The organism is Ectopseudomonas composti (assembly GCF_900115475.1).
GTDB classification, from domain to species: Bacteria; Pseudomonadota; Gammaproteobacteria; order Pseudomonadales; family Pseudomonadaceae; genus Aquipseudomonas; species Aquipseudomonas composti.
On sequence record NZ_FOWP01000001.1, the window covers coordinates 744337 to 802007 of the forward strand.

Annotated in this window: 50 protein-coding genes and 1 riboswitch (2 of these 51 only partly in view); of the genes, 24 read left to right on the top strand and 26 right to left on the bottom strand. The window is 63.9% G+C overall.

Going from position 1 to position 57671, the window contains the following annotated elements; translation table 11 throughout:
* From BM059_RS03275 to BM059_RS03285, 3 genes are all read right to left on the bottom strand, one after another.
* A protein-coding gene (locus BM059_RS03275; protein WP_074936688.1) for a methyl-accepting chemotaxis protein crosses the window boundary here: on the bottom strand, nt 1–447 show its start. The gene continues 1143 nt to the left of window position 1, outside the view; 447 of the gene's 1590 nt are visible here — the first part of the coding sequence; its start codon is at nt 445–447; the stop codon falls past the left edge of the window.
* Between the two features lie 180 nt (nt 448–627).
* On the bottom strand, nt 628–1014 hold the full coding sequence (locus BM059_RS03280) for an MAPEG family protein (protein WP_074936690.1): 387 nt from the start codon (nt 1012–1014) through the stop codon (nt 628–630).
* 125 nt (nt 1015–1139) lie between these two features.
* The gene (locus BM059_RS03285; RefSeq protein ID WP_037003798.1) at nt 1140–1529 is read right to left on the bottom strand and encodes an acyl-CoA thioesterase; all 390 of its coding nucleotides are present in this window, start codon (nt 1527–1529) and stop codon (nt 1140–1142) included.
* A 182-nt stretch (nt 1530–1711) separates the two neighbouring features.
* A riboswitch (S-adenosyl-L-homocysteine riboswitch) is annotated at nt 1712–1863 on the top strand.
* Nucleotides 1864–1886: 23 nt separating this feature from the next.
* Between BM059_RS03285 and ahcY the strand changes: the two genes are divergently transcribed.
* The 7 genes from ahcY (at nt 1887) to BM059_RS03320 (ending at nt 11532) form a co-directional block, all read left to right on the top strand.
* Nucleotides 1887–3275 carry an adenosylhomocysteinase gene (gene ahcY, locus BM059_RS03290; RefSeq protein WP_074936692.1) on the top strand — a complete coding sequence of 463 codons (1389 nt, stop codon included), beginning with the start codon at nt 1887–1889 and terminating at the stop codon, nt 3273–3275.
* A gap of 100 nt (nt 3276–3375) precedes the next feature.
* Complete coding sequence (gene metF / locus BM059_RS03295; protein ID WP_074936694.1) at nt 3376–4221, top strand: methylenetetrahydrofolate reductase [NAD(P)H]; 846 nt, start codon at nt 3376–3378, stop codon at nt 4219–4221.
* Nucleotides 4222–4267: 46 nt separating this feature from the next.
* Complete coding sequence (locus BM059_RS03300; RefSeq protein WP_074936696.1) at nt 4268–6430, top strand: PA5441 family protein; 2163 nt, start codon at nt 4268–4270, stop codon at nt 6428–6430.
* A complete protein-coding gene (locus BM059_RS03305; protein ID WP_074936698.1) occupies nt 6400–7170 on the top strand; it encodes a DUF3142 domain-containing protein in 771 nt (256 codons plus the stop codon). Before BM059_RS03300 ends, BM059_RS03305 begins: the two co-directional genes overlap by 31 nt.
* Before the next feature lie 97 nt (nt 7171–7267).
* Nucleotides 7268–8641 carry a nucleotide 5'-monophosphate nucleosidase PpnN gene (gene ppnN, locus BM059_RS03310; protein ID WP_074936700.1) on the top strand — a complete coding sequence of 458 codons (1374 nt, stop codon included), beginning with the start codon at nt 7268–7270 and terminating at the stop codon, nt 8639–8641.
* A 52-nt stretch (nt 8642–8693) separates the two neighbouring features.
* Nucleotides 8694–9452, top strand: a complete 759-nt coding sequence (locus BM059_RS03315) for a substrate-binding periplasmic protein (protein ID WP_074936702.1) — start codon at nt 8694–8696, stop codon at nt 9450–9452.
* A 187-nt stretch (nt 9453–9639) separates the two neighbouring features.
* Nucleotides 9640–11532 carry an RNA helicase RhlE2 gene (locus BM059_RS03320; RefSeq protein WP_074936704.1) on the top strand — a complete coding sequence of 631 codons (1893 nt, stop codon included), beginning with the start codon at nt 9640–9642 and terminating at the stop codon, nt 11530–11532.
* A gap of 112 nt (nt 11533–11644) precedes the next feature.
* On the opposite strand, the gene BM059_RS03325 is transcribed toward BM059_RS03320, so the two are convergent.
* Nucleotides 11645–12220: a YceI family protein gene (locus BM059_RS03325; protein WP_074936706.1), complete on the bottom strand. Its 576-nt coding sequence runs from the start codon at nt 12218–12220 to the stop codon at nt 11645–11647.
* 60 nt (nt 12221–12280) lie between these two features.
* The gene (locus tag BM059_RS03330; protein WP_074936707.1) at nt 12281–12826 is read right to left on the bottom strand and encodes a cytochrome b; all 546 of its coding nucleotides are present in this window, start codon (nt 12824–12826) and stop codon (nt 12281–12283) included.
* Nucleotides 12827–13084: 258 nt separating this feature from the next.
* On the opposite strand from BM059_RS03330, the gene BM059_RS03335 reads away from it, so the two are divergent.
* From BM059_RS03335 to BM059_RS03345, 3 genes are all read left to right on the top strand, one after another.
* Nucleotides 13085–14488 (top strand): adenosylmethionine--8-amino-7-oxononanoate transaminase, encoded by a 1404-nt coding sequence (locus BM059_RS03335; RefSeq protein WP_037003786.1) that lies wholly within the window; start codon nt 13085–13087, stop codon nt 14486–14488.
* A gap of 131 nt (nt 14489–14619) precedes the next feature.
* On the top strand, nt 14620–15345 hold the full coding sequence (locus BM059_RS03340) for a 16S rRNA (uracil(1498)-N(3))-methyltransferase (RefSeq protein WP_037003785.1): 726 nt from the start codon (nt 14620–14622) through the stop codon (nt 15343–15345).
* Between the two features lie 206 nt (nt 15346–15551).
* Nucleotides 15552–17033, top strand: a complete 1482-nt coding sequence (locus BM059_RS03345; RefSeq protein ID WP_074936709.1) for an alanine/glycine:cation symporter family protein — start codon at nt 15552–15554, stop codon at nt 17031–17033.
* 79 nt (nt 17034–17112) lie between these two features.
* Here BM059_RS03345 and BM059_RS03350 read toward each other — a convergent pair whose 3' ends face one another.
* The 8 genes from BM059_RS03350 to pilG form a co-directional block, all read right to left on the bottom strand.
* On the bottom strand, nt 17113–17583 hold the full coding sequence (locus BM059_RS03350) for a chemotaxis protein CheW (RefSeq protein WP_074936710.1): 471 nt from the start codon (nt 17581–17583) through the stop codon (nt 17113–17115).
* A 10-nt stretch (nt 17584–17593) separates the two neighbouring features.
* Complete coding sequence (locus BM059_RS03355; RefSeq protein ID WP_074936712.1) at nt 17594–18613, bottom strand: chemotaxis protein CheB; 1020 nt, start codon at nt 18611–18613, stop codon at nt 17594–17596.
* Nucleotides 18610–25872, bottom strand: a complete 7263-nt coding sequence (locus tag BM059_RS03360; RefSeq protein WP_074936714.1) for an Hpt domain-containing protein — start codon at nt 25870–25872, stop codon at nt 18610–18612. The genes BM059_RS03355 and BM059_RS03360 overlap by 4 nt, the downstream gene beginning before the upstream one ends.
* A gap of 25 nt (nt 25873–25897) precedes the next feature.
* The gene (locus BM059_RS03365; RefSeq protein ID WP_037003832.1) at nt 25898–26758 is read right to left on the bottom strand and encodes a protein-glutamate O-methyltransferase; all 861 of its coding nucleotides are present in this window, start codon (nt 26756–26758) and stop codon (nt 25898–25900) included.
* Between the two features lie 60 nt (nt 26759–26818).
* Entirely contained in the window at nt 26819–28855 is a 2037-nt protein-coding gene (locus BM059_RS03370; RefSeq protein ID WP_037003778.1) for a methyl-accepting chemotaxis protein, read from the bottom strand.
* 81 nt (nt 28856–28936) lie between these two features.
* Nucleotides 28937–29476, bottom strand: coding sequence for a chemotaxis protein CheW (locus tag BM059_RS03375; protein ID WP_061238548.1), 540 nt, complete (start codon nt 29474–29476; stop codon nt 28937–28939).
* A 45-nt stretch (nt 29477–29521) separates the two neighbouring features.
* Nucleotides 29522–29887: a twitching motility response regulator PilH gene (pilH, locus tag BM059_RS03380; protein WP_013713612.1), complete on the bottom strand. Its 366-nt coding sequence runs from the start codon at nt 29885–29887 to the stop codon at nt 29522–29524.
* Between the two features lie 47 nt (nt 29888–29934).
* Nucleotides 29935–30342 carry a twitching motility response regulator PilG gene (gene pilG, locus BM059_RS03385; protein WP_003458788.1) on the bottom strand — a complete coding sequence of 136 codons (408 nt, stop codon included), beginning with the start codon at nt 30340–30342 and terminating at the stop codon, nt 29935–29937.
* A 242-nt stretch (nt 30343–30584) separates the two neighbouring features.
* Here pilG and gshB point away from each other — a divergent pair, with 242 nt between their 5' ends.
* From gshB to BM059_RS03425, 8 genes are all read left to right on the top strand, one after another.
* Complete coding sequence (gene gshB, locus BM059_RS03390) at nt 30585–31541, top strand: glutathione synthase (protein ID WP_037003776.1); 957 nt, start codon at nt 30585–30587, stop codon at nt 31539–31541.
* Between the two features lie 88 nt (nt 31542–31629).
* Nucleotides 31630–32526: an energy transducer TonB gene (locus tag BM059_RS03395; protein ID WP_037003773.1), complete on the top strand. Its 897-nt coding sequence runs from the start codon at nt 31630–31632 to the stop codon at nt 32524–32526.
* A 153-nt stretch (nt 32527–32679) separates the two neighbouring features.
* Nucleotides 32680–33249, top strand: coding sequence for a YqgE/AlgH family protein (locus BM059_RS03400; protein WP_074936716.1), 570 nt, complete (start codon nt 32680–32682; stop codon nt 33247–33249).
* A complete protein-coding gene (gene ruvX / locus BM059_RS03405; RefSeq protein WP_088339282.1) occupies nt 33246–33683 on the top strand; it encodes a Holliday junction resolvase RuvX in 438 nt (145 codons plus the stop codon). Before BM059_RS03400 ends, ruvX begins: the two co-directional genes overlap by 4 nt.
* A 146-nt stretch (nt 33684–33829) precedes the next feature.
* The gene (gene pyrR / locus BM059_RS03410) at nt 33830–34333 is read left to right on the top strand and encodes a bifunctional pyr operon transcriptional regulator/uracil phosphoribosyltransferase PyrR (protein WP_037003769.1); all 504 of its coding nucleotides are present in this window, start codon (nt 33830–33832) and stop codon (nt 34331–34333) included.
* An 11-nt stretch (nt 34334–34344) separates the two neighbouring features.
* Entirely contained in the window at nt 34345–35352 is a 1008-nt protein-coding gene (locus tag BM059_RS03415; RefSeq protein WP_017678427.1) for an aspartate carbamoyltransferase catalytic subunit, read from the top strand.
* Nucleotides 35352–36623, top strand: coding sequence for a dihydroorotase (locus BM059_RS03420; protein WP_037003766.1), 1272 nt, complete (start codon nt 35352–35354; stop codon nt 36621–36623). Before BM059_RS03415 ends, BM059_RS03420 begins: the two co-directional genes overlap by 1 nt.
* A 304-nt stretch (nt 36624–36927) precedes the next feature.
* Entirely contained in the window at nt 36928–38835 is a 1908-nt protein-coding gene (locus BM059_RS03425) for a beta-ketoacyl synthase (protein ID WP_074936718.1), read from the top strand.
* 67 nt (nt 38836–38902) lie between these two features.
* On the opposite strand, the gene cysQ is transcribed toward BM059_RS03425, so the two are convergent.
* Entirely contained in the window at nt 38903–39721 is an 819-nt protein-coding gene (cysQ, locus tag BM059_RS03430) for a 3'(2'),5'-bisphosphate nucleotidase CysQ (RefSeq protein WP_074936720.1), read from the bottom strand.
* Complete coding sequence (gene nudE, locus BM059_RS03435; protein ID WP_037003759.1) at nt 39718–40284, bottom strand: ADP compounds hydrolase NudE; 567 nt, start codon at nt 40282–40284, stop codon at nt 39718–39720. The genes cysQ and nudE overlap by 4 nt, the downstream gene beginning before the upstream one ends.
* Nucleotides 40285–40407: 123 nt before the next feature.
* Between nudE and yrfG the strand changes: the two genes are divergently transcribed.
* The gene (gene yrfG, locus BM059_RS03440; RefSeq protein WP_037003758.1) at nt 40408–41070 is read left to right on the top strand and encodes a GMP/IMP nucleotidase; all 663 of its coding nucleotides are present in this window, start codon (nt 40408–40410) and stop codon (nt 41068–41070) included.
* A 71-nt stretch (nt 41071–41141) separates the two neighbouring features.
* Here yrfG and lysM read toward each other — a convergent pair whose 3' ends face one another.
* Nucleotides 41142–41579, bottom strand: coding sequence for a peptidoglycan-binding protein LysM (lysM, locus tag BM059_RS03445; RefSeq protein WP_037003755.1), 438 nt, complete (start codon nt 41577–41579; stop codon nt 41142–41144).
* A gap of 119 nt (nt 41580–41698) precedes the next feature.
* Between lysM and BM059_RS03450 the strand changes: the two genes are divergently transcribed.
* The 4 genes from BM059_RS03450 to BM059_RS03465 all read left to right on the top strand — a co-directional run bounded on the left by BM059_RS03450 (nt 41699) and on the right by BM059_RS03465 (nt 46357).
* The gene (locus tag BM059_RS03450; RefSeq protein WP_037003754.1) at nt 41699–42586 is read left to right on the top strand and encodes a LysR family transcriptional regulator; all 888 of its coding nucleotides are present in this window, start codon (nt 41699–41701) and stop codon (nt 42584–42586) included.
* Nucleotides 42587–42683: 97 nt separating this feature from the next.
* Complete coding sequence (gene fdhD / locus BM059_RS03455) at nt 42684–43499, top strand: formate dehydrogenase accessory sulfurtransferase FdhD (protein ID WP_074936722.1); 816 nt, start codon at nt 42684–42686, stop codon at nt 43497–43499.
* A complete protein-coding gene (locus BM059_RS03460; protein ID WP_037005442.1) occupies nt 43496–45835 on the top strand; it encodes an FdhF/YdeP family oxidoreductase in 2340 nt (779 codons plus the stop codon). Before fdhD ends, BM059_RS03460 begins: the two co-directional genes overlap by 4 nt.
* 78 nt (nt 45836–45913) lie before the next feature.
* Nucleotides 45914–46357 (top strand): glycine zipper domain-containing protein, encoded by a 444-nt coding sequence (locus tag BM059_RS03465; protein ID WP_037005444.1) that lies wholly within the window; start codon nt 45914–45916, stop codon nt 46355–46357.
* Here the strand turns inward: BM059_RS03465 and BM059_RS03470 are convergent.
* The 6 genes from BM059_RS03470 to BM059_RS03495 all read right to left on the bottom strand — a co-directional run bounded on the left by BM059_RS03470 (nt 46351) and on the right by BM059_RS03495 (nt 53113).
* Nucleotides 46351–47118 (bottom strand): DUF4824 family protein, encoded by a 768-nt coding sequence (locus tag BM059_RS03470; RefSeq protein ID WP_074936724.1) that lies wholly within the window; start codon nt 47116–47118, stop codon nt 46351–46353. The two genes, BM059_RS03465 and BM059_RS03470, sit on opposite strands and share 7 nt — an antisense overlap.
* A complete protein-coding gene (locus BM059_RS03475; RefSeq protein WP_074936726.1) occupies nt 47115–48179 on the bottom strand; it encodes a DUF2157 domain-containing protein in 1065 nt (354 codons plus the stop codon). Before BM059_RS03475 ends, BM059_RS03470 begins: the two co-directional genes overlap by 4 nt.
* Before the next feature lie 78 nt (nt 48180–48257).
* Nucleotides 48258–48692: an acyl-CoA thioesterase gene (locus BM059_RS03480; protein WP_074936729.1), complete on the bottom strand. Its 435-nt coding sequence runs from the start codon at nt 48690–48692 to the stop codon at nt 48258–48260.
* A gap of 99 nt (nt 48693–48791) precedes the next feature.
* The gene (locus BM059_RS03485; protein WP_074936731.1) at nt 48792–49955 is read right to left on the bottom strand and encodes an iron-containing alcohol dehydrogenase; all 1164 of its coding nucleotides are present in this window, start codon (nt 49953–49955) and stop codon (nt 48792–48794) included.
* Between the two features lie 129 nt (nt 49956–50084).
* A complete protein-coding gene (locus BM059_RS03490; RefSeq protein WP_074936733.1) occupies nt 50085–51875 on the bottom strand; it encodes an acyl-CoA dehydrogenase C-terminal domain-containing protein in 1791 nt (596 codons plus the stop codon).
* Entirely contained in the window at nt 51872–53113 is a 1242-nt protein-coding gene (locus tag BM059_RS03495) for a 3-hydroxyacyl-CoA dehydrogenase (protein WP_074936735.1), read from the bottom strand. Before BM059_RS03495 ends, BM059_RS03490 begins: the two co-directional genes overlap by 4 nt.
* Nucleotides 53114–53211: 98 nt before the next feature.
* On the opposite strand from BM059_RS03495, the gene BM059_RS03500 reads away from it, so the two are divergent.
* Complete coding sequence (locus BM059_RS03500) at nt 53212–54108, top strand: LysR family transcriptional regulator (RefSeq protein WP_074936737.1); 897 nt, start codon at nt 53212–53214, stop codon at nt 54106–54108.
* Between the two features lie 53 nt (nt 54109–54161).
* Here the strand turns inward: BM059_RS03500 and BM059_RS03505 are convergent, their stop codons facing one another.
* The 4 genes from BM059_RS03505 to BM059_RS03515 all read right to left on the bottom strand — a co-directional run.
* Nucleotides 54162–55445, bottom strand: coding sequence for an NTP/NDP exchange transporter (locus tag BM059_RS03505; protein ID WP_074936739.1), 1284 nt, complete (start codon nt 55443–55445; stop codon nt 54162–54164).
* Between the two features lies 1 nt (nt 55446).
* Nucleotides 55447–56367: an aldo/keto reductase gene (locus BM059_RS03510; RefSeq protein WP_074936740.1), complete on the bottom strand. Its 921-nt coding sequence runs from the start codon at nt 56365–56367 to the stop codon at nt 55447–55449.
* A gap of 233 nt (nt 56368–56600) precedes the next feature.
* The gene (locus BM059_RS25360) at nt 56601–56768 is read right to left on the bottom strand and encodes a hypothetical protein (protein WP_167364552.1); all 168 of its coding nucleotides are present in this window, start codon (nt 56766–56768) and stop codon (nt 56601–56603) included.
* 143 nt (nt 56769–56911) lie between these two features.
* Nucleotides 56912–57671 carry the 3' portion of a flavin-containing monooxygenase gene (locus BM059_RS03515; RefSeq protein ID WP_074936742.1) on the bottom strand. 725 nt of this gene lie beyond the right edge of the window, so only the last 760 of its 1485 coding nucleotides appear in the window; the start codon falls outside the window, past its right edge; the stop codon is at nt 56912–56914.

The following is a 57671-nucleotide window of genomic DNA, read 5'->3' on the forward strand; positions in this document are numbered from 1 at the left end:
CTGCTGCTCCAGAGTCTTGAGATCGACCGCCGCATCGCCCGCGACCACACGCTGCAGCTGCGTACGAAAGCCCTGCCAGAGACCGCCGACCTTGTTCATCTGCGCCTGCACGCTGGGCTCGGCGATAGCGCTTATATTGCGCGCCGCATTGCCACTCAGCAGATCGCGATGGGCGGCATCGAACTGCGCCATGGTGGCTTCCAGAGTCGCCGCAGGCAGCACGCCCTCGCGTAGCAGCAGCGCCTCCTTGGTCATCTTCTGGCTGAGCATGCGCTGCGCGCCAGCGACATTGATGGTCTCCGGCGATACCGACATGCTCAGATACAGCGCCACCGAGGCGACCACCGCGAGTAGGAACATCAGCGCGTAGGAAAACAGAAATTGCTGGTTTAGCGTGCGCAGGCCGATGGCACAGAGCAAGCGGTCGAAAAAGGTGGTGGCGGACATGAGAGGCTCCCTGGCAGACGGCGGGAAACCCCGCCAAATAATCGGGAGCAAGCAAGAACGTGGCCAGCGGCCAGCCGCCCTACAGGCTGATAGATCGCACAAAACGCACCGGAATGATGCAGCGACTGATTGGTCACGCGCCTTTTCAGCCCATATTCAATAGTCAGCTGCAGACGCCGGCTAGGCGGACACCACGAACAACGCCGCGATCAGCCCCATCCCGGCGAACCACACCAGTGAGCGCAATGGTCCCCAGTCGGCCAGGTAGCAGATGAAATACAGCACCCGGCTGACGATGAAGGCCATGGCCAACTGGTCGAGCAGCGCCTGTCCGGCGCCGCCGGCCTGGTGCGCGATGATCACCGCCGCGGCGAATGCCGGCGTAACTTCGAAACCATTGAGCTGGGCGTTGTTGGCTCGTTTGCGCCAGCCCTCCAGCGTGCCCAGAAAGGCGCGCGGGTCCTGATTGGCGCGCGGCCCATAACCGGGCCCGAGAAACTTGGCGGTAGCGGTGCTCAGGTAGGGCAGGAAAATGGCGATCAGTACGCACCAGTAAGCGAGTGTCATGGCGTGGTTTCACTGCTGAGAAAGGAAAACCAAGCCTGCGCGAGTGACTTCCGCACGTCCATGACTGCAGCCACTGATGATGCCGGCGCTTCGGCCAAGTCTGCGGCCATCCGCGCCAGCTCGATTCAGTCCTGAACGCGATCTTTGGCGTAGGTGATCGCGGTCTTGCCGTGCGCTGCTGGCAAACCGTCCTCGCCGAGGTTGACGAACACCAGCTTGTCGATGGTCAGGATGCTCTTGTGGGTCACCTTGTTACGCACTTCGCAACGCAGGGTGATGGAGGTGCGACCGAAGTCGGTGGCAGTGATGCCCAGTTCGATGATGTCGCTCTGCCGCGCCGAACTGACGAAGTTGATCTCGGAAATGAATTTGGTCACCACGCGCTGATTGTCGAGCTGGACGATGGCGTAGATCGCCGCCTCTTCATCGATCCATTTCAACAGGCTGCCGCCGAACAGGGTGCCGTTGGGATTGAGGTCTTCGGGCTTGATCCACTTGCGGGTGTGGAAGTTCATGGCGTGTCCTCCGTGCCAGATGGTGCCCAATGATGCGCCGACAGCGCTGCGCTTGTCGTGGCATGGCCGCCTATGGCGCTCATAGCCGGGCAAAAGCGACGGAAAGCCTTGGGCTGCGCTGCGCACACGGCTATAATTTGCCGGCTTCACGCAACCGGCACCGCTCCGGTTGCGCCCGCCACCTGTCCGAGGGGCGCTGCAGCAGCCTGAAAGATCTGTTTCGAATCCCCAAGCCCGCATTCCAGCAATGCATCGCGGCAGATTCGAATCAGCCTTCCAGACTGTCAGGCTCGGATGGGGCGTTAACCATACGCATCAACGGCGCCCATTCGCAGACAACGAATGGAGTGCTATTGCATGTCTTTCAATGATTTCAAAGTCGCCGATATTTCCCTGGCCGATTGGGGCCGCAAAGAGCTGATCATCGCCGAATCCGAAATGCCGGCACTGATGGGCCTGCGCCGCAAGTACGCCGCCAGCCAACCGCTGAAAGGCGCGAAGATCCTCGGCTGCATCCACATGACCATCCAGACCGGCGTGCTGATCGAGACGCTGACCGCCCTGGGCGCCGAAGTGCGCTGGTCCTCGTGCAACATCTTCTCCACCCAGGATCAGGCCGCTGCCGCCATCGCCGCCGCCGGCATCCCGGTGTTCGCCTGGAAGGGCGAAACCGAAGAAGAGTACGAGTGGTGCATCGAGCAGACCATCCTCAAGGACGGTCAGCCGTGGGATGCCAACATGGTGCTCGACGACGGCGGTGACCTGACCGAGATCCTGCACAAGAAATACCCGCAGATGCTCGAGCGCATCCACGGCGTTACCGAAGAGACCACCACCGGTGTGCACCGCCTGCTCGACATGCTCAAGGCCGGCACCCTGAAAGTCCCGGCGATCAACGTCAACGACGCGGTGACCAAGAGCAAGAACGACAACAAGTACGGTTGCCGCCACAGCCTCAACGACGCCATCAAGCGCGGCACCGACCACCTGCTGTCGGGCAAGCAGGCGCTGGTCATCGGCTACGGTGACGTGGGCAAGGGCTCGGCCCAGTCGCTGCGTCAGGAAGGCATGATCGTCAAGGTTTCCGAAGTCGACCCGATCTGCGCCATGCAGGCCTGCATGGACGGCTTCGAACTGGTTTCCCCGTACAAGAACGGCATCAATGACGGCACCGAAGCGAGCGTCGACGCCGCACTGCTGGGCAAGATCGACCTGATCGTCACCACCACCGGTAACGTCAACGTCTGCGACGCCGGCATGCTCAAGGCCCTGAAGAAGCGCGCCGTGGTGTGCAACATCGGTCACTTCGACAACGAGATCGACACCGCCTTCATGCGCAAGAACTGGGCGTGGGAAGAGGTCAAACCGCAGGTGCACAAGATTCACCGCACCGGCGCCGGCAGCTTCGATCCGACCAACGACGACTACTTGATCCTGCTGGCCGAAGGCCGTCTGGTGAACCTGGGCAACGCCACTGGCCATCCGAGCCGCATCATGGACGGCTCCTTCGCCAACCAGGTGCTGGCGCAGATCTTCCTGTTCGAGCAGAAGTTCGCTGATCTGTCCGCAGAGAAGAAGGCCGAGCGCCTGACCGTCGAAGTGCTGCCGAAGAAGCTCGACGAAGAAGTCGCCCTGGAAATGGTCAAGGGCTTCGGCGGCGTGGTCACCCAGCTGACCAAGCAGCAGGCCGAGTACATCGGCGTGACCGTGGAAGGCCCGTTCAAGCCGGACGCTTACCGCTACTGATGCGAAGGGTGGACAAGTCCATGGCTTGTCCACCGTAGATCTCCCGCATGGTGGATGGAAAAAACGTCATCCACCTTACGTCTCCAAGGCTAGAAATCCTATGAGCCAAGAACGCCGTTACAGCTTCGAGTTCTTCCCCACCAAGACCGAAGCCGGGCATGAAAAACTGATGGAAGTGGCGCGCCAACTGGCGACCTACAACCCCGACTTCTTCTCCTGCACCTATGGTGCCGGCGGCTCGACCCGCGACCGCACCGTCAATACCGTGCTGCAACTCGACGGCGACGTGAAGGTGCCTACCGCACCGCACCTGTCCTGCGTCGGCGACAGCAAGGCCGAGCTGCGCGAGCTGCTCAACCTGTACAAGAACGCCGGTATCAAACGCATCGTCGCCCTGCGCGGTGACCTGCCGTCAGGTATGGGCATGGCCAGTGGCGAGCTGCGCTACGCCAACGAACTGGTCGAGTTCATCCGCACCGAGACGGGCGATCACTTCCACATCGAAATTGCCGCCTACCCGGAAATGCATCCGCAGGCGCGCAACTTCGAGGACGATATCGCCAACTTCGTGCGCAAGGCCAAGGCCGGCGCCGATAGCGCCATCACCCAGTATTTCTTCAACGCCGACAGCTACTTCTACTTCGTCGAGCGTGTGCAGAAACTGGGCGTGGACATTCCAGTGGTGCCCGGCATCATGCCGATCACCAACTACAGCAAGCTGGCGCGCTTCTCCGACGCCTGCGGCGCTGAAATCCCACGCTGGGTTCGCAAGCAGCTGGAAGCCTACGGCGACGATGCCGACAGCATTCGCGTCTTCGGCGAACAAGTCATCACCGAAATGTGCGAACGCCTGCTGCAAGGCGGCGCGCCCGGTCTGCACTTCTATAGCATGAACCTGGCGGGCCCCAGCCTGGCCATCTGGAACAATCTCGACCTCAAACGCTGATGGGCAGGGAGCCGTACAGCGGCTCCCACGCTCAAGGATGAGCCCTATGACAATCAAGCGCCTCTTCCCCTTCGCCTTGCTCGCCGGCCTGCACACGCCCGCTGCACTGGCCAGTTCCGACATGACCTGCACACCGAGCTGGAAGCTGATTTCCGACCAGCTCTCGGCGTGCAACAACCTGGCCTTTCTCAGCCCCGGCAACGACAGCCGCGTCAACCTGCAGCTGCTGCTCGACGACGCCGGCCACCTGAAACTGACGCGCGAACCACTGGTACTCGAAGGCTACGAATACGGCTACGGCCTGGTGCCCTTCAGCCTCGGCATGCTCGACCCAAGCCGCGCCCGTAGCGAAGCGACCGAGACGGACGAGCAAACCGCCGATCCGGACGTGGCGTACCTTACCCAGGCCCTGCAGCGCCTGGGCGTCGACAGCGACGCGGATGCTTTCGCCGTGCACCATTTCGCCGAAGGCGAGGGCAATCGCTGCCGCAGCAACGACCTTCATGCCATGCGCGGCTTCGTCGATGCGCTCAGCTCCACGCCAGAGCTGGCCGCGAGCGAGGCACAGGCGCTGGCCCGTTCGCGGCGTAGCCTGCTGAGCCTGTGCGGCGAGGGCGATCCGCAAACGCAGGACATCCTGCCGCAAGCGACGCAACTGCAGTCGCCCGCTGCCCAGGCCTTCGGGGACTACCTGCGCGGCGCTGACGCGTTCTATCGCGGCGACTTCGACCAGGCGCGTGAACGTTTCGCCGAACTCGCGGACAACGAACAGCCCTGGCTAAGCGAAACCGCCCAGTACCTGCTCGGCCGTGTTGCACTGAACCAGGCGCAACTAAACGCCTTCGATGAGTACGGTTTCTTCAGCCCGGAGCAGGTAGATAAGTCCAACCTCGACGCCAGCGCGAAGGCCTTCGAGCAGTACCTGGAGAACTATCCGCAGGGGCTCTACAGCGATTCGGCACGTGGTCTGCAACGCCGCGTGTACTGGCTGGCAGGCGACACCCGGCGGTTTGCCGAAGCCTTTGCCCGGCAATTCCAGCGAGGCGCGCAACAGGTCGATATGCCCGCGCTGATCGAGGAACTGGACGGTAAACTGCTGCCCAGCCTCGCCCCGGATGCCATCGACGACCCACTGCTGCTGGCCATGGTCGATCTGATTCAGCTGCGCGCCCCCGGCAGCAACAGCCAGCCGCGCCTCAGCCTCGAGCAATTGCAGGCACAGCAACCGCGCCTCGCCAATCAGCCCGGCCTGCACGCCTACCTGGTCGCTGCCTGGCACTTCTACCGCGGCGACGATGCCGAGCAGGCTCTCGCCGCCCTGCCGGATACCGATGCTGGGCCACTGAACGCCCTCGCCTTCAGCCAGGAAACGCTGCGCGGCCTAGCACTGGAAGCCAAGGGCGAGACGACCCAGGCACTGCAGCACTGGCAGGCGCTACTGGCACGCAGCCAAGACCCACTGCAGCAGGCCCAGCTGCAACTGGCGCTGGCCTTGAACTACGAGCGCAGTGGCGAACGGGAAAAGGTGTTCGCCGCTGATTCGCCGATCACCACCGCGCCGATCCGCGAACGCCTGCTGGCCTATGGCGCCGGCCCCGAGCTACTGCGCCAGCAAGCTGGCGGCGAACAGGCACCTGCAAGCGAGCGGGCAACTGCGCTGTATACCCTGCTCTACCGTGACCTGGATTACGGCCACTACGCCGACTTTCTCAGCGATTTCGCGCAATACCCTTACAAGCCGGAACAGCCTGCGCAGCGCCTCGATCCAGGCCTGTTTGCCTGGGCCGGCGGCAGCGATGCCGGCTACGCCTGCCCGAGCCTGGCCAAGATCGCCGAACGCCTCGCCGCCAATGCCGAGGACGCCCAGGGCATGTTGTGCCTGGGCGATTTCATCCGCGTACACGGCCTCGACGAACACTGGCTGAACCACCCACCGGCCGCCGGCGAGCTGGGCAGCGCGCCAAGTCAGTTCCAGGGCAGCTCCTTTTCCCGCCTGGCCGCCTATCGGATGTTGCTGGATGCGCCGCAGGTCAGCCGCGAGGACAAGGCCTACGCCCTGCTCCGCGCAATCAACTGCTATGCGCCCAGCGGCTACAACAGCTGCGACGACCAGGACATCAGCAAGGATCAGCGCAAGCAGTGGTTCCAGACTCTCAAGCGTAGCTACGCGGACACCCAGTGGGCACAGCGACTCAAGTACTACTGGTAGGCCTGCTCCTGCTCCTGCTGGCAGCCGGCCTGCCGGTGCAGGCCGCGCGCGTCGACGCCAGCGAGCATCAGGCCTTCTGGCTGTGGGCCGGCGTGACGCCACAGCCGGTACTGGCCCAAGCCCGCACCCTGTACGTGCTGCAGGGGCAGATCGATGGTCCGCGCCGCGCTGGCGATCCACCAGCGCGGATGCAGGCACAGAACCCAGCCACGCCCAGGCTGTCGAAGGATATCGAGCTCTGGGTGGTGTATCGCGCGCATACCCTGGACTGGAACGAGGAAGTGTTCGCCCTGCTGCTGAGCCAATTGCAGCGCTGGCAGCGTTCCGGCAACCGGGTCAGCGGGGTGCAGATCGACTTCGATGCACAAACGCTGCGCCTGGATCGCTACGCCGCCTTCCTCGAAGACCTGCGCCAGCGCCTGCCGCAGCAGTACCGCCTGAGTATCACAGGCCTGCTCGACTGGGCCGGTAATGCCGACCCGGCGGCGCTCAACCGCCTCGCCGGGGTGGTCGATGAAGTGGTTATGCAGACTTACCAGGGCCGCCACAGCATCGCTGACTACCAGCGCTACCTGCCGAGCATCGCGCGGCTGCAGTTGCCGTTTCGCATCGGCCTGATACAAAACGGCGAATGGCAGGCGCCGGATTACCTGCAAAGCAGCCCCTGGTTCCGCGGCTATGTGGTATTTCTGCTGAACCCGAGCGCACCCATAACCGACACACCAGCCGCCAGACGCTGACCGCCAGCCACCGACGACCGCAACAGACACTGCGACAACCTATTCGAACGCCTCCGCGCCGGCCTTTGGCGCGAGCTTGCCACCAGGACCACTCTTCATGCTCAAACGCTCCACAATCAACGCCTCCGTCAGCCCCAAGGGCAGCCTGGAAACCCTTTCCCAGCGCGAAGTGCAGCAACTGCGCGAAACCGGCTCCGGCAGCGTTTACCGCCTGTTCCGCCAGTGCGCCCTGGCGATCCTCAATACCGGTTCGCACAGCGACAACGCCAAGACCATCCTCGAAGCCTACCCGGACTTCGAAGTGAAGATTCACCAGCAGGATCGCGGCATTCGCCTGGAGCTGATCAACGCGCCGGCCGATGCCTTCGTCGATGGCGAAATGATCGCCAGCACCCGCGAGATGCTGTTCAGCGCGCTGCGCGACATCGTCTTCACGCAAAGCGAGCTGGAGCACAAGCGCATCGATCTGGACAGTTCCGAAGGCATCACTGATTACGTCTTCCACCTGCTGCGTAACGCCCAGGCCCTGCGCAGCGGCGTCGAACCGAAGATGGTGGTGTGCTGGGGTGGCCACTCGATCAGCACCGAGGAATACAAGTACACCAAGAAGGTCGGTCACGAGCTCGGCCTGCGCGGCCTGGACATCTGCACCGGCTGTGGCCCCGGTGTGATGAAGGGACCGATGAAGGGTGCCACCATCAGTCACGCCAAACAGCGCAACCTCAAGGGCCGCTACCTGGGCCTGACCGAGCCAGGCATCATCGCCGCCGAAGCGCCGAACCCGATCGTCAATGAACTGGTGATCCTGCCGGACATCGAGAAGCGCCTGGAGGCCTTCGTTCGCGTCGGCCACGGCATCATCATCTTCCCGGGCGGCGCCGGCACGGCCGAAGAGTTCCTCTACCTGCTGGGCATCCTCACCCACCCGGACAACCAGAACCTGCCGTTCCCGGTCATTCTCACCGGGCCGAAGAGCGCCGGACCGTACCTGCAGCAGCTGCATGACTTCATCGGTGCGACGCTCGGCGAGGCGGCGCAGCAGCGCTACCGGATGATCGTCAACGACCCGGCCGAAGTCGCCCGTGAGATGGCCGTTGGCATCAAGGCCGTGCGCCAGTTCCGCCGCGAGCGCAACGACGCCTTCCACTTCAACTGGCTGCTGAAGATCGACGAAAGCTTCCAGCACCCGTTCGAGCCGACTCACAAAGCCATGGCCAGCCTCAACCTGACCCGCGAGCAGCCATTGCACCATCTGGCTGCCAACCTGCGCCGCGCCTTCTCCGGCATCGTCGCGGGCAACGTCAAGGAGAATGGCATTCGCCTGATCGAGGAGCACGGCCCCTACGAGATTCGTGGCGACGCCAGCATCATGCGCCCGCTGGATCGCCTGCTGCAGGCCTTCGTCGAACAGCACCGCATGAAGCTGCCAGGTGGTAGTGCCTATGAGCCCTGCTATCGGGTCGTCGACTAAAGGCGCGCATCGCGCACTTTAACGGCAAGCGCAAAATCGATAATCTGGCGTGATGCCATTATTCCAGCGCCAAATTATCGCCGCCCTACTACTTTGCTGCCTCGCCTTCGCCGCTCGCGGCGAGACGTTGCGCCTGGTCACGGATGCATGGGCACCTTACGTCTACGCAGAGGACGGCCAAGTTACCGGCCTCGACTACGACGTCAGCCGCGAGGTACTGCGCCGCCTGGGCATCGACCTGGAGCTGGAGTTCTTGCCCTGGAAGCGCTGCCTGTTGGCGCTTGAGCAGGGACATGCCGACGGAATTCTGGGCATCTTCCACCTGCCCGAGCGCGAGGCGAGCATGCTCTTTGTCGAGGAACCCCTCAGCGAAGTGGAGTTGGTGCTGTTCTACGCTCGCAATCGCCCCTATCCCTATCGCCGACTGGAAGACCTGCGTGATCTGGTGATCGGCATCTCGCCGGGCTACTGGTACAACGACGAGGCGTTCCGTACCTCGACCCTGTTCAGCCGCGAGGAAGCGCCAACTCACGAGGCCAATCTGGGCAAGTTGATCCGCCATCGCGTCGATCTGGTGGTCAATGATCGTCGCGCCGGGCGCTATCTGAGTGCGCAGCTGGGCTTGCTGGATCGGGTCGACTACAACCGCAAGGCGCTCGGCCACGACCGCATGTACCTGGCGCTGCGCCACGATCCCAAGCTGGCGCAGCTGGCCGAGAACTTCGCTGCCGAGCTGCGCCGCTTCAAACGTGAGCCCGCCTACGCCGAGCTACAGCAGCACTACGCCAACCCTCGAGATACCAAGCCGTGAACCAACCGACAGGCTGATAGCTGCGCATACGCTCAGCTCTGTTATACTCGGGACTTCCCGCCAGGCTTGCGCCCGGATGCTAGCTCCCAGAAGCCAGCAGTACCGGACGGGATCATGCGCCCCACGCGTGATTCAAGCCAGGCTCTACACCCCCAGGGCCACGCCCTCACTTAGTACAGGATTGCTCATGTCCTTTGCCTCCCTCGGTCTCTCCGAGGCTCTAGTCCGTGCGGTCGAGTCCGCCGGCTACACCCAGCCCACTCCGGTGCAACAGCGGGCCATTCCCGCCGTGTTGCAAGGTCGCGATCTCATGGTGGCGGCCCAGACGGGTACAGGTAAGACGGGCGGTTTCGCCCTGCCGATCCTCGAACGCCTATTTCCGGGCGGTCATCCGGATCGCGAACAACGTCACGGCCCAAAACAACCGCGCGTGCTGGTACTGACCCCCACTCGCGAACTGGCCGCCCAGGTGCATGACAGCTTCAAGGTCTATGCCCGCGATTTGAAATTCATCAGCGCCTGCATTTTCGGCGGCGTTGGCATGAACCCGCAGGTTCAAGCCCTGGCCAAGGGTGTCGACGTCCTCGTTGCCTGCCCGGGTCGCCTGCTCGACCTGGCCAACCAGAAGGCCATCGACCTGTCGCACGTTGAAATCCTCGTGCTCGACGAAGCCGACCGCATGCTCGACATGGGCTTCATCCATGACGTCAAGAAGGTGTTGGCCAAGCTGCCGACACAGCGTCAGAACCTGCTGTTCTCGGCGACCTTCTCCAAGGACATCACCGACCTAGCCGGCAAGCTGCTGCACAACCCCGAGCGCATCGAGGTCACGCCGCCGAACACCACGGTCGAGCGTATCGAACAACGCGTCTTTCATCTCGCCGCCAGCCACAAGCGCGCCCTGCTCGCCCACCTGATCACTCAGGGTGCCTGGGAACAGGTACTGGTGTTCACCCGCACCAAGCATGGCGCCAACCGCCTGGCCGAGTACCTGGAAAAACACGGGCTGCCGGCTGCCGCGATTCACGGCAACAAGAGCCAGAACGCGCGCACCAAGGCCCTGGCCGACTTCAAGGCGAACAAGGTACGCATCCTGGTCGCCACCGATATCGCCGCACGTGGCCTGGATATCGACCAACTGCCCCACGTGGTCAACTTCGAGTTGCCCAACGTCGAGGAAGATTACGTTCACCGCATCGGCCGTACTGGCCGTGCCGGGCGCAGTGGTGAAGCCATCTCGCTGGTCGCTCCGGACGAAGAGAAGCTGCTGAAAAGCATCGAGCGGATGACCAAGCAGAAGATCCCCGATGGCGATCTGATGGGTTTCGACGCCAGCGCCGTGGAAGCGGAGCGCCCGGAAGTGCGCGAACCACGTCAACCGCGCAACGCTGGGCAGAAGAAGCCCAAGAGCGAAGGTGCCGAGAAGCCCAAGGGTGAACGCAACAACGGCGGCCGCAGAGACAAGGGCAAGGACGGCGGCAAGGATCAGAAAGCCAAGCCGCAACAGCAAGGCCAAGGCCAGAACCGCCGTGGCCAGCAACCTCGCAACCAGGCTCGCGGCGCTGCTCCTGCCGCGCCAGCATTGCCGCCTGACCGCGACCCGGAAGAGTTCCTCGACGACGAAATCGACAATTTCGGTAACCGTGCCGACTACGTCCCGGTGCAGGCCAAGCCGCAAGGCCGTGGCCGCCGCTCAGGTGGCGGAACTGCCGGCAATGGCGCCGCTCAGGGCCAAGGCCAGAAAGCCAACAGCAACAACCGGCAGCCGCGTAGCAACGCTGGTGGCAGCCCTGGTACTCCCGGCAAGAATCGTCGCCAAGGTGGCCAGGGCGGTCAGGGCCGTAACGGCGGCGGTCGTGGCCGGCCGGGGCATGATGGTCGTATCACCTCGCTGGATCGCGACGAACTGCCACGCGCCGAAGCGGCCGTGCGCAACCCGCGCGAAAAGCAGCCAATCATCGTGCACAAAGGTTCGCGCCTGGATCGTTTCCCCAGCGCCGAACAACTCGACGAGCTGAGCAACAGCAACCGTCCGCGTGGCGAAAAACCAGCACTGCTGACGCGTAACCGCGAAGAGTAAGCTGCCGCGCAAACAAAAACGCCGCCCACTGGGCGGCGTTTTTCATGGTGCGCTGGCTTGTCCGTTGCGTAGGGTGCGCCATGCGCACCGCTGACCCGCCTCGCCCTTTCTATTACTGGCGAACACCTTCGATCGAAATGATCAGCTCGACGGTTTCCGACGCCGGACCAAGGTCCATGGAAATGTCGAAGTCCTTCAGTTTCAGCGTGGTGGTGCCTTCGAAGCCGGCACGGTAGCCGCCCCACGGGTCCTTGCCTTCGCCGATGAACTTGGCCGCGATGACGACCGGCTTGGTCACGCCGTTCAAGGTCAGGTTGCCGGTCACGTCGGCAGTACCTTCGCCAGTGGACTTGACCGAGGTGGATTCGAAGGTCGCGGTGTCATGCTTGCTCGCATTGAGGAAGTCGGCACTGCGGATGTGCTTGTCACGCTCGGCGTGGTTGGTATCGACGCTGGCGGTCTTCAGGCTGACGCTGACCTTGCTGGCCTCAGGCTTGGCAGCGTCGAAGCTGAACTTGCCGTCGAAATCCTTGAAGGTGCCGTACAGCCAGCTGTAGCCCAGGTGGCTGATCTTGAAGTTGACGAAGGCGTGCTGGCCTTGCTTGTCGATGGCGTAATCGGCCGCCATGGCTTGCCCGCCGATCAGCGCCGAGCCCAGAACCAGTACAGCGAGGGCGTTCTTCAACATGGGGTGTTCTCCTTGCGAGGTTGTCGATCTAGATGGGCATAAGCCCGGTTATGAAAGGCTTCAGCGCCCGAACATCCGCAGCAGGGTGCTGTCGCGGTCGATGAAATGGTGTTTGAACGCGGCCAGGCCATGCAGGCCGGCAAAGATCACCAGGCCCCAGGCCAGGTACTCATGGATGGCGCCGGCGATATCTTCCTGCTGCGGGATGCCGGTCAGGGTGGCCGGTACGCTGAACAGGCCGAACACCTCGATACCACGGCCGTCGGCGGTGGAAATCAGGTAACCGGAAATCATCACGCCAAACAGGCCGAGATAGAGCACGCCATGACCGAGCTTGGAGGCCAGGCGAGTGAGCTGGCTATGGCTGCTCAGGGCCGCTGGCGCCGGATTGAACAGACGCCACAACACACGCAGCAGCATCACCGAGAACAACAGGATACCGATGCTTTTGTGCAGGTCCGGCGCACTCTGGCGCCACGGATCGTAGTAGCTGAGCCCCACCATCCAGAAGCCCAGCGCGAACAGACCGAATACGGCCAGTGCTACCAGCCAGTGCAGCAGCACGCTGACCAATCCATAACGAGCGGGGGTATTGCGCCATTGCATGGGAGGCTTCCCTAATCCAGTTTCCGAGCAAGACTAACGGTTAATATATCGATTTAAAGCGGAAAATTTCGCTATGAAACATCGAGAAATGCGATATCTCATGACAGCCATTTTTGACCGACCGAGTTAGTGTGCAGCGCGTGACGCAAAGTTCGGCAGCCTCCACGCGGACGGTTGATTACGCCTGACCAGCGGCACCGGCAGCGTCTCGAGTACCGCTTCTGGTAGGCTGGCCGCCCGCACACAGGGAGATATCTCATGAGCCTGAATGACCACTGGATGCAACGCGATCTTGACGTGTTGTGGCACCCCTGCACCCAGATGAAGGATCACGAGCGCCTGCCGCTGGTGGCGATCCGCAAGGCTTCCGGCGTGTGGCTGGAGGATTTCGACGGCAAGCGCTACCTGGATGCGGTCAGCTCCTGGTGGGTCAATGTGTTCGGCCACGCCAACCCACGCATCAACGCGCGCATCCGCGAGCAGTTGGAAAACCTCGAACACGTGATGCTCGCCGGCTTCACCCACCAGCCGGTTATCGAGTTGTCCGAGCGCCTGGTGCAGATCACCCCGGCCGGACTGAACAAGGTCTTCTACGCCGACAACGGTTCTTCGGGCATCGAAGTGGCGCTGAAGATGAGCTTTCATTACTGGCTCAACAGCGGCGCGCCGGCCAAGAAGCGCTTCGTCACCCTGACCAACAGCTATCACGGCGAAACCGTGGCGGCGATGTCGGTGGGCGATGTGTCGCTGTTCACCGATACCTACAAGGCGCTGCTGCTCGACACGATCAAGGTGCCCAGCCCGGACTGCTACCTGCGCCCAGAAGGCGTGAGCTGGGAGGACCATTCGCGCGTCATGTTCGCCCATATGGAGCAGACACTGGCCGAGCATCACCACGAAGTCGCCGCGGTGATCGTCGAGCCGCTGATCCAGGGCGCCGGCGGCATGCGCATGTACCACCCGATCTACCTCAGGCTGCTGCGCGAGGCATGCGACCGCTATGGCGTGCACCTGATCCACGACGAAATTGCTGTCGGCTTCGGCCGCACCGGTACGATGTTCGCCTGCGAGCAGGCCGCTATCACCCCGGATTTTCTGGTGCTGTCCAAGGCGTTGACCGGCGGCTACCTGCCGATGGCGGCGGTGCTCACCACCGATGAGGTCTATGGCGCCTTCTATGACGACTATGCCACCCTGCGCGCCTTCCTCCACTCGCACACCTACACCGGCAACCCACTGGCCTGCGCCGCAGCCCTGGCGACCCTGGACATCTTCCGCGATGACAACGTGATCGAGCGCAACCAGGCCCTGGCAGCGCGCATGGCCAGCGCCACCGCGCACCTGGTCGATCACCCGCATGTCGCCGAAGTGCGCCAGACCGGCATGGCCCTGGCCATCGAGATGGTCCAGGACAAGGCCAGCAAGGCCGCCTACCCCTGGCAGGAGCGACGCGGCCTGCGCGTCTACCAGCACGCCCTGACGCGGGGTGCGCTGCTGCGCCCACTGGGTAGCGTGGTGTATTTCCTGCCGCCTTACGTGATCACCCCGGAGGAGATCGACTTCCTTGCCGACGTGGCCGGCGAAGGCATCGATATCGCCACCCGCGAGTCGGTCAGCGTGGCAGTGGATAACCGTTTTCCCGATCATCGCGATCCGGGTTGAGCGAGCCACACACGAAGCCCGGTTCACACAACGCGCCCTACGAAAAAAGCTGCGCACCTTCCGTAGGGTGCGCCGCACGCGCCACCGCTTTAAACTTGCCGCCTCGAACTTGCCGCTTGCAGCTGCCCCTTATGCGCCTATCCCGTTTCTTTATCGACGCCCCCCTCTCCCTCGGCCAGCACGAGTTGCCCGAGGCCCAGGCCCACTATATCGGCCGCGTTCTGCGTCATGCAGTGGGCGATGCCGTGCAATTGTTCGACGGCAGCGGCCAGGAGTACCTCGGCGAGCTCATCGAAGTAGGCAAGAAGAACGTACGCGTCGAGCTGCGTGAAGCCATCGCCGGGCTCAGTGAATCCTCCCTGCGCATTCACCTCGGCCAGGGTCTGTCACGCGGTGAACGCATGGACTGGGCGATCCAGAAGGCCACCGAACTGGGCGTCAGCGAGATCACCCCGATCGTCTCGGCGCGCTGCGAAGTCAGACTGAAGGACGAGCGTGCCGACAAGCGCATGACTCACTGGCGTCAGGTGGCAATCAGCGCCTGCGAGCAATGCGGCCGCTCGGTACTGCCGCTGATCAACCCGCCGCTGGAACTGGCCGCCTGGCTACAGCAGATCGAAGCCGACCTGAAGCTGGTGCTGCACCCAGTCGCCGCGCCGCTGCAAAGCCATGACAGGCCAAACAACCTGGCCTTTCTGATCGGCCCGGAAGGCGGTTTGAGCGACGCCGAAGTGGATCAGGCCAGGGACTCCGGCTTCCACGCAGCCCGCCTGGGGCCACGCGTTCTGCGCACGGAAACGGCGCCTGTGGTGGCCCTGAGTGTCGCTCAACAGCTCTGGGGCGACCTCCAGGCGTAAAATGTCGCCTCGACGTAACAAAATGTGACCTCAAGAGATTGCAAGAGCGGCGGTCTTTGTCATGCTCTGCGCGCCGCACGCGCGACCCGCTCACCAGCAACCCGCGCGCGGCCGAGGCCGGCGCCCCGCAGCGTCGTTCCTCTTCCAATAACAAACAACGGGTCTCGGCCCCGCCCAAAAGGCGGCCGCATGCCCAGGAGCATTGCATGAACGAACTGGTCTCGACCCTAAACGGTCTGGTCTGGAGCCCGGCGCTGATCTATCTATGTCTCGGCGTTGGTCTCTACTTCTCCCTGCGCGGCCGCTTTCTCCAGGTTCGCCACTTCAAAGAAATGATTCGCCTGATGTTCACCGGCAAAACCGATGAGCACGGCATCACCTCCTTCCAGGCGCTGACCATGACCCTCGCCGGTCGCGTCGGTACCGGCAACATTGCCGGTGTGGCCACCGCGATCACCTTCGGTGGTCCGGGTGCGGTGTTCTGGATGTGGATGGTGGCCTTCCTCGGTGCCAGCTCGGCATTCGTCGAGTCCACCCTCGGCCAGGTGTACAAGGAAAAGCTCAACGGTGAATACCGTGGTGGCCCGGCCTTCTACATCGAGCGTGGTCTGGGTCTGAAGTGGTACGCCTGGCTGTTCGCCATCGTTACCGTGTTCGCCTGCGGCCTGCTGCTGCCGGGCGTACAGGCCAACTCCATCGCCTCCAGCGTACAGACTGCCTTCGGTGTCGATCCTAACGTGACCGCGGCCGTGCTGGCCGTGCTGATCGGTCTGATCATCTTCGGCGGCGTCAAGCGTATCGCCCACTTCACCCAGGTGGTCGTACCGTTCATGGCGCTGGGCTACATCCTGGTAGCGATGGTCATCATCCTGCTGAACATCGAGAAGCTGCCGGAAGTCATCGCACTGATCGTCAAGAGCGCATTCGGCCTCGAGGCCGGTTTCGGCGCCATCGTCGGCATGGCCATCCAGTGGGGCGTCAAGCGCGGTGTGTACTCCAACGAAGCCGGCCAGGGCACTGGCCCGCACGCTTCGTCGGCCGCCGCTGTCAGCCACCCGGCCAAGCAGGGTCTGGTGCAGGGCTTCTCGGTCTATATCGACACCCTGTTCGTCTGCTCCGCCACCGCCTTCATGCTGCTGATCACCGGCCAGTACAATGTGCAGGCCCCGGACGGCAGCGCGATGTTCACCGGTATCGCTGGCGTCGCTGCAGGTCCGGGCTACGTGCAGACCGCGATGGAGAACATGATGCCCGGCTTCGGTAACGCCTTCGTTGCCATCGCCCTGTTCTTCTTCGCCTTCACCACCATCCTGGCGTACTACTACATCGCCGAGACCAACATTGCCTACATCAACCGTAAGGTGAAGCGCCCCATCCTCACCCTGCTGCTGAAATTCGGCATCATCGCGGCCACTGTCTACGGCACCGTGCACACCGCCACCTTCGCTTGGGATCTGGGTGACCTCGGCGTAGGCCTGATGGCCTGGCTGAACATCATCGCCATCCTGCTCATGCACAAGGTCGCCTACAAGTGCCTGAAGGACTACGAGCAGCAGCTAGACGAGGGCAAGGACCCGGTGTTCCATCCTGAGAAGCTTGGCATCAAGAATGCCGACTACTGGGGCAACAGCACCTCGGAAGACAACCTGACTGCAGAGAAGACCGAAGCGCAGCAACCGCAGCGCTGATAGCTCAACGGCAGTAACGAAAAAGCCCCGGCCAATGCCGGGGCTTTTTCATGCGCGCTCGTCCGCGCGCCAGCCGAATTCAGATCAAACCGGCCTCGGCCAGCAGCTGCTCCAGCGCGACCAGGTCAGGAATACGCACCACATCGTCTCCGACGCGCGCGGCACCCAGTTCCAGCGGCGCCAGCTCGACATCAGCCACCGGCAGATCGCTACCGACCTTAAGCGAGCGTGGAATCCCCTGCACCAGCAGTGCGATGAACTTGACCTTGGGTCGACCACCCAGGGCGTTGATCACCGCTACGCGAGCGCCATTGGCGACCTGTGCCTGGCCACCGCTGGCGGCCTCGAAGGACAGCAGCGGCAAACGCAGGTCACGCCAGGCAATCTGGCCGAGAAACCAGTCAGGGGTGCCTTCGCTGACCTGCGGCGCACGATAGGGAATCAACTCCGCTACCGCCACGTTGGGCAGCAACAGAGTGCGGTCGGCCAATGGCACCAGCAAGCCGGTGAGACCGGCAACGCTGTTCTGGGTGGCGACGGCTTGGCTCATTGAAACGTCCTCAACTGCAATGTTCGGCGAGGTGATTGACCAGGGCCACGGCCAGCTCACGCGGATCGGCGCTGAAACTGCTGTAGCCGCCCTCACGCAGGCTGTCGGGCATGCTCGGGCTGGCGCAGCTGTCGGCGCGCTGGGTCCAGATCAACCCGCCCTGGCGTTTGACGTAAGCCGCGGCGGCACTGCCATCGCTGCCCATACCGCTGAACGCGATCACCCCACACTGGGCACCGAACTGCTGCGCCAGGTTGAGCATCATCTGATCGATGGAAGGGCTGTAGGGCTCCGGCCAGCCACGTTCGGCGATCTGCATCGCACCATCGTCGGCAAAGCCCAGCTCACGGATGATCGGCGCCACCACCACTTCCCCGCAGCGCACCGGGTCACCATGCCGCGCGGCGTTGACGTGCCACTGACTATGGCGCCCGACGGCCTGCGGTAATGCTGCCTCGAAACTGGCGTCGATATGCTGGGCATAGATGAAGCCTATCGGCAAGCCGCCGGGTAGCGCGTCGAGAAATGCCTTGACCGCCGCTGGCCCGCCGAGTGAGGCGGCCAGCAGCCATACCTGCCGCGCAGGCTCGCCAGCTTTCAGCGGTGTGTTGGCCAACGCTTGTGGTAGCTCCAGACGTGCCGGGCGTTGCGCGTCGTCGAGCAGTGCCTGCAGGCTCGGCCCGACCGCCTGGGTCGGGTCGCCAACCAGGCGCTTAAGCTTGCTAAACAGGCTGCGTTCCCAGCGCGGGTAGTTTTCCGAATGTCGCTCCGGAGCGTGCCCTTCACCGAACAGCACCGGCGCGCTGGCGCGCTCCAGCAGGCTGTCGACCAGCGGCGAGTCTTCCGACTGAGCCAGGTCCACCAGCCACAGATCCGTCTCACAGGCGGCCAACGCTTCCTCGTCGAGGCGCGCCGGGTCGCTGTTGAGCACCACCTGATAGCCGCCACCGAGCAGGGCCTGCTGCAACACATGGCGCTGCAGCGAGGTGTCGGCGATCACTGCAATACGCGCTGCGGATTTGTCTGTCATGTCCGTTTGACCCGGTGGCTATCCACCAACTGTGCAATGGTGTCGAGCAGCAAGGATTCTTGATAGGGCTTGCCGAGATACTGGTTGACGCCGATGGTCATGGCCCGCTCGCGGTGTTTCTCACCAGTACGCGAGGTGATCATGATGATCGGCAGGTCCTTCAGGCGCTCGTCGTGGCGCACAAGGGTGGCCACTTCGAAGCCGTCCATGCGCGGCATCTCGATATCCAGAAGCATGATGTCAGGCTTGTGCTCCTGCAGCTGGGCGATGGCGTCCACACCATCCTTGGCGGTGACCACGTTCATGCCATTACGCTCGAGCAGACGGCTGGTGACCTTGCGTACGGTGACCGAGTCGTCGACCACCATGACCAGTGTCGGACGGTCGACTTCCACGTCCTCGTTTGCCGTCGTCTGACGTGAAGCCAGACGCGGTACGAGCTGGCTCTGCAGATGCGCGTGCAACACGCGAATGGTCGCCAACAGGTCGAGAATCACCACCACGCGACCATCACCGAGGATGGTCGCACCGGAGATACCATGCACCCCGGCGAACTGCGGGCCGAGGCTCTTCACCACGATCTCGCGCGAGCCAGCCAGGCTGTCTACCTGCACCGCCACGGCGTGCTCGCTGGATCGCACCAAAATCACCGGCAGCGGCAGGCTCTGGCCTACCAGCTTCGGATGCTGGCCGTTGTTCAGCAGATCGCCGAGGTACTTCAGTTCGTAAGCCTGTCCGGCGTACTCGAAGCGCGGCGCGTCAGGCGCGTAGTAGGCTTCCAGTTCGAACGGCGACACCCGCACGATACCTTCGATGGTATTGAGCGGGATGGCATAGAGGTCTTCACCGGAGTACACCATCAGCGCGCGGTTGACCGACACGGTGAACGGCAGGCGAATGGTGAAGCGCGTGCCCTGGCCCAGGGTCGAATCGATGCTCATCGAACCGCCGAGCTGCTTGACCTCGGAGTGCACCACATCCATGCCGACGCCGCGCCCGGAAATCTGCGTGACCTTCTCGGCAGTAGAGAACCCCGCCTCGAGGATGAACTGCAGGACCTCGTGATCGCTCAGATCACTGTCGACATCCATCAGCCCGCGCTCGATGGCCTTGCGCCGCACGGCCTCGAGGCGAATACCACCGCCATCGTCATCCAGGGTGAGGACAATATCGCCGCCCTCGCGACCAAGGTTGAGGCGAATGGTGCCAGTGTCCGACTTGCCAGCAGCGCGGCGAACATCGGACAGTTCGATACCGTGGTCAACGGCGTTACGCAGCATGTGCTCCAGCGGCGCGACGATGCGCTCGAGCACGGTACGGTCCATTTCCCCGTCGGCATTGCCGACGACGAACTCCACCTGTTTGCCCAGCTCACCCGCTACCTGACGCACGATACGGCGTAGACGCGGCACCAGACGGTCGAACGGCACCATGCGGGTGCGCATCAGACCTTCCTGCAGCTCGGTGTTGACCCGCGCCTGCTGCAGCAGCAGGGTTTCGGCGTCGCGATTCTTCGCCGCCAAGGTTTCCTTCAGGTCGAGCAAGTCGGAGGCGGACTCGAACAGCGCACGAGACAGCTGCTGTAACTGCGAGTGGCGGTCCATTTCCAGTGGATCGAAGTCCTCGTAGCCGACGCGCTCGGCCTCGGCCTGGTAGCGGCTGAGAATCTGCGCCTGGGTCTCTGTGTCGAGGCGACGTAGCTGGTCACGCACCCGGTCGATGGTCGCCTCCATCTCGCTCAGCGTGAAGCCGACATCGCTGACCTGCTGTTCGACACGGCCACGGAAGATCGAGGTCTCACCAGCCAGGTTGACCAAGCCCTCGAGCAACTCGGCCGGCACCTTGACCAGTTCCTGCGGCGCGCGGCGCGCAGCCGCTTCCTGCGCAGCCTGCTGGGCACGCTGCACGAACGGCAGCACCTTGGGCGCCTGCAACTGGGTCGGTACTTCACTGGCGGCAACGATCGGGTTGCGCAGATTGCTGATCGTCGGCGGAGTGGGCTCGGCCTCGATGACTGGCGCCGCGGCCGGCTCATCGGCCAAGCTGGCATTGAGCCGCTGACGCAGGACATCGAGCTCCTGCTGCAACCCTTCGAAACCGGACTGCACGTCGAGGAACAGGCTTTCCGGCCAGGGCGCACCTTGCTGCAGCGCTTCGCTGAGGTGCTGCTCCAGATCGTGGCTCAGATCACCAAGGCGCTTCTGCCCGGCCAGGCGCGCACCGCCCTTGAGGGTGTGCAAAATGCGCAACATCTCGTCGATGGGACTGGCGTCATCGCGCTGCTCTTCCCAACGACCGATGGCCGTTTCCATCGCCTCGAGCAGGTCATCGCCTTCCTCGAGGAAGATATCGAGAATGTCGCTGTCGGTCTCATCCGCTTCTTCGCGCTCGACCACGGCCCTGAGCTGAACTGCCGAGGGCATGCTCAGTTGCTCGTCTGGGTTAGCACGGAAACGTTTGATGGTTTCGATCAGGGCCTCGCCCTGCGGCACGACACGCTGGCCACGCACGGCTTCGAGCATCTCGGCCAGGCGGTCGTGGCAAGCCTGCAACAGGGTGAACAACTCGGGGCTAGCACGCAGACGGCCACCGCCGAGGTCTTCGTAGAGGAATTCCAGCTCATGGGCCAGATCGCCGATTTCGCGAATTTCGGCCATGCGCGCACCACCCTTGAGGGTGTGCAGATCGCGCTGCAAGGCTTCCAGTTCGAGGCTGTTGTCGACGTTGGCCATCCAGCGCTGCAAAGCGGCACCGGCGCTGTCGATGATGTCGAAACCTTCCTCGAGGAAGATCTCCACCAGCTCGGGGTCACGCTCATCGTGCCAGTTGGCCAGCGTCGTGCTCTGTGGCTCGGGCTCGGGCTCGGGCTCGGGCTCGGGCTCGGGCTCGAAAACAGTCTCGTCCAGAGCGGGTAACTCTTCTTCGGGCACTACCAGCTCGACGTCGTCGATCAGCGGCAACGCGACCTCAGGCTCGGCCTGCGGCTCTTCATCGAACACGATTTCGTCTTCGACCAGGGCCAGCGGTGGCAGCTCGACGCTTTCTGCTTCCGGCTCGATCACCTCCACGGGCGGTTCATCGGCTTCCGGCTCGATCTGAGCGACAGCAGCGGACAGACTCTGCGGCGCGCCACCCTGACGGAACTGGCGGATCGCCTGGATAAGATCGTCACCGGAGACCAGCGGCTGGCGCGCCTGCAACTGATCGAGCATCTGCGCCAGACGGTCATGGCTCTGTTGCAGCAGGCTGCCCAATACCGGTGAGTAGTTGTAACGGCGATCGACCAGCCCTTCGTAAAGCGATTCCAGCTCGTGACCGAGGTCACCAATCGGGCGAATCGCCGCCATGCGCGCGCCACCCTTGAGGGTGTGCAAGTCGCGCTGCAGTGAAGACAACGGCAGGGTGTTGTCTGGCTCGCTGAGCCAGCGCTCCAGCGCCTGGCCTGCGCTGTCGAGAATGTCCACGGCTTCTTCGAGGAAGATCTCGACCATTTCTTCATCGAGATCAGCCTCGGCAGGGGCGAACCCCAGTTCGGTTTCCGCCTCGACGGGCTCTTCACCCAACGCTAGCGGCTCGGCTCCAGCTTCGGCTTGTTCGAGCTCCGCCGTTGCCTGGTCCAGCTCGATGATTTCCAGGCCCTCGACACCCGGAGCCAGCAAGGCCAGGGTATCCGGGTCGATGGCTTCGCTGAGCAGATCACGCAGCGCCTGCACCCGCTCGGGTTGCGGGCTGACCTGCAAGGCCGCAGCGACCTGATCCATCATGCCGATCAGGGCTTCGTGGGCCTTTTCCGCCTCGTCGAAGAAGCGCTCACTGACCGCCAAGCTGCCTTCCTCGACCGCGCCATAGAGGTCGAGCAGGGCTTCGCAGAGCTCGTCGATCTGCGGCAACTCGGCCATCTCGGCGCCACGACCAAGGGTAGTCAGTTCATCCAGCAGCGCTGACAGCTCCTGACGCTCGGACGGATGCTCACGCCATTTGCGCAGCAGGTCCTCGGCGTCCAGCAGAATGTCCATGCCCTCGGCGAGGAAGATGCCGATCAGTTGCGGATCGCGGCTTTCGCCGCTCTGCGCCATGCGCTCGTCTTCGGCGCTGGCCAGGCGTTCCTGATGCAGCTTCTGAACGCGCGCCAGAAATGCTTCGGCGCCCGGAATCGCTGCCAGGGGCTGACTTTCCAGATTGTCGAGGCCGACACGGAACAGACCTTCGGCGCTACTCAACAGCTCGGCTGCCGCCAGATCCACCTGAATCAGGTTGGTCTTGAACTCCTTGACCAGCTTCTCCAGCGGTGCGGCGATTTCCGCCACCGGCAGAATACCGGCCATATAGGCACTGCCCTTGAGGGTGTGCAGGGCACGCTGCAGATCGTCGGTTACCGGCTGAGGGAGTTCCTGCGCACAGTCGGCGAGGAAGCCCACCAGGGTATCGAGATGGGTTTCCGCCTCATTGCGGAAAATCTCCAGCAGTTGCAGGTCGAGGGGCTCGCCATCGAGGGGTTCGCCTTCGAGCGCATCGTTGTCGCTCGACTCGGCCTGTTCGACGAACTCGGTAGCTTCGTCAACGCCCGCGGGCTCGGCTACCTGCTGGGCGGCCGGGGCGTCAGATTTTGGGGGTGTCAGGCCCTTGGCCAGCGCATGTGCGGTGGCAGCCAACAGGTCGACATCGTCACGCTGACGCTGGGCCTTGGCGGCGAATTCGTCGACCAGCGCCGGCATCAGCGCCACCACGTCGAGTACCACCTGCTGTACCGGTTGGTTCGGCTCGATGCTGCGATCCAGCACGCGGTTAAGCAGGTTTTCGATGGACCAGGCCAGCTCACCGATGATCAGCGCGCGCACCATGCGCCCACTACCCTTGAGGGTGTGGAAGGCACGCCGTACTTCGATCAGCGCGTCCTTGTTGTCAGTATTGGCCTGCCACTGCGGCAGGTACTCGGCAATGGTCTCCAGCACCTCACCGGCTTCTTCGACAAAGACTTCCAGCAGCTCTTCGTCAACCGGCTCTTCATCGGCAGGCGGTGGCAGCAGGCTCGGCGGCACATCGGCTGCAGGCGGGTTGATCGCCTGCACCGGAGCGGCCATCACATCGGCCATCGACAGCGGCTTCTCCGCTGCCGGCGCCTCAGCCAGTTCCTGCACCTGCGGCGCGCTGGGCAGCTCGACTTCCGGCAATTCCAGCTCGGCCAGCTCCAGCTCGTCCCACTGCGACGGCTCGGCCAGTTGCTCCAGGCTCAGCTCCTCGAGCTCAAGCTCCGGCTCGGCATCGAGTAGCGGCGCGGCAACAGTCTCTTCGCTCTGCAGCGAGGGCAACTCTTCGAACTCGTCCAGCTCGAAGGTGAAGGTGTCGGCTGGCTCACTGGCAGCTGGCTGCTCGGGCTCGTCGTCCAGCACCGGCAGATCCGCAAGGACATCATCAGTAGGCTCGTCCAGTTCGAACGCTAGCGGCTCGATCTCGCCCAACGGTTCTTCGAGCTGCTCGTCCTCGGCGCCCAGCAGCTCGATTTCCTGCAGCGGGTCGGCCAGCGGTGCCAGGCTTTCTTCCTGCGGTTCGATGCGGTCGAGGATCGACGGTTTTTCCTTGAGCGGATAACCCAGGGTTTCCAGGCTTTCCTCGGCAACGTCGAGAATCAGATCCCCCTGCGTGCCATGGTCCTCGGCCAGACGTTCGAGGTAGTACTCGACGCTGGTGATCGCGTCAGCCAGGGTATCCAGGCTCTGCCAGTTGGGCACGGCCTTGCGCGCCAACAGCTGTTCCTGGATGTAGCGATTGCAGGCATTGAGCAGATCGGCAGCACGCTGCAACGGGATCATCGCCAGGCCGCCGCGGACCTGCGTCAGCAGTTCGGGTACGCGAGCCAGGTGCTCGTGGTTCCACTGCGAGGCGATGAACTCGATGATCGCGTCCTTGGCCTGCTCCAGGCCATTGCGCGCTTCCTTGATGACCAACTGATGGATCTGCGCCACGTCGGTGGTCGGCAGATGGCTCTGCTCGTTCTGGCTGTCATCGCTCGGGCCGACCATGCCGGCCAGCGTCGCTTCGACATACAGCAGCGCACCGGCGACATCCATCAGCACCGCGTCGTTCGCTTCGCGCTGGCCGAGAGACAGGCCGTGAATCACGTCGATCTGGTCGAGAATCACCTTGCGCGGCTGACCGAAGCCCAGCACCGCCAGGGTATCGGCGATCTGCTTGAGCGGCGCCAGCAGGGCATCCAGCTCACCCGGCTGGCTGCGATCGCTGCGGACGAACAGGTCGAGGCTGTCCTTGACCCGCACCAGCTCCTCGCACAGCGCGGCGACCACCGAACGCATGGCGTCACGGTCAGGGCCGGCCAAACGGGCACGTTCTTCGTCCACTACCTCGTTGTCGGGCAGCGCTTCATCGAGGCGGTACTGCTCCTTCAGCACACGGATACGTGGCGACTGCGCCGGCGCCTTGGCCACGTAGAACAGCAGGTTCTTGGTCAGCTCATCGGGGGCGGACTGGTTGATGCCATCGGCGCCCTGTTCGACCAGGCGCTTGAGCTCCTTGTCGACCTGACGCAGCAGCGTACGCACCGAGGTGCCGTTGACCACGCTGCCGTTGGCCAGGCCTTCGACCATGCCGGAAGCGATCTGCCACAGGCCACCCAGCGGGGCGTCCTTGCACAGGCTTTCCAGACGAGCGAAGACGCGCGCCATGTAACCGAGATTGGTGGCCAGGTCCTGGTTGCGGATCACCCCGACCAGCGCCATTTGCAGCATCTGCCGCAGTTTGCGCAGCAACACCGGCAGTTCGGCGGTACGCAGGCGCGCCATGCTGCCTTCGGGCAGCGCCGGCAGGCGCACTGACATATCCGGGGAGAACAGACTGGTTTCCGACAGCAGCTTCTCGCCGCGCGCGGCGCGCAGGTCATTGAGCAGCGGCAGCACGACCATGGGCAGGTCGCGGCGAGCGGTCTGGATGCGGTCGAGGTACACCGGCAGTTGCAAGATGGCCTGCATCAGCACTTCCAGGGCCTCGCCCTGGTTGGCCACGCGGCCTTCCATCAGCGCCTTGGCCAGTTGCTCCATTTCTTCGGCGAGCAGTGCAGCGCCGTAGAACTCGACCATCTGCAAAGTGCCGTGAACCTGGTGCACGTAGGTCAGGCAGAAGCGCATGCGTGTGGGGTCCTGCGGGTTCTCGACGAACGCCTCCAGGGCCTGTCGCGCCTGCTTCAGGGTTTCCCCGATCTCGCCTTTGACCCACTCCAGGGCGACATAATCATGCCGATCACCCATAGCCACTCCACTCATAAACTTGGCCTTATCCCTTGCGGGTAAACGCCAGAACTCGCTCATCGGCGACCGGCACCAGTTGCGGGTGCTGCCAACCGGCTACTTCGCCTACGCCTACGACCAGCAGGCCACCCGGCGCCAGGCTCTCGGCCAGGCGGTTGAGGATGTCGCGGCGACGCCAACGGCGGAAATAGATCAGCAAGTTCTGACAGAAAATCACATCCATGCCGGACATTGGCGCCTTGGCCAACTCCAGCACATTGAGCCGGGCGCAGCACACACGCGCCGCCAGGCTCGGTACCACCTTGAAACGTCCATCGGCCTGCGCGATGAAATAGCGCTCGCGCAGCTCGTCACTCACCTGTTCCAGGCGCCGCGCCGCGTAGCACGCCTCGCGGGCCTTGCTCAACGCGCCCTGACTGATATCGGTCCCAGTCACTGCGAAGTGCTCGGGCAGTTCGCTGCCCTGCAGTATCTCGGCGGCCTGAATCGCCAGCGAATAAGGCTCTTCACCACTGGAGCAACCCACGCTCCACAACTCCCAGGGCTTACCCAGGCCCGCCTCCAGACGCTCCTGCAGGTACTGCGAGAGCACCTCGAAGGAAGGCGGATGACGGAAGAAGCGGGTTTCCTGCACGGTCAGACGATCCAGCAGGGTCGACCACTCCACCGCGCCTCGCGGCCCGTCGGTGACCTGACGGTAGTAGCTGGCGTAATCCGTGACGCCCAGTTCGCGCATGCGCGCACTCAGATTGGTCTGCAGAAAGGCGCGCCGCTGCTCGCTGATCACCACACCGGTACGCGCCTCGAGCAGCGTCTGCCAGTCGTGGAAATCGGCTTGCGACATATCGGTCACCGGGCGCAATGCCCACACGCCCGCTGACTGCATACCTTCGCCCTGGGTCATGGCTATGTTGCGAAGGCTGCAGCCAGCCTCCGCGCTCCTTTATCAGGCGTCTGGCAAGTTGAAGCCGGACACCGACTTGCGCATCTCACTGGCCATCTTGGCCAGGTTACCAATGCTCTTGGCGGTGGCGGTGGTACCCGAGGACGTCTGCGAGGTGATCTCCTGGATCACGTTCATGGTGTTGGAAATGTGACCGGCCGAAGAGGCCTGCTGACGCGCCGCGTTGGAGATGTTCTGGATGAGAGCCGCGAGGGTCTTGGATACCTTCTCGATCTCTTCCAGTGCCACCCCGGCGTCTTGCGCCAGGCGCGCACCGCGTACCACTTCGGAGGTCGTCTGCTCCATGGAGATAACGGCTTCGTTGGTGTCGGTCTGAATGGTTTTTACCAGCGCCTCGATCTGCTTGGTCGCCGCCGAGGAACGTTCTGCGAGGCGTTGTACCTCGTCCGCTACCACCGCGAAGCCGCGACCCGCATCACCGGCCATGGACGCCTGGATCGCGGCGTTCAGTGCGAGGATGTTGGTCTGGTCGGCAATGTCGTTGATCAGGCTAACGATGTCACCGATCTCCTGGGACGATTCACCGAGGCGTTTGATCCGCTTCGAGGTGTCCTGGATCTGCTCACGGATGTTATCCATGCCGGTGATGGTGTTGTGTACGACTTCGTTACCCTTGTTGGCGATGGCTACGGAACGTTCCGCTACCGCGGAGGACTCCGAGGCGTTCGCCGATACCTGGTCAATCGACACGGCCATTTCGTTGATCGCCGCGGAGGCGCCGGCAATTTCCTGCGCCTGGTGCTCGGAAGCTTCCGCCAGGTGCATCGCCGTGGCCTGGGTTTCCTGGGCCGCACCAGCTACCTGAACGGCGGTCAGGTTAATGGTGGCTACCAGGTCACGCAGCTGGTCGATGGAATAGTTGATGGAGTCGGCGATGGCACCGGTGAAGTCTTCGGTTACCGTCGCGGCTACGGTCAAGTCACCGTCGGCGAGGTCGGCGATTTCGTCGAGCAGACGCAGAATCGCCGCCTGGTTACGTTCGTTCTTCTCGGCGGTTTCGGCCAGACGGCGGTTGGTCTCGCGCACCATCACCAGACCGATGAGGATGATCGAACCCAGCGCCAGAGCGCCCAGCACGTAGCCGAACAGGGTGTTGATGGCACGACCGTCGGCCAGGTCTTCGAAGCCACTGGCCAGCTCGGATGCCTTGTCCAACAGGGTCTGCGACACGGTGAAGATGGAGTTCGCCGATTCACGCACCTGGAACAGTTCCGGCGAGGTCTCGAGAATCTCGTCCACCGAACCGGATACGAACTCGAACAGCTCGGAAATCTCGGCCAGACGTTCGAGGGCTTCCTCGTCGGTCACCTGGCTGATTTCCATCGCCGCGTTGCCTTCGAGCATCGCTGCCAGTACACGACCGAACAGGCTGGCGTCGCGACCGAACATGTCAGCGGCCTGTACCGAGTCTTCGTCACCAGCCAGTACCTTGTTCACCGAACCGAGGATACGTTCGGCGAGCAGCGACTGACGCTGGGCCACGGAAACCTGGGCAGCCGGCGCACCGCTTTCCAGCAGGATGTCGACCACTTCCTCGTACTCGACCTGCAGCTGCGGGATGGTTTCCGCCAGGGTGGCGGCTACCTGGTGCAGCGACAGTACGGTCTGCTCACTGGCGAGAATGGCGTCAGTGTTTTGCCGCAGGCTGTCCCAGTCCTGCTGCACCGCAGCCATCTGTGCCTGCACCGACTCGGGCGCCGGCGGCAAGCCGCTGCTGGCGTCACCATCGGTCAGGTAGCCCCAGCGCTGCTGGAAGTCGTTACGCGCGTCGCGCAACAGACCGAAGGCTTCGGCAGTACCAGCCGCTGCTTCCGTGGCGTTCTTGGCGATACGCTGGGACAGTACGCGCAGCTCACCGGAGTGACTGATGTACTCGGTATCGTAGTTGGACTGGGTGTTGATGTAGGCGAAGTTCGCGAACAACAGCACGATGGAGACGATGAGCACGACGAACAGCGCCGCGATCAGCGTGCTACTACGTGCCCCGACCAACAAATTGCCTGCATTGAGTTTTTTCATTATCTGGCCCCCGCCTGGACCGACCGCACTACGGTTCCCATGTAACGCCAAAGAGCCGGCAAAGCCGGCCCAACCGAAAATCTACTGATAGGACACATCGAGAAAGCCCGGATCGGCCGTCAGCGCATGAGGGCTGAACACCAACCAGGGCTGTTCCCGTTGAAAGACTCCGTGGATAAACGGCGCAATGCTCGCCTCGAGAGGCGGCAGTTGTTCTGAAAATGCATCCACGGGGAAATGCTGCATACCGAAAACTTCGTCGACCGTCAGGCCGGCGAAGATTTCCTGGTGATCGACCACCAGAATTCGCCGCAGCTTGCGCAGCGGCGACAGTTCATTACCGAAGAACCCGCACAGGTCCATGATCGGCAGCAGGCGGCCACGCACGTTGGCCACCCCTTTGACCCAGCCCTTCACACCCGGCAGCAGGGTGTAACGCGGCTCGTGCAGCACCTCACCCACCTCCCCCATCGGCGCGACGAAGAATCGCTCACCCATGCGAAAGCCGATACCGCTCCAGGTCTGAACCGCTGCCTGTTGCGACGGCAAGCCGGCCGCCAGGGCTCGGCAACGCTGGTCGATCTCGAGGAGGATCTGGAAAGGAGTCTGCGCGTCCGACATGCCAGCCGTGGCCTTCTTCTTATTTAATACGCGGACGGCACGGCATTAGCCGGCCAGTACCGCATTGAGGGTTTTCAGCAAGGTGTCTTCGTCGACCGGCTTGGTCAGGTAGTCCTTGGCACCCTGGCGCTTGCCCCAGACCTTGTCGGTTTCCTGGTCCTTGGTGGTGACGATGATCACCGGGATGTGGCTGGTTTCGGCGTCCTTGGTCAGTTGACGGGTCGCCTGGAAGCCATTGAGGCCGGGCATGACGATGTCCATCAGGACCGCGTCCGGCTTCTCCTGGCGAGCCAGGGCTACGCCATCGGCGCCGTTTTCCGCCTTCAGTACCTGGTGACCGTGCTTTTCCAGCATGGCGGTCAGCTTGTACATCTCTGTCGGGGAGTCATCAACAATCAGAATTCGAGCCATGGTGTTTCCCAATGCATAAGAGACGCAGAGGCCGCGAGGCCACTGCGTCAGGAGGCTTGTTCCACCGGGGTGAAGTCCGGCACGTGGGCCTTGATCGCACCGAGCAGCTCTTCCTTACTGAAGGGCTTGGTCAGGTATTGATCGGAACCGACGATGCGCCCCTTGGCCTTGTCGAACAAGCCATCCTTGGAGGACAGCATGATCACCGGGGTGGATTTGAAGGCACTGTTGTTCTTGATCAGGGCACAGGTCTGATACCCATCGAGACGCGGCATCATGATGTCGACAAAGATGATGCTGGGGTGAGTGTCGGCAATCTTGGCCAGGGCATCGAAGCCATCGACCGCGGTGATGACATCACAACCCACTTTTTTCAGCAGAGTTTCAGCGGTGCGACGAATCGTTTTCGAATCGTCGATCACCATCACTTTCAAACCCTCGGAATGCTGTTCCATTTTCGCCCTACCATCGCCTCGGTGAGTCGTTATATTCGCGTTATCAGTATGCCTGAGGCCCAGTCGCCGATGGGGCTTGACCCAATCGTCGGGCCTTTTTAGCACACTCTCCAGATGCAATCTATAAGCCTGCCAGGGCCGTACCAACCCTTGACCAAGCCCCCGGCCGACGCCACCCTGACGCCTGTAACCGCACAGCCAACCCGGCCTCTACCTTCTATTCTCGCGGAGAGTTAACCCCCATGAGCCTTCGTCTCGGGATCGTCATGGATCCGATTGCCAGTATCTCCTTCAAGAAGGACAGCTCGCTGGCCATGTTGCTGGCCGCTCAAGCACGCGGCTGGTCACTGTTCTATATGGAGCAGCAGGATCTCTACCAGACTCGCGGCCAGGCTCGCGCCCGTCTGCGACCGCTGGAAGTGTTCAACGACCCACAGCGCTGGTTCACCCTAGGCATGGAACAGGACACGCCGCTCGCCGAGCTGGACGTGATCCTGATGCGCAAGGACCCGCCCTTCGATAACGAATTCGTCTATTCCACCTACCTGCTCGAGCAAGCGGAGCGCGACGGCGTACTGGTGGTCAATCGGCCGCAGAGCCTGCGCGACTGCAATGAAAAGTTCTTCGCCACCCAGTTTCCCCAATACACACCACCGACCCTGGTCAGTCGGCGCCCCGACATTGTGCGCCAGTTTGCTGATGAGCACCGTGACATCATTCTCAAACCCCTTGATGGCATGGGCGGTTCGCAGATCTTTCGCCACCGCGCAGGCGACCCGAATCTTTCGGTAATTCTCGAGACCCTGACACTGCACGGTCACCAGCAAATCATGGTTCAGGCCTATCTGCCGGCCATCAAGGACGGCGACAAACGCATCCTGATGATAGACGGGGAAGCGGTACCCTATTGCCTGGCACGCATTCCGGCGGCTGGAGAGACCCGCGGCAACCTCGCCGCAGGAGGCCGCGGCGAGGCACGCCCGCTGACTGAGCGCGACCGTGAGATCGCTGCTGCAATCGGCCCAACCCTGCGCGAAAAAGGACTGATCTTCGTCGGACTCGATGTGATTGGCGATCATCTTACCGAAATCAACGTCACCAGCCCGACCTGCATCCGCGAGATCGACGCCGCCTTCGATACCCGTATCGGCGAACGCCTGATGGACTGCATTGCCAGCAAGCGCGGGCTAAAAGCTTGACGCAGGTGGCAGCCTGGCGCCTGCAACTTGCAGGCGCCCACTGCTACCCGGCAGACTGCGCCACATTCGAAGGCAGACCCGATACGCGATGAACGCAGCAGCCACCCCACCGAACGCCTCCTCCGCCGCCGTCCGACCGGCGGATCGCCTGGGGTTCACCCTGTTTCTCGCGGCCGCCCTGCACGTGGCGCTGATCCTTGGCGTCGGCTTCACCCTGGAATCGCCGCCGGAAATCAGTAAAACGCTGGAAATCACCCTGTCCACCTTCAAGAGTGAAGAAAAGCCCAAGGAGGCAGACTTCCTCGCCCAGGACAACCAGCAGGGCAGCGGTACCCTGGAACATGCCGCAGCGCCGAAGACGACCGAGCAGGCGCCCTTCCAGGACAGCGAAGTGCGCAAGGTCACGCCGCCCGCTACCCCGCAACCGCCAGCCACCAAACAGCAAGCCCCCAAGGCCGCCGTTGCCACGCGCGCACCGCAACAGCAGAAAACCCCGGTCAAGCGCGAAGAAGCCAAACCGGTTCCGCAGACACGGCCGGCTCCGGTGTTCGACTCCGCACAACTCTCGGCGGAAATCGCCAGCCTGGAAGCCGAGCTGGCGCAGGAAGTCCAGCAGTACGCCAAGCGCCCGAAGATTCACCGCCTAAACGCCGCCTCGACCATGCGCGACAAGGGCGCCTGGTACAAAGACGAGTGGCGCAAGAAGGTCGAGCGCATCGGTAATCTCAATTACCCGGATGACGCCCGCCGCCAACGCATCTACGGCAGCCTGCGTCTATTGGTATCGATCAACCGCGACGGCTCACTGTATGAAGTGCAGGTGCTGGAATCCTCCGGCCAGGCCGTGCTCGATCAGGCAGCCCAGCGCATCGTGCGCCTGGCCGCGCCCTACGCCCCTTTCACCGGCGACCTGGCCGATATCGACCGCCTGGAGATCATCCGCACCTGGCGCTTCGAACGCGGCGACCGGTTATCGAGTAACTGAAAGAGCAGCTGCAAGTTGCAAGACGAAAAGCTGCCTCCAGCAAGCCTCAAGAGAGGCGCTCAGCCCCTTGCCCGGATGAAATCCGGGGAACCGTGACTGAGGTTCTTCTGCTGATGCTTGTCGCTTGCAGCTTGCCGCTTCAAACTAGCTGGCATGAAGAATTCAGCTCCCACCTCGCTCAAGCATCATTTCCTGATCGCCATGCCGCACATGGACGATCCGAACTTCGCGCAGACCGTCACCTACCTGGTCGAACACAACGAGCAGGGCGCGATGGGCCTGGTGATCAACAAACCCAACGGCCTCAACCTGGCCGATGTGCTCGAACAACTCCGCCCCGACGAAGAGCCCGCGGCGCTGTGCCGTAGCCTGCCAATATTCGCTGGCGGCCCGGTACAGACCGACCGCGGCTTCGTCCTGCACCCGGCCGGCCCACAGTTCCAGGCGACCCTGGAGCTGGGCGAACTGGGCTTGTCCACCTCGCAGGACGTGCTGTTCGCCATCGCCGACGGCAGCGGCCCGGACCGCTACCTGATCAGCCTCGGCTATGCCGGCTGGGATGCCGGACAACTGGAGGCCGAACTGGCCGACAACGCCTGGCTGACCTGCCCCGCCGACAGCAGCATTCTCTTTGACCTGCCGTTCGACCAGCGCCTCAATGCCGCAGCCGCGCGCCTGGGCGTCAACCTCAGCCTGCTGACCTCGCAAGCCGGGCACGCCTGATGAGCGACAAACCACTGCGCCTGCTGCTGGGCTTCGACTACGGCACCAAGCAGATCGGCGTCGCCGTTGGCCAGGTGATTACCGGCCAGGCCCGTGAGCTGTGCGTGCTCAAGGCGCAGAATGGCGTGCCGGACTGGAGCCGCGTCGAAGCGCTGTTCAAGGAGTGGCAGCCGGACGCCGTCGTGGTCGGTCTGCCCCTGAACATGGACGGCACACCCAGCGAGATGAGCGCCCGCGCCGAGAAATTCGCCCGCCGCCTCAACGGCCGCTTCAACCTGCCGGCCTATACCCACGACGAACGCCTGACCACCTTCGAGGCCAAGGGCCAACGCCTGCGGGAAGGCCAGAGTGGCGGCTACCGCGAGCGCCCTGTCGATGCCATTGCTGCAGCCTTATTGCTACAGGGCTGGCTAGAGGAAAACTGCACGGGCTGAGAGCTACCTGCGTTGCCGATGCTGCGTTAAAAACAGGCTCGGAATGCTCATTTACAACTCGTAAACTGCGCTTCCTCGCCTGTTTTTGCCTTGCCTCGGCGGCCTCGCTTACGCTCTCAGAAGCTGTTCATATATGGAGTTTCGCCATGCTACCCAATCCCAACGACCTGCTGCCGGCCATGGCCAGCGCACTGACCCAGCATCTGAACCAACGCCAGATCAGCGAGCCACGCTTCATCGGCATCCGTACCGGCGGCGTCTGGGTTGCCCAGGCCCTGCTGCAAGCACTGGGGCGTGATGACGCACTGGGCATCCTCGATGTGTCCTTCTATCGCGACGACTTCACCCAGAACGGCCTGCACCCGCAGGTGCAACCCTCCGAGTTGCCGTTCGAGATCGAAGGCCAGCACCTGGTGCTGATCGACGACGTACTGATGAGCGGCCGCACCATCCGCGCCGCCCTGAACGAGCTGTTCGACTACGGCCGCCCGGCCAGCGTGACCCTGGTCAGCCTGCTCGACCTCAACGCCCGCGAGCTGCCGATCCGCCCCGACGTGGTCGGCGCCACCCTGTCGCTGGCAGCCAACGAGCGGGTAAAATTGTCCGGCCCCACGCCACTGACCCTCGAACTCCAGACGCTCGACAACTGAGACCCTCCGCGATGACGCCACTCGCCGCCAAGCGCCCGCTGCAACTGAACGATCAAGGTCAGTTGCGCCACTTCCTCTCACTCGACGGCCTGCCCCGAGAGCTGTTGACCGAAATCCTCGACACCGCCGACTCCTTCCTCGAAGTCGGAGCGCGCGCGGTGAAGAAAGTCCCGCTGCTGCGCGGCAAGACCGTGTGCAACGTGTTCTTCGAGAACTCCACGCGCACCCGCACCACCTTCGAGCTGGCCGCCCAGCGCCTTTCGGCCGACGTCATCAGCCTCAACGTCTCTACCAGCTCGACCAGCAAGGGCGAGACGCTGTTCGACACTCTGCGCAATCTCGAGGCCATGGCCGCCGACATTTTCGTCGTGCGCCATGCCGACTCCGGCGCCGCGCACTTCATCGCCGAGCACGTGTGCCCGAACCTGGCGATCATCAACGGCGGCGACGGCCGCCACGCACACCCGACCCAGGGCATGCTCGACATGCTCACCATCCGCCGCCACAAGGGCGACTTCGAGAACCTGTCGGTAGCCATCGTCGGCGACATCCTGCACTCGCGGGTGGCGCGCTCGAACATGCTGGCGCTGAAAACCCTCGGCTGCCCGGACATCCGCGTGATCGCGCCGAAGACCCTGCTGCCCATCGGCCTGGAGCAAAGCTACGGCGTGCGCGTATTCAGCGACGCCAACGAAGGCCTCAAGGACGTCGACGTGGTGATCATGCTACGCCTGCAACGCGAGCGCATGCAGGGCGGCCTGCTGCCCAGCGAGGGTGAGTTCTACCGCCTGTTCGGCCTCACCGAGCAACGCCTCAAGCTGGCCAAGCCGGATGCCCTGGTGATGCACCCGGGGCCGATCAACCGCGGCGTGGAGATCGAGTCGGCAGTGGCCGACGGCCCGCAGTCGGTGATTCTCAACCAGGTCACCTACGGCATCGCCATCCGCATGGCCGTGTTGTCGATGGCCATGAGCGGGCAGAACGCCCAACGTCAACTCAACGCCGAGGAGGCCAACTGATGCGTACCGCAATCCTCGGCGCCCGCGTGATCGACCCGGCCAGCGGCCTGGATCAGGTCACCGACCTCTATATCGACGGCGGCAAGCTGGTCGCCACCGGCCAGGCGCCGGCCAACTTCGTTGCCGACAAGACGCTCGACGCCCAGGGTCTGATCGCTGCGCCCGGCCTGGTCGACCTGTCGGTGGCCCTGCGCGAGCCGGGCTACAGCCGCAAGGGCAGCATTGCCACGGAAACCCTGGCCGCGGCGGCCGGCGGCGTCACCAGCCTGTGCTGCCCGCCGTTCACCAAACCGGTGCTGGATACCTCGGCGGTGGCCGAGCTGATTCTCGACCGCGCCCGCGAAGCCGGGCACACCAAGGTCTTTCCCATCGGTGCACTGAGCAAGGGCCTGGCTGGCGAGCAGCTTGCAGAACTCGTGGCGCTGCGTGATGCCGGCTGTGTGGCCTTCGGCAACGGCCTGGACAACTTCCGCAGCAGCCGCACCCTGCGCCGCGCGCTGGAATATGCGGCCACCTTCGACCTGCAGGTGATCTTCCACTCGCAGGACGCCGACCTGGCCGAAGGCGGCCTGGCTCACGAAGGCCCTACCGCCAGCTTCCTCGGCCTGGCCGGCATCCCGGAAACCGCCGAAACCGTGGCCCTGGCCCGCGACCTGTTGCTGGTGGAACAGAGCGGCGTGCGCGCGCACTTCAGCCAGATCACCAGCGCGCGTGGCGCCGAGCTGATCGCTAACGCTCAGGCGCGCGGCCTGCCAGTGACCGCCGATGTGGCGCTGTACCAGTTGATTCTCACCGACGAGGCGCTGATCGACTTCTCCAGCCTCTATCACGTGCAGCCGCCGCTGCGCTCGCGTGCCGACCGCGAAGGGCTGCGCGAGGCGGTGAAAGCCGGAGTGATCTCGGCCATCTCCAGCCACCACCAACCGCACGAACGCGACGCCAAGCTGGCGCCCTTCGCCGCCACCGAGCCGGGCATCAGCAGCGTGCAACTGCTGCTACCGCTGGCCCTGAGCCTGGTGCAGGACGGCCTGCTGGACCTGCCGACGCTGCTGGCGCGCCTGACCACCGGCCCGGCCGCCGCCCTGCGCCTGCCGGCTGGCAGCCTGAATGTCGGCAGCGCTGCCGATATCGTGCTGTTCGATGCACAGGCCTCCACCGTGGCCGGTGAGCAGTGGTACTCCAAGGGCAGCAACTGCCCGTTCATCGGCCATTGCCTGCCTGGCGCGGTGCGCTACACCCTGGTCGACGGGCATATCAGCTACCAGGGCTGAACCGACACGAGCCCGCCACCCGGCGGGCTCGCCAGCACCGCAGGGTGTCGCGGGGCCGCCCAGGCCGCGCGCACCAACTGCTGAAGGCCGCGTTGCGCACGGCGCGCCCTACGTCCAGGCGACCTTCCCATCCGCGACACGCCCCGCTCTTGCCACGACATTGGACGAAGTAGTGACTCGACGGTCATGATCCACGTCAGGTTAGGCAGTCGAAATTTTCCAAATGCCACCGCCCTATGACCCTGCTCGCGCCCAGAGGCGCCGGCCTGGCGTCGCGCTGGCCTTGTTCAGGAGCTTCTGATTTATGTCGCGCTTACCTGTGATCGTAGGTTTTGGGGGTTACAACGCAGCCGGGCGCAGCTCCTTTCACCATGGTTTCCGTCGCACCGTGCAAGAGTCGCTGCAACCCCAGGCGCGCCAGGAAACCCTGGCCGGACTGGCGCAGATGATGAAGCTGGTGCGCGTGGTCGATGGCCAGTACCAGGATCAGGACGGCCAGGCGCTGAGCCTGGCCGAGATCGAAAGCCGCTACGCCAAGCAGATCCTCGCCGGCACCCTGGTGCGTCGCATCGAGAAGCAGCACCTGGATCCGGACGCAGCCCACTGGCAGAAGAATATCGGCGTCGCCCCCGCCAACGGCGCCAGCCTGAGCTTCGTCACCCAGCGCAAACAACTGCCCGAGCCACTGCCGGCCAACTGGTCGGTCGAAGAGCTCGAAGGCAACGAGGTGCGCGTCACCCTGCACGACAGCTGCGAATTCAAGGTCGACAGCTATCGCCCGCTGGCAGTGAAATCCGCCGGCCAGTTGCCCAGCGGTTTCGAGCCGAGCGAGCTGTACAACGCACGCTTCCATCCGCGCGGCCTGGCCATGACCGTAGTCGGCGTCACCGACGCCCTGCGCTCGGTGGGCATCGACTGGCAGCGCATCGTCCAGCACGTCGCCCCGGACGAGATCGCCGTATTCGCCAGCTGCATCATGAGCCAGCTCGACGAGAACGGTTTCGGCGGCATGATGCAGTCGCGCCTCAAGGGTGGTCGCGTCACCGCCAAGCAACTGGCCCTAGGCCTGAACACCATGCCGGCCGACTTCATCAACGCCTACGTGCTCGGCAGCGTCGGCACCACCGGCAGCATCACCGGCGCCTGCGCCACCTTCCTCTACAACCTGCAAAAAGGCATCGAGCAGATCGCCTCGGGCAAGGCGCGTGTGGTGATCGTCGGCAGCAGCGAGGCACCGATCAACCAAGAGTGCATCGAGGGTTATGGCGCCATGGGCGCACTGGCCACCGAGGAAGGCTTGCGCCAGATCGAAGGCAAGAGCGAGGTGGACTTCCGCCGCGCCAGCCGCCCGTTCGGTGACAACTGCGGTTTCACCCTGGCCGAGGCCTGCCAGTTCGTGGTGCTAATGGACGACGAGCTGGCCCTGGAGCTCGGCGCCGATATCCACGGCGCGGTGCCGGACGTGTTCATCAATGCCGATGGTTTCAAGAAATCCATCTCCGCTCCCGGCCCGGGCAACTACCTGACCGTGGCCAAGGCCGTAGCCAGTGCCGTGCAACTGCTCGGCCTGGACGCCGTGCGCAGCCGCAGCTTCGTCCACGCCCACGGTTCCAGCACCCCGGCCAACCGCGTTACCGAGTCGGAAATTCTCGACCGCGTCGCGGCGGCCTTCGGTATCGAGCAATGGCCGGTCACTGCAGTGAAGGCCTTCGTCGGTCACTCCCTGGCCACCGCCAGCGGCGACCAGGTGATCGCCGCCCTCGGCGCCTTCAAGTACGGCATCGTGCCGGGTTTGAAGACCATCGACGCGGTCGCTGGCGACGTGCATCAGGACAACCTGAGCCTGTCTACCGAAGACCGCAAAGTAGGTGAGCAGGCGCTGGATGTCGCCTTCATCAACTCCAAGGGCTTCGGCGGCAACAACGCCAGCGCCCTGGTGCTGGCCCCGCACGTCGCCGAGCGCATGCTGCGCAAGCGTCACGGTCAGGCCGCCTTCGACGCCTACCTGGCGCGCCGCGCGGGCACCCGCGCCGCTGCAGCCGCCTACGACCAGCAGGCGCTGCAGGGCAAGCTGGACATCATCTACAACTTCGGCAACGACATGATCGACGACCAGGCGATCTCCATCACCACCGAAGAAGTGAAGGTGCCGGGCTTCGACCAGCCACTGGTATTCAAGAAGGACGCGCGCTACAGCGACATGCTCGATTGAGTTTGCCGCATTCCCGTAGGGCGGGTGCAACCCGCCACTATCACGGCGGGTTTCACCCGCCCTACGATTAAAGCGCCCGCGCCAGCTCGATCAACTCGCCACGCCACTCGGCGGCGGCCGGCACAGCCAGAAACGAGGGGTTGAGGAAGGATTCTCGTGCTTCGTAGGCGAGCGGTTTGCCAGCCAGATTCAGCACCTCGCCGCCCGCCCCTTCCAGCACACCCTGCGCTGCCGCCGTGTCCCACTGCGAGGTGGGCGCCAGGCGCGGGTAGCAATCGGCGTTGCCCTCGGCCAGCAGACAGAACTTCAGCGAGCTGCCGATATTGGCCAGCACTGGCTCACCGAAACGTGCGGCCAAACCAGCGAGCAGGGTTTCCTGCGCCGGGCTGGAATGGCGCTTGCTGGCCACCAGGGTAAAGCCCTGCGCGGGCGCCAGGCGCACGCTGATCGAATGCTCCTCGCCCGGCCTGTCGCTGCACCAGGCGCCCAAACCAGCGCCGCCGTAATAGCAGCGACCATTGGCCGGAATGCCGACCACGCCGAAGACCACACGGCCCTGTTCGATCAAGGCGACGTTGACCGTGAACTCTTCGGAGCCGGCGATAAATTCCTTGGTGCCATCGAGCGGATCGACCAGCCACCAGCGCGTCCAGGCGGCACGCTCGGCCAGCGGGATATCGGCGGCCTCCTCCGACAGCACCGGCACCTCCGGCGCCAGCACCTGCAGGCCATCGAGCAGGATATGGTGCGCGGCCAGGTCGGCGGCGGTCACTGGCGAGGCATCGGCCTTCTCCATCACCGCCACGTCGCTGCGCCAATACGGCAGCGTTGCCGCACCCGCAGTGCGGACCAACTCGATCACCTGGGGAATAAAGGGGTGGCTCACGGGCGGTACTCTCCGCGCTGGGTCAGCAGGTCACGCACCAGGTACAGAGCCGCCAGTGCGCGACCTTCGCTGAACTGTTCGTGCTGGGCCAGGCTGGACAACTCGCGCAGGCTGATGCGATCGACCCGCATCGGCTCGGGCTCATCACCGGGCAGGCGCTCCTCGTACAAATTGCGCGCCAGCACCACCTGAATCTTCTGGCTCATATAACCGGGCGACAGGCTCAGCTCGGTGATGTACTCCAGCTCGTGCGCGCCGAAACCGGCCTCTTCCTTGAGCTCGCGGTTGGCCGCCACCAGTACGTCTTCACCCGGTTCGATCAGCCCCTTGGGCAGCGACAGCTGGTAGTCATCGGTGCCACCGCAATACTCCTCGATCAGCACCGCGTGCTCTGAATCGAGCATCGCCACCACCATCACTGCGCCGTAGCCGGAGCCCTTGCCGACCAGCCGCTCATAGGTACGCTCCGTGCCATTGGAGAAGCGCAACTGCACTTCCTCGACACGAAACAGACGGCTGCTGGCGACAATTTCGCGAGCGAGAACCGTGGGCTTTTGGCGCATGAGGCGACTCCTTGGCGGGACCGAGCGGGTTATCATACAGCGGCTTTTCGCATTATCCCCGGCCGAGATTGCATCAAGGCGAAACAGGCCACGGAACGATTGTTTCCGATCAGAGAGATGAGCATGCCCGTATTACCTTGGCAGCAGATCGACACCGTCCTGCTGGATATGGACGGCACGTTGCTCGACCTGCACTTCGACAACCACTTCTGGCTCACCCACCTGCCGCAGCGCTATGCCGAGCATCATGGCGTCAGCCTGGCGCTGGCCCAGGCCGAACTACTGCCGCTGTTTCGCCAGCACGCCGGTACGCTGAACTGGTACTGCACCGACTTCTGGAGCCGCGAGCTGCGGCTGTCGATCCGTGATCTCAAGCGCGAGGTCGCTCACCTGATCGCCCTGCGCGCGGATGCCGAGCTGTTTCTGCGCGCCCTGCGCGAGGCCGGAAAACGCGTGGTGCTGATCACCAACGCGCACCGCGATTCGCTGTCGCTGAAGCTGGAGCGCGTCGAGTTGGCGCCCTGGTTCGAGCGCCTGATCAGCTCCCACGACTATGGCTTTCCCAAGGAAGACCAGCAGTTCTGGTTCGCCCTGCGCCAGGACGTCGACTTCGATCCGGCACGCGCCCTGTTCATCGACGACAGCCTGCCAATCCTGCGCAGCGCCGGGCGTTTCGGTGTTGCCCAACTGCTCGCCGTACGCCAGCCGGACAGCCAGGCTGGGCCGAAGGATACCGAGGAGTTCGCTGCGGTGGAGGACTACCGGGAGTTGCTGACGAACCTGTAGCTGGATGCAAGCCGTGGATTCGGCATACAGCTACAGGTTCGTCGCACCCCGGATTGCATCCGGGCTACGGTCTACTCGGGAATGCGCAGCACCTGCCCCGGATAGATCTTGTCCGGGTGACTGAGCATCGGCTTGTTGGCCTCGAATATCTTCATGTAGGCATTGGCATTGCCGTATTCGGCCTTGGCGATGGCGCTCAGCGTGTCGCCCTTCTTCACCGTGACGAAACGCGCTGCGGGGGCAGGCGTGCTCACGCTGATCTGGTCATCGACCTCACCGACACCGGCCACATTGCCCAACGCCAGGAGGATCTTTTCCTTCTCTTCCTGGCTGGCCACTTCACCGCGAGCGATCACTTTGTCACCCTCGACGCTGACCTCGATGTTCGGGTTGCCCAGGCCGACCTTGGCGACGTGCTCCTTGAGCGATTCGGCGGCCTGCGCCTCCTGACCCACCAGTGACTCCCAGAGCTTGACCCCGGCATCTTTGACAAAGGTGAACAGACTCATGGCGATTCCTCTCGTTCCATGTGGATGACCGGGCAAACCGCCCGGAGACAAAAGTCTAGTTCAGGAAACACCCCTGATTAGCGTTCGCGCATTAGAATCCGGGCAGACCAGGAGCCCCCATGGACATAAAGCAGCTGAAATTTCTCGTCGCCCTCGACGAAACCCGTCACTTCGGCCAGGCCGCTGCACGCTGCCACGTGACCCAGCCGACGCTGTCCATGCGCCTGCGCCAGCTGGAAGACGAACTGGGCCTGGAGCTGGTCCGTCGTGGCCAGCGTTTCGAGGGATTCAGCGCCGAAGGCGAACGCATCCTGGCCTGGGCGCGCAGCGTGCTGGCCGCACAGGATGGCCTGCTCGCCGAGGCTGCCGCCTGCCGCGGGCACCTGGTGGGCACGCTGCGCCTGGGCGTGGTGCCGCTGGCCAGTTTCGATCCGATGCTGCTGATCAGCCTGTTCGCCGAGCGTCACCCCGGGCTGCGTTTTCAGCTGCACGCACTGAGCAGCGACCAGATTCTCGAACAGCTGGTGCGCAATCAGCTCGACCTCGGCCTGTCCTATCTCGATCGCCTCGACCGCGAGCATTTCGCCAGCCTGGAACTGGCCGAGGCGCGCATGGGCCTGCTCTACGATCAGCGCCATTTCCACTTCGCCAGCAGCAGCCTGCGCTGGGAGCAGCTGACCAACCTGCCACTGGGGCTGCTTTCCAGCGGCATGCACTTTCGCCAGTCCATCGACCACAGCTTCCGCGCCCGTGGTCTCAGCCCGCAGATACGCCTGGAAGCCGATGCCGTGCACCATCTGACTCAGGCCGTCAGCGCCGGTCTGTGCTGTAGCGTGATGCCCATTCCGACCGATGGCGCCCCGACCGACGGTCATTTACGCCTGCTGCCGATAGACGGCGCCCACACCCTGGCGCTGCAAGGCCTGATCATGCGTCGTAGCGCCCCGGCCTCAGCACTCGCACAAGCCTGCTTCGAAGAAGCACGAGAGTGGCTCGCAAACGCTTGATAGATTTGCTCGATCAGAACATCAAAGCCAACGATTAGACGCTTCCCGCCCACAGGCCTAGGCTTAGCTGTGTCAATCTGTCACAGAGCGCGCCTCGATGGCCAAGCCAGCCGCCCAGCCGCACATCACCAGTGCTTACAGCTACGCCGAACTCGGTGACGACCGCGCGCAGCACGCTGCTCTGGCCGAGGAATGCGCCCTGGCGATCAGTTACAACGACCTGAACCAGGCAGTGATGATGGTTTCCCCGCATCACCTGGAAGATTTTGCCGTCGGCTTCAGTCTTGGCAACGACCTGATCGCATCAATCGACGACATCTATGACATCCAGTTGCGCGGTATCGGTGACAGCCGCGAAGCGCGCCTGCAAGTCAGCAGTCGTGCGTTCTGGGCGCTCAAGCAGCAACGCCGGCAAATGGCCGGCACCAGCGGTTGTGGCCTGTGCGGCGTGGACGCGCTGGAACAGGCGCTGCCGGCCCTGACGGCACTGCCCGGCACCGCACTGCCGCCGCTGGAACACCTGAAAGGCCTGCGCGAGCGTATTGGCGATCAGCAACAACTGGCGCGGCAAAGCGGCGCGCTGCACGCGGCCCTGTTCATCGACGCCAAGGGCGAGATTCGTCTGTGCCGCGAAGACATCGGCCGCCACAACGCCCTGGACAAGCTGATCGGCGCCCTCGCCCGCGAGCGCATCGACAGTACAGGGGGCTTCGCTCTGGTCACCAGTCGCTGCAGCCTGGAGCTGCTGCACAAGGCGGTGCGCGCCGGTATCGGCACCCTGGTGAGCCTGTCCGCCCCCACCGCCCTGACCGTGGACTGGGCGCGGCGCCATCGCCTCAACCTGATCCACCTGCCCCATCACAGCACGCCGCGGGTCTACAGCCCCGCGCCTGACGAAGAAGAACGACCATGAGCCTGCAGCCCGTCAATCCTCGCTACAAGCCCTACAAAGGCCCGGCCGCTGGCTGGGGCGCACTGAACGCCGTCACCCGTTTCTGGCTGGACAGCAAGCAGCCGTTCAAGAACCTGCGCGCGCTGCTCAAGACCAACCAGAACGGCGGCTTCGACTGCCCCGGTTGCGCCTGGGGCGACTCGCCCGAAGACGGCCATATCAAGTTCTGCGAGAACGGCGCCAAGGCGGTCAACTGGGAAGCCACCAAACGTCGCGTGGACCCCACCTTCTTCGCCCGCTACACGGTCAGCCAACTGCGCGAGCAGAGCGACTACTGGCTCGAGTATCAGGGTCGCCTGACCCACCCGATGCGCTACGACGCCAGCACCGACCGCTACACGAAGACCACCTGGGCCGAAGCCTTCGCCCTGATCGCCAGGCATCTGAAGGCGCTGCCGAGCCCGGATCACGCCGAATTCTACACCTCCGGCCGGGCCAGCAACGAGGCGGCATACCTCTACCAGTTGTTCGTCCGCGCCTACGGCACCAACAACTTCCCCGATTGCTCGAACATGTGCCACGAGGCCAGCGGTGTGGCCCTCGGCCAGAGCGTGGGCATCGGCAAGGGCAGCGTGACCTTCGATGACTTCGAGCATGCCGACGCCATCTTCGTGCTCGGCCAGAACCCCGGCACCAACCACCCGCGCATGCTCGAACCGCTGCGCGAAGCGGTCAAACGTGGCGCTCAGGTAGTCTGCTTCAATCCGCTCAAGGAACGCGGCTTGGAGCGCTTCCAGCATCCGCAACACGCGCTGGAGATGCTCAGCAATGGCTCCGAGCCGCTGAACACCGCGTTCTTCCGCCCAGCCCTGGGCGGCGACATGGCCGCCCTGCGCGGCATCGCCAAGTTCCTCCTGTTGTGGGAGCGTGAAGCCAAGGCCAAGGGCGAGCCGGCAGTGTTCGACCATGCCTTCATCGCCGAGCAGACCGATGGCGCCGATGCCTACCTGAGGCTGATCGACGACACCACCTGGGAAGCACTGGAGGCCCAGTCAGGTCTGAGCCTGCTGGAAATCGAACAGGCTGCGCGCATGTACCGTCGCGCCCAGCGCGTGATCATCTGCTGGGCCATGGGCATCACCCAGCACCACCACTCGGTGGCCACCATTCAGGAAATCGTCAACCTGCAACTGCTGCGCGGCAACCTCGGTCGCCCCGGCGCCGGCCTGTGCCCGGTGCGCGGCCACAGTAACGTGCAGGGCGACCGCACCATGGGCATCAACGACCGCCCGCCAGTGTCATTGCTCGACGCCCTGGAAAAACGCTTCCAGTTCAAGGTGCCGCGCGAGAACGGCCACAACACCGTCGAGGCGATCAACGCCATGATCGACGGTCAGGCCAAGGTGTTCATCGGCCTCGGCGGCAACTTCGCCCAGGCCACCCCGGACAGCCCGCGCACGCACAAGGCGCTGCAGAGCTGCGACCTCACCGTGCAGATCAGCACCAAGCTCAACCGCAGCCACCTCACCATGGGCCGCGATGCACTGATCCTGCCGTGCCTCGGCCGCACCGACATCGACCACCAGGCCGGCGGCCCGCAGGCGGTAACGGTGGAAGACTCGTTCAGCATGATCCACGCCTCCTACGGCCAGCTCGAACCGCTTTCCGGCAGCGAGATGCGCTCGGAGCCAGCCATCGTCGCTGGTATCGCCAAGGCCACCCTGGGCAACCACCCGGTGGACTGGGACGCACTGATCGCCGACTACGACCGCATCCGCGACCTGATCGCCGACACCATTCCCGGCTTCCACGATTTCAATCAGCGTGTTGCCCACCCCGGTGGTTTCTACCTCGGCAACTCGGCTGGCGCGCGGCAATGGAAGACGGCCTCCGGCAAGGCCAACTTCAAGGCCAACGCCCTGCTCGCCGACCTGCTGCCCCCGCAAGTGCGTGAGAGCGGTGAAACGCCGGACCTGATCCTGCAGACCCTGCGTTCGCACGACCAGTACAACACCACCGTATACGGCCTCGACGACCGCTACCGTGGCGTGCGCGGCCAACGCGACGTGCTCTTCGCCAACGAGGCGGACATCCTGCGTCTGGGCTTCAAGCCCGGGCAGAAGGTGGACATTCGTTCGCTGTGGAACGACGGCATCGAGCGCCGCATCAGCGGCTTCACCCTGCTCGCCTTCGACATTCCTGCCGGCCAGGCCGCCGCCTACTTCCCCGAAGCCAACCCGCTGGTGCCACTGGAAAGCGCCGGTGTCGGCAGCAGCACACCGACCAGCAAGTTCGTCGCCATCTGCCTGCAGGCCGCCAACGGCGGCAATCTGCTGGGCAGCAGCGCAGCGAGCTGACCGGCGGCCAGGAACCTCGCACAGGCATCGCCGGTCAATGGCATAACGTCGATCCGGCGACTCCTGTACGAGGTTCTCATGAAGTCACTGCAACTCTTCTTTCTTTCCCTGGGCCTGACTAGCGGCGGTTTTGCCTTTGCCGGCAATACCGAAGCTGGCCTGGGTGGTGCCCTAGGCGGAGCCGTGGGTGCGATGGTGGGTCAGCAGGTCGGTGGCAACACGGGCGCCGCGGTCGGTGCCGGTCTCGGTGGCGCCGCCGGCAGCATGGTCGGCGCTGATCGCCGCAGCCGTACCGAAGCGGCCATTGGCGGCGCGCTGGGCGCAGCGGGCGGTAACGTCGTCGGTCAGCAGGTCGGTGGCAACACCGGCGGCGTGGTCGGTGCAGCAGTCGGCGGCGGTGCTGGCGGCGCGCTGGGCAACTACATGGGCAATGCCAGCTACGACGATGATCGTCGCGGCAAACATCACCGCCACCATGGCAAGAAACACAAGAAGCACCACAAACACTGGCGCCGTCACTGACGGATGCTGAGTACCCAGGGTTCATGGCGACGACCGAAGGCCACTTCGACCTGCGCCTTGAACCCTGTCTGTTCGTAGCTGCGCTCCCAGCCACGCGCCAAGTCGCGATAGGCGTAGGGCACACTCAGGCGGTCGTTCTCCAGGCGAACGGTCGCGCCATAACCGGCCTCCGTAACCTGGCGATAGGGCTCGATACGCCCGGCCAGTAACACCTGGCGCTGCCGATCCGGCCAGCGCTTGCGCAGTACCTGCGCATCCACGCCCGCATCCACCAGCATCAGACGGCTGGCCTGCTGTTCGACGAATTGCAGGCGACGCTGGCGATCATCGCGCGCCTGCTGCAACACCTCACTCTCGGACTTGGCCTGCAACTCGGCCTCGGCGACGGCCAATGCTTGACGGGCCTGCTCGACCTGGCTGCGGTACAGCGGCCCATCCAGCTCCAGCACCCACCAGACCTCGCGTGCCGGCTGCCGCCGCAAGGCCTGCTCGTCGGTCGCCGAGTAACCCAGCTCGTGCAATTTGGCCTCGTCCAGCCAGGGTAGTTGCCAGCCCTCTCCGGGGCGCTGCCAGCTCAGTTGCAGGCGCAGTACGCCATCGTCTTCATCACGTAACCAGCCACCATAGACGCGCTGCAATTCACGCTCGCTGAGCTGCAGTTGCGCCTCGCGCTCGCCGCTGCGGTTGTACCAGACGCCACCCAGTGCGACGGCATTGCTCAGCAGCACCACGCCAAGACCAAGCCACGCTGCCCGCTTCATTGCGCACCTCCCGGCGCGCTGCGCCGCCAGCGTTGCAACACCACCAGTAACAGCACGGCGATCAAGCCAAGCAGGAGGAAGAACAGGTAGCGCGGCAGCAGTTGCCACCACCAGTCGAACAATTTGGCGAAGAGCATGACCAGGGCGAAGAGCAAACCGGTATTGACCACTTCACCCCAACCACGGCGAATGCCCAGCCAGATCGCTGCCCCCGCCAGGACGAAGCCGAGTGTCTGGTAGAACGCCTCGATCCACCCAGTCGACCAGTCGAGATAGCTGCCGCCCCCCCAGTAGGACAGCACCAGCACCGGGCCGAGCAGGTAGAGCAACCCGACCACTCGGTAGCAGGCGGCAAAGCCCGGATAGCGCCGCTGCTCGAGCCATTGCGGCAGGAGCAGCAGCGCCGCCAGCGGCATGAACAACTCCGGCCGTTCGCCCAGCGACCACCAGTGCCAGCCCGCCCAGTCGCCCAGGCGCGCTGCGACGAACAGGCCGAAGCAGAGCAACGCCACCACCAGCAGCAGGCGCTGGCGACACTGGTAGGCCAGCAACAGGGCCAAGGCTCCCCAAGGCAACAGAGCCTTGTCCGAAGGCGTGATATTGAAGATCTGCCCGAGCATCGACAGGTTCAGCACGAAGCAGACGAATGCCAGCACCGCCGCCAGCTTGGCGTAGTAACCCGAGGTGTCGCGGGCCTGGAGCCAGAAGCACAGCAACAAGCTGCCCAGGCTACTGCCGAGAAGGATGGCGACTTGCGCAATGGCATCGAACAGCCCCCAGAACTGATAGAACAGGAAGAACAGCCCGGCCGCCAGCGCCAGCGCGCCGAACAGCGAGGCCAGGCGCATGCCCAGCGACAACTGGCGAGCGCGGGCATCGGCGTCGATATCCAGCGTCTGGCGAAAGTGCGCCAGCAACTGGCGATGATGCTCGGCGACGGCCTGCTCCTGCGCTTCGCTCAGGTGCAATATCTGCTCCTGGCGCAGCTCGGCCAGCTCCTCGCGGAAGGCGGCGATGCGAGTGGCGCGCTGCTGCGCCTGCTCGCGCTCGAGATCGGACATGGGCACTCCCTGGCGAATGACAGCTCACAGCCTAGCAGGCCGGACTCTGGCGCGGGGCTCCACGTGGGTGCGCAGCTCTCAATCCACCTGTAATGCCGCCAGCGCCGCACGCAAGGTCTCGGGGATCGCGACGGGACGATTGCTCGCCCGGTCGACGAACACATGGACAAAACGCCCAGCGGCACAGGCTTGCTCCTCACCCGCCTTGAAGATGGCCAGCTCGTACTGCACCGAACTGTTGCCCAACTTGCCGACGCGCAGCCCCACTTCGATGGCATCGGGGAAGGCGATGGAGGCGAAGTAATCGCAGTTGGAGCTGACCACGAAACCCACCACTGCGCCGTCATGGATATCCAGGCCACCTTCGGCGATCAGGTAAGCATTCACCGCACTGTCGAAGTAGCTGTAGTAGGTCACGTTGTTCACGTGGCCGTAGATGTCGTTGTCGTGCCAGCGCGTGGTGATCGGCTGGAAGTGGCGGTAGTCGCCACGCAGGTATTGGGGTTGATTCATTGATAGTCCTTGGCTGGCCTCGGTGCGCACGGCGCACCCTACGGCAGGAATGGCGCTGGACCGGTAGGGTGCGCCGTGCACACCTACGACAACTTCGCCTCAATAGGCAGCTTGGTAAATGACTAGCGCCTGCTGCTCGTTCATTTCGCGTGGGTTGTTCACCAGCAGGCGCTGTTGCAGCATGGCGTCCGCCGCCAGCGCGGGCAACATTGCCTCGCTCACGCCGGCATCGCGCAGCCGCGTCGGCAAGCCGCTGCGCTGACTGAAGCCGGCCAGCGCCTCGATCAGTTGCTCGGTCTGGGCAATCGCACTGCCCGCCCGTAAGCGCTCACCCAGCACCAGTGGCGCCAGCTCGGCATACAGCGGCGCGGCGGCTGGCGCATTGAAGGCCAGCACCTGCGGTAGTACCAGGGCATTGGACAGCCCATGGGGAATATGAAAATGCCCACCCAATGGATAGGCCAGCGCATGCACCGCCGCTACCGGCGCATTGGCGAACGCCTGACCGGCCAGGCAGGCGCCGAGCAACATGGCCTGGCGCGCCTGGCGGTTGCTGCCGTTGCGCACTACTTCATCGAGATTGGCCGCCAGCAAGCGCAACGCCTCGCGTGCCAGCAGGTCGGAAATGGGGTTCTTCTTCAGCGCGCTGGTGTAGGCCTCGATGGCATGCACCATGGCATCGATACCGGTGGCGGCGGTGACCGCCACAGGCAGGCCGAGGGTGAGGTCGGCATCGAGCAGGGCCAGATCCGGCAACAGCATTGGCGACACCACGCCCATCTTGGTGGTTTCGCCGGTGGTAACGATGGCGATGGGCGTCACCTCGGAGCCAGTGCCGGCCGTGGTCGGCACCTGAATCAGCGGCAGGCGCCGACCGCGGGCATTGCCCACACCATAGATCTCACTGAGCGACTGGCCGCCGTCGGGATGCGCCAACAACGCCACCAGTTTGGCGACATCCATCGAACTGCCGCCACCGAAGCCAACCACCAGCTCCGCCTGCAACTCGCGAGCCTGCGCCACAGCGGCCAATACCACGGCTTCCGGCGGGTCGGCCAGCACCTGGTCGAACACCTGCACACTCATACCCGCGCGAGTAAAGCCCGGCAGCAGCGCTTCGAGCATACCGAGACGGGTGATGCCGGGGTCGGTAACGATCAGTACGCGGCGCGCGCCGCGCTCACGACAGAGTTCGGCCAGGCGCAGGCTGGCACCGGATTCGCAGAGGATCTGCGCGGTGGTGGCGAAGCTGAAGGGATGCATGGGATTGCTCCTCTTGTTGTAGCCCGGATGCAATCCGGGATCGGTCAGGCAAATTTCCCCGGATTGCATCCGGGCTACGCCGCTGCACGTCTCACGTGTAGGGTGCGCCGCGCGCACCAATAACCCGTGCTAGAACGCGAAGCTCTCCTCGTCCAAGGCCATCAAACAATCCGCCCCTCCCAGCAAGGATTCGCGGTGCGCGCTGGCGCGTGGCAGCACACGGCGCAGGTAGAACTGCGCGCTGTGCAGCTTGCCCTGGTAGAACGCTGCCTCGCCGCTGCCCGCCTCCAGCGCATCCTGCGCTCGCGCCGCCGCCTGCAGCCAGAAACCAGCCAGCAGCAGATAAGCCGAGTACTGGAGGAAATCCACCGAGGTAGCACCGATCTCCTGCGGGTCACGCTGACAGGCTGCGATCACGGCACTGCTCAGCTCGCGCCATTCACCGAGACGCGCCTGTACCACGGCCGCCATCTCCACCAGTGCCGAGCGACCGACCTGGGCGTCGCACAGCTCGCTGAACTCGGCCTGCATGGCAGACAGCTCGGCACCACCGTCGCCCAGCAGCTTGCGACGGATATAGTCCAGCGCCTGGATGCCGTTGGTGCCCTCGTAGAGCTGGGTGATGCGGCTGTCGCGCATCAACTGCTCCATGCCCCACTCGCGGATGAAGCCGTGCCCGCCGTATATCTGTACGCCGTGGCTGGCCACTTCCTGGCCCATGTCGGTGAAGAACGCCTTGACGATGGGAATCAGCAGCGCCGCGCGCTTGCCGGCCGCCTTGCGCGCCTCGGCCGACTCGGCGCCGTGCTCCAGATCGAGCTGGCGCGCGGTGTAGGCAGCGAGCATGCGACTGCCTTCGACCAGGGTCTTCTGGGTCAACAGCATGCGTCGCACGTCGGGATGCACGATGATCGGGTCGGCCGCCTTGTCCGGCGCCTGTACGCCGGCCAGACCGCGCGACTGCAGGCGCTCACGGGCATAACGCAGCGCGCCTTGGAAGGACGCCTCGCCGATGCCGAGACCCTGCAGACCGACCTGAAAGCGCGCGTCATTCATCATGGTGAACATGCAGGCCAGGCCCTGGTTGGCCTCGCCCACCAGCCAGCCGCTGGCGCCGTCGAAGTTCATCACGCAGGTGGAGGCGCCCTTGATGCCCATCTTGTGCTCGATGGCGCCGCACGACAGCGTGTTGCGTTCGCCCGGCTCACCGATCTCGTTGGCGATAAACTTCGGCACCAGCAGCAGGCTGATGCCCTTCACGCCCGCCGGCGCATCCGGCAGACGCGCCAGTACCAGGTGGATGATGTTTTCCGACAGATCCTGCTCGCCGCCACTGATGAAGATCTTGCTGCCGCTGACGCGATAGCTGCCGTCGGCCTGCGGCTCGGCGCGAGTACGCAACAGCGCCAGATCGGTGCCAGCCTGCGGCTCGGTCAGGCACATGGTGCCGGTCCATTGGCCGCTGACCAGCTTGCCCAGGTAATGCTGTTTCAGCGTTTCGCTGCCGTGCTTGTGCAGCGCCAGCACCGCGCCCTCGGTTAGCCCGGAGTAAACGCGGAAGGACAGCGAAGCGCCCATCAGCATCTCATGGAAGGCGAAAGCCACCAGTTGCGGAAAGCCCTGGCCGCCGTGCTCCACCGGCCCGGTCATGCTCGCCCAGCCGTTGTCCACGTATTGCTGGTAGGCCTCGCGAAAACCCTTGGGCGTGGTCACCGCGCCGTCGCGCAGTTGGCAGCCTTGCTCATCGCTGTTGCGATTGAGCGGTGCGACCTCACCGGCAGCGAAGGCCGCAGCCTCCTCCAGCACGCCGTCGATCAGCTCGCGGTCCAGGCCGTTGCCCAGGCGTTCGCAGTGGCCGGTAGCATCGAACAGCTCGTGCAGCACGAAACGCATGTCGCGCAATGGCGCCTGATAGCTCATACCCGGCCCTCCTGTACGTCGCTGAAGTGCTTGTTCTCGCTGGCCAGGCGCTCGATCAACGGCGCTGGTTGCCAATGGCTGCCGAAGCGTTCGGCCAGGTGCCGCAGGCGCTGACCAATGGCGCCGACGCCCTCGCCATCGGCCCAACTCATCGGGCCACCGCGCTCGATGGGAAACCCGTAGCCGTTGAGGTAGACCAGATCGATGTCGTGGCTGTTGGCTGCGATGTTCTCTTCAAGAATCTTCGCCCCTTCGTTGACCAGTGCCAGCAGGCAGCGCTCGAGAATCTCCTCGTTGCCAATATCACGGCGACTAAAGCCCAGACGCTCGGACTCGGCCTGCACCAGCGCGTCCACCTGCGGGTCGTGCTCGGCCTGGCGACTACCCGGTGCGTACAGGTAATAACCCTTGCCGCTCTTCTGGCCGAAGCGCCCCTGTTCGCACAAGCGGTTATCCACCTGCACCGCCGGGTCGTCCTGACCCTGGCCGGCCAGTTCACGGGCGCGCCACTCCAGATCGATGCCGACCACGTCGTACATGCGAAACGGTCCCATGGCGAAGCCAAAGCCCTGCAGCGCCGCATCCACCTGATGCGGCCAGGCGCCTTCGAGCAGCAACATGCGCGCCTCGCGCACGTAGTTGTGCAGCATGCGGTTGCCGATGAAACCATGGCAGTTGCCGGCCACCACCGCCACCTTGCCCATGCGCGCGCCCAGTTCCTGCGTGGCCTGCAGCACGGCTGGTGCGGTTTCGGCGCCCCGCACGATTTCCAGCAGTTTCATGATGTGCGCCGGGCTGAAGAAGTGCAGGCCCAGCACCGCTTCTGGCCGCGAAGTGACCGCGGCGATGGCGTCGATATCCAGCGCCGAGGTGTTGCTGGCGAGGATGGCGCCGGGCGTCATCACCGCGTCCAGCTCGCGGAAGATGCGCTGCTTGAGTTCGAGGTTCTCGTACACCGCCTCGATCACCAGGTCAGCGTCGGCCAACGCCGCATAGCTGTCCACCGCTTCGATACGTGCGCGTCGCGCCGCCGCTTCCAGTGAAGCGATACGGCCCTTGGCGACGTTATGCGCCCAGGTTTCCTCGGCCATCGCCAGGCCCTGCTCGACCATCTGCGGGTTGTTGTCCAGCCACAGCACGCGCAAGCCGGCATTGGCCAGGCTGATGACGATGCCGCGGCCCATGGTGCCGGCACCGATCACGGCGGCACAGCGAAGCGGCGAGACGACTTGAGTCATTGTTGTTCCTCTCGAATACGCAGGGAAAAGCTTGGGTCACGATAAGCAAGCCGCTACTATTTTTGAAATTTAGTCTTGTGATACGACGTATTCAGCAGATGAATTTCAGCAACTTCGACCTCAACCTGCTGCGCGTGCTCGATGCCCTGTTGCGTGAGCAGAACGTGTCGCGCGCCGCCGAGCGCCTGTCCCTCAGCCAGCCCGCCGTGAGCAATGCACTGGGCCGCCTGCGTGAACTGCTCGACGACCCGCTGCTGGTACGCGTGGGCCGGCGCATGCAACCGACACCCCGGGCGCTGGCGCTGGAGGCGCCGATTCGCAGCGCCCTGCGCCAGCTGGAACAAAGCCTGAGCGCCGGGGAAAGCTTCGATCCCGGCGAGAGTCGCCAGCGCTTTCGCATCGCCGTCACCGACTATGTGGAGCTGGTGTGCATGCCGCGCCTGCTCGACCGCCTGAGCCAAAAAGCGCCGGGTATCGGCATCGATATTCGCCACCTCAGCCCGAGCCTGCCGATGGAGGCGCTGGACAAGGGCGAGTTGGATCTGGTGCTGGGCCGCTTCGACGAGATTCCTGCGCGCTTCGCTCGCCGTCACTGGATGAGCGAGACACTCAAGCTGGCGGCGCGCAACGACCACCCGCTACTGCAGGCGCAACCGGACCTGGCCACCTTCCTGCGCCTGCGCCACCTCTGGGTGCATGGCGGGCAGACCCGCGGCATGGTCGACCAGTGGCTGGGCGAGCAAGGCCTGTCGCGGCAGATTCTCTACACCACGCCGAACTACCTGCAGGCCGCGCATATCGTCGCCGGTAGCGAACTGACTGCGGTGCTGCCAACCGCTCTAGCTCGGCATTTCGCCACGCTGCTGCCGCTGCAGTTATTCGAACTGCCCTTCACTCTCGGCCCCTTCCACCTGGAAGTGGTCAGCCTGGCGCAGCGCCAACGCGATGCCGCGCTGCAATGGCTGATCGAAGAAATCGTCGCAGTCGCGGAGTAGTTTTGTAGGGCGGGTGCAACCCGCCATTGCCGAAGCGACGGATTGCACCCGCCCTACGCATCGGCCTGTCGGTCGGCGCGGCCGCCCAGATACCAGCCGAGCACGCCCCATAGCGCGGCGCACAGCGCCCCGACCATGGCCACCAGCCAGGCACCGTGACCGAGCATGTCCAGCCCGGCCTTGGCCCAGCCGCTGAGGGCATCACCGCCGCGATAGACCACGGTATCGATGAAGTTCTTCGCCTTGTATTTGCTCTCGGCGTCCAGCGGGGCGAAGAGCATTTCCCGCCCCGGCCGGACGAAGGCATATTCACCGATGCGGCGCACGATCATCAGCGCCGCCAGCATGGCGAAGGTCGGCGCCAGCGCCAGGCCGATAAAGCCCAAGCACACCAGCGCCGGCACGATCGACAGCAGCACGCGCACACCGAGCTTCTGCGCCACCCGACCGGTGATGAACAACTGCGCGGCCAGGGCGCCGGCCTGCACGACGAAATCGATCACCCCGAACACCTTCACCTGCGCGGCGCGATCCGGAAACAGCTCGGCCACCAGGCGCGCCTGCTCGAAGTAGAGAAAGGTGCTGACCGAGGTCAGCAACAGGATGAACGCACCGATGCCGAGCAAGTAGCGCGAGCCGAGCATGCGCGTCAGACCGCTGAAAGGGTTGCCCGGTACCGGACGTCGTGGGCTCTCGCCGCTCACTGCCCCCGGTCTCCCGGCGCCCTGCTGTTCACGCCAAACCATCAGGTAACGCTTGAACCCCATCGCCGCCCCCAGCAGCACGGCCGCCATCAGCATCAAGCCAGACTCGCCGACGCTCCCGATCAGCAGCGTGCTCAGTAGCGGCCCACAAAGCCCACCGACGCTGGCGCCCGCCGCGATGAAGGCGAACAGCCGGCGCGCCTGGGCGCCATCGAACACGTCGGCCATCAGGCTCCAGGCCACCGAAACGACGAACAGGTTGTAGACCGAGATCCATACGTAGAACACCCGCGCCAGCCACACGCTGTCATGGTCGACGCGAAACAGCAGGACGAAGGCGAGCAGGTTGAGGCAGAAGAAACCGTACACCCAGTCGATGAAATGAATGCGCGGCACTTTCGAGTTGAGCCAGGCAAACAGCGGCACGGCCAGCAGCATGACGACGAAGGTGGCAGTGAACAGCCACTGCAGGTTGTTCACTCCGCCAGTGATGCCCATTGCCTCGCGGATCGGCCGCAACATGAAGTAGCCGGCGAACAGGCAGAAGAACAGGGCGAAGCCGGCCAGTACCGCAGCCAGTTCTTCGCCCTCGGCATTGATCGCCCGTGCCAGGCGCCGAGTGAGCGCCTGCATCTCAGGCAAACAGTTCGATGATGCGCTGGCGCTGCGCCGCGTCGGGCAGACGGCCCTGGCCGGCAAGGATATTGTCGGCCATGTAGCGCGGCGTAGAGGTCGCCGGAATCACTGCGGTCACCGCCGGGTTGGCGAGGATGAACTTGAGCATCAACTGCGCCCAGGACGTGGCGTCCAGTTCCACCGCTGCCCAGTCCGGCAGGCTTTTGCCCTTGACCCGGTCGAACAGTGCCGAGCGCTGGAACGGCCGGTTGATCAGCACCGCAATGCCCTTGTCGGCGCAGTAGGGCAACAGCTCGCGCTCGGCGTTGCGCTCACCGATGGAGTAGTTGAACTGAACGAAATCCACCGGTTCCTTGCGCAGCACCTCAAGCAGGCGCTCATGGGCGGAATCCAGATAGTGGGTGACGCCGATGTAACGTACCCGTCCCTGCTCTTTCAGCTCGCGCAACAGACCAAGCTGGGTACTGGTGTCCTGCAGGTTGTGCACCTGCATCAGGTCGATAGTGTCGGTGCGCAGAGCGGCGAAGCTGGCCTCGACCTGACGCTCGCCAGCAGAACGCCCGGTGGACGACACCTTGCTGGCCAAGAACAGTTTCTTGCGCATGCCGTCTTCGGCAGCCAAGGCGCCGCACACGGCCTCAGCCCGCCCGTAGCTGGGCGCGGTATCCACCAGGCTGGCGCTGCCGTTGACCAGTGCCTGCAGCACTTCACGCAAGGGTTGCAGCGCCGCCTCGGTCATCGCCACGTCATGCGTGCGCGACGTTCCCAGGCCGATCACCGGCAACTGCTCGCCGCTGCTGGGAATCGCCCGCGTCAGCAAGGTTTCGGAGGCGAAAACAGAGGACGGTAGCCAGGGCATCAGCGCGGCTAACGCCGCCAGGCTGGCGCTGCCTTGCAGGACTCGACGACGACTGGGCATGGCGTGGTTCCTCGAACAGTGACCGATTGGTTATAGGCACTGACCACGCTCGAACCAAGGCGTTACATCCACTACAGGTTCGGTAGCGACCGAGAACGACGGAGAGGAATACGCTGGAACCCGGCTATGACGGGAGCGAGAGAGAAACTGCAGCAGTTTACGGACGCAATATCCGGTAACCAAAAATGCCGCTGCGCCAGGCGGGATAACGGCGCAGCGGTCGGGAAAGCGTTTCAGGCAGCGCGCGAAGCAGAGTCGCTGATCAGCATGCCGTGGGAGACGAGATAGCAGCGGTGACCGTGCTGCAGGGTCAGGGGATTGCGACTGGAAATGATCCAGCCTTTGCTCAGCAGTTGCTCGATATGAGCCCGCAGAGCGGGTAGATGGCGCTGTTCCTTCATAGCCGACCTCTCGTTGAATGGGTGCCCAGCACCCGCTGGTTCATCCGTGACACAGATCGCAAAATTGTAGTGGCGCTATGCCAGGAACGTAAGCGGCGCAATTCTGCATTTTATTGTAGGACATTCGCTATACCCCCATGGAATCAGGGCCGCGCCAGCGCCGTTCGCTGTGTGTCGTGCGGGCTGGAGAACAGCAGATAATCGTCCTCCAGCTTGCCGTAGCGCAGCAGCGCCAAATCGAGCAGGTAGTTCTGGTGCAGCTTCCATGGCACCCGGTCGCCCTGAGCGGGGAGCAGGTGCGCCGCGCGCTCGATATAGCCTGATTGCAGGTCGAGAAAGGGCTCCTGGCGGATATCGCCTGCGCTGTCACGAGGCGTCACCTGGCGCATGCCGATGGCCTCCAGATGATTGATCAGGCGGCAGAAGTATTCGCTGGAAAGGTCGGCCTTGAGCGTCCAGCTGGCGTTGGTATAGCCCATCACCACCGCCAGGTTGGGCAAGTCGCGCAGCATGATGCCGCGATAACCCATGCTCTTCGGCGCCTCGAAGGGCGCGCCATCGACGCTCACGGCGATGCCGCCGAACAACTGCAGATACAGGCCGGTAGCACTGACGATCACGTCGGCAGCCAGCTCTTCACCGTTTTTCAGGCGGATGCCCTGCGTGGTCAAGCGCTCGATCTCGGCGGTCACCACCTGCGCCTTGCCGTGGCGCAGCACCCGGAACAGATCACCGTCCGGCACCGCGCAGACGCGCTGGTCCCAAGGCTTGTAGCGGGGGCTGAAGTGGCGCAGATCGACGCCACCCAATTGCCGCCGCACCAAGCCCAGCAGCACCCGGCGCACCAGGTTGGGAAAACGCTTGGCCAGCTTGTAGAAGACCAGCTGCAGGGTCACGTTGCGT

Excerpts from the sequence above, each read along its gene's own strand:
- BM059_RS03280 (WP_074936690.1), bottom strand. The coding sequence starts at position 1,014 with ATGACACTCGCTTACTGGTGCGTACTGATCGCCATTTTCCTGCCCTAC.
- BM059_RS03285 (WP_037003798.1), bottom strand. The coding sequence starts at position 1,529 with ATGAACTTCCACACCCGCAAGTGGATCAAGCCCGAAGACCTCAATCCC.
- ahcY (WP_074936692.1), top strand. The coding sequence starts at position 1,887 with ATGTCTTTCAATGATTTCAAAGTCGCCGATATTTCCCTGGCCGATTGG.
- metF (WP_074936694.1), top strand. The coding sequence starts at position 3,376 with ATGAGCCAAGAACGCCGTTACAGCTTCGAGTTCTTCCCCACCAAGACC.
- BM059_RS03300 (WP_074936696.1), top strand. The coding sequence starts at position 4,268 with ATGACAATCAAGCGCCTCTTCCCCTTCGCCTTGCTCGCCGGCCTGCAC.
- ppnN (WP_074936700.1), top strand. The coding sequence starts at position 7,268 with ATGCTCAAACGCTCCACAATCAACGCCTCCGTCAGCCCCAAGGGCAGC.
- BM059_RS03315 (WP_074936702.1), top strand. The coding sequence starts at position 8,694 with ATGCCATTATTCCAGCGCCAAATTATCGCCGCCCTACTACTTTGCTGC.
- BM059_RS03320 (WP_074936704.1), top strand. The coding sequence starts at position 9,640 with ATGTCCTTTGCCTCCCTCGGTCTCTCCGAGGCTCTAGTCCGTGCGGTC.
- BM059_RS03325 (WP_074936706.1), bottom strand. The coding sequence starts at position 12,220 with ATGTTGAAGAACGCCCTCGCTGTACTGGTTCTGGGCTCGGCGCTGATC.
- BM059_RS03330 (WP_074936707.1), bottom strand. The coding sequence starts at position 12,826 with ATGCAATGGCGCAATACCCCCGCTCGTTATGGATTGGTCAGCGTGCTG.
- BM059_RS03335 (WP_037003786.1), top strand. The coding sequence starts at position 13,085 with ATGAGCCTGAATGACCACTGGATGCAACGCGATCTTGACGTGTTGTGG.
- BM059_RS03340 (WP_037003785.1), top strand. The coding sequence starts at position 14,620 with ATGCGCCTATCCCGTTTCTTTATCGACGCCCCCCTCTCCCTCGGCCAG.
- BM059_RS03345 (WP_074936709.1), top strand. The coding sequence starts at position 15,552 with ATGAACGAACTGGTCTCGACCCTAAACGGTCTGGTCTGGAGCCCGGCG.
- BM059_RS03350 (WP_074936710.1), bottom strand. The coding sequence starts at position 17,583 with ATGAGCCAAGCCGTCGCCACCCAGAACAGCGTTGCCGGTCTCACCGGC.
- BM059_RS03355 (WP_074936712.1), bottom strand. The coding sequence starts at position 18,613 with ATGACAGACAAATCCGCAGCGCGTATTGCAGTGATCGCCGACACCTCG.
- BM059_RS03360 (WP_074936714.1), bottom strand. The coding sequence starts at position 25,872 with ATGGGTGATCGGCATGATTATGTCGCCCTGGAGTGGGTCAAAGGCGAG.
- BM059_RS03365 (WP_037003832.1), bottom strand. The coding sequence starts at position 26,758 with ATGCAGTCAGCGGGCGTGTGGGCATTGCGCCCGGTGACCGATATGTCG.
- BM059_RS03370 (WP_037003778.1), bottom strand. The coding sequence starts at position 28,855 with ATGAAAAAACTCAATGCAGGCAATTTGTTGGTCGGGGCACGTAGTAGC.
- BM059_RS03375 (WP_061238548.1), bottom strand. The coding sequence starts at position 29,476 with ATGTCGGACGCGCAGACTCCTTTCCAGATCCTCCTCGAGATCGACCAG.
- pilH (WP_013713612.1), bottom strand. The coding sequence starts at position 29,887 with ATGGCTCGAATTCTGATTGTTGATGACTCCCCGACAGAGATGTACAAG.
- pilG (WP_003458788.1), bottom strand. The coding sequence starts at position 30,342 with ATGGAACAGCATTCCGAGGGTTTGAAAGTGATGGTGATCGACGATTCG.
- gshB (WP_037003776.1), top strand. The coding sequence starts at position 30,585 with ATGAGCCTTCGTCTCGGGATCGTCATGGATCCGATTGCCAGTATCTCC.
- BM059_RS03395 (WP_037003773.1), top strand. The coding sequence starts at position 31,630 with ATGAACGCAGCAGCCACCCCACCGAACGCCTCCTCCGCCGCCGTCCGA.
- BM059_RS03400 (WP_074936716.1), top strand. The coding sequence starts at position 32,680 with ATGAAGAATTCAGCTCCCACCTCGCTCAAGCATCATTTCCTGATCGCC.
- pyrR (WP_037003769.1), top strand. The coding sequence starts at position 33,830 with ATGCTACCCAATCCCAACGACCTGCTGCCGGCCATGGCCAGCGCACTG.
- BM059_RS03415 (WP_017678427.1), top strand. The coding sequence starts at position 34,345 with ATGACGCCACTCGCCGCCAAGCGCCCGCTGCAACTGAACGATCAAGGT.
- BM059_RS03420 (WP_037003766.1), top strand. The coding sequence starts at position 35,352 with ATGCGTACCGCAATCCTCGGCGCCCGCGTGATCGACCCGGCCAGCGGC.
- BM059_RS03425 (WP_074936718.1), top strand. The coding sequence starts at position 36,928 with ATGTCGCGCTTACCTGTGATCGTAGGTTTTGGGGGTTACAACGCAGCC.
- nudE (WP_037003759.1), bottom strand. The coding sequence starts at position 40,284 with ATGCGCCAAAAGCCCACGGTTCTCGCTCGCGAAATTGTCGCCAGCAGC.
- yrfG (WP_037003758.1), top strand. The coding sequence starts at position 40,408 with ATGCCCGTATTACCTTGGCAGCAGATCGACACCGTCCTGCTGGATATG.
- lysM (WP_037003755.1), bottom strand. The coding sequence starts at position 41,579 with ATGAGTCTGTTCACCTTTGTCAAAGATGCCGGGGTCAAGCTCTGGGAG.
- BM059_RS03450 (WP_037003754.1), top strand. The coding sequence starts at position 41,699 with ATGGACATAAAGCAGCTGAAATTTCTCGTCGCCCTCGACGAAACCCGT.
- fdhD (WP_074936722.1), top strand. The coding sequence starts at position 42,684 with ATGGCCAAGCCAGCCGCCCAGCCGCACATCACCAGTGCTTACAGCTAC.
- BM059_RS03460 (WP_037005442.1), top strand. The coding sequence starts at position 43,496 with ATGAGCCTGCAGCCCGTCAATCCTCGCTACAAGCCCTACAAAGGCCCG.
- BM059_RS03465 (WP_037005444.1), top strand. The coding sequence starts at position 45,914 with ATGAAGTCACTGCAACTCTTCTTTCTTTCCCTGGGCCTGACTAGCGGC.
- BM059_RS03470 (WP_074936724.1), bottom strand. The coding sequence starts at position 47,118 with ATGAAGCGGGCAGCGTGGCTTGGTCTTGGCGTGGTGCTGCTGAGCAAT.
- BM059_RS03475 (WP_074936726.1), bottom strand. The coding sequence starts at position 48,179 with ATGTCCGATCTCGAGCGCGAGCAGGCGCAGCAGCGCGCCACTCGCATC.
- BM059_RS03480 (WP_074936729.1), bottom strand. The coding sequence starts at position 48,692 with ATGAATCAACCCCAATACCTGCGTGGCGACTACCGCCACTTCCAGCCG.
- BM059_RS03485 (WP_074936731.1), bottom strand. The coding sequence starts at position 49,955 with ATGCATCCCTTCAGCTTCGCCACCACCGCGCAGATCCTCTGCGAATCC.
- BM059_RS03490 (WP_074936733.1), bottom strand. The coding sequence starts at position 51,875 with ATGAGCTATCAGGCGCCATTGCGCGACATGCGTTTCGTGCTGCACGAG.
- BM059_RS03495 (WP_074936735.1), bottom strand. The coding sequence starts at position 53,113 with ATGACTCAAGTCGTCTCGCCGCTTCGCTGTGCCGCCGTGATCGGTGCC.
- BM059_RS03500 (WP_074936737.1), top strand. The coding sequence starts at position 53,212 with ATGAATTTCAGCAACTTCGACCTCAACCTGCTGCGCGTGCTCGATGCC.
- BM059_RS03505 (WP_074936739.1), bottom strand. The coding sequence starts at position 55,445 with ATGCAGGCGCTCACTCGGCGCCTGGCACGGGCGATCAATGCCGAGGGC.
- BM059_RS03510 (WP_074936740.1), bottom strand. The coding sequence starts at position 56,367 with ATGCCCAGTCGTCGTCGAGTCCTGCAAGGCAGCGCCAGCCTGGCGGCG.
- BM059_RS25360 (WP_167364552.1), bottom strand. The coding sequence starts at position 56,768 with ATGAAGGAACAGCGCCATCTACCCGCTCTGCGGGCTCATATCGAGCAA.